Here is a 57,671-nt window from a genome sequence, read left to right on the forward strand (position 1 = left end):
TGAATATGGAAAGAGTTCTTACCCAGATCGATACCAATAAGCGCAATGTTTTCCATGATGGTTCTCCGAATGAAAGCCTGTCCTCAGCATAGTACTGGGAAGGAGGGAGTGACCATCTCATTAAATATTATGTCTGACAACTCCACCTTTTCTTCGGTTCTGACGAGCCGGGAGCGTACCGCTGTACCTGCAAAATCCCTGAGTTTCATTGAAGGCGTGTCGATGATCGTCGGCACCAATATCGGCGCTGGGGTGCTATCCATCGCCTATGCCTCCAGCAAAGCGGGCTTTCTGCCGCTGCTGTTTTGGCTGATTGTGGTCGGTAGTCTGACGACCATTACCATGCTCTACGTAGCGGAGTCGACGCTGCGCACGCGCAAGCATCTGCAGCTTAGCGGCCTGTCGCAGCGCTACGTTGGCCGCTTTGGCGCGCTGATGATGTTCCTCTCTGTTTGCGTCAACAGCGTCGGCGCGCTGACGGCCTATATGACCGGCAGCGGTAAATTATTGCATTCGTTATTCGGTATCTCGCCGGCTCTCGGCAGCGCGCTGTTTTTTATTCCGGCGGCCGGGGTACTTTATCTTGGCCTGAAGGCGATTGGCCGGGGCGAGAAATTTATCAGTATCGGCATGGTCGTCATGATAACCATACTTGTCGCCGCGACGTTGCTGAAAGAGACCGCCAGCGTCGGCTATTTGCTGGATGGTAACTGGCTGTATATGGTGCCGGTATTTAACGTTGTCGCGTTCTGCTTCTCCGCGCAGTATATCGTGCCGGAAATGGCGCGCGGTTTCGCTGATAAACCGGAGAAACTGCCGAAGGCCATTATGGTGGGAATGTTATTAACCTTTTGCCTGCTGGCGCTGGTCCCGCTCTCGGTGATTGCATTAAGCGGGCTGGATAATATTTCTGATGTGGCGACCATTTCCTGGGGACGTGCGCTCGGCGAGTGGGCCTTCTTCTCGGCAAACCTTTTTGCGCTCTGCGCGATGCTGACCTCCTATTGGGGGCTGGGCGGCAGCTTCCTGACCAATATCTTCGATCAGTTTCGCCTTGGCAACGACGAGCAGCCGTTGAAACGCTTTAAGGTGCTGTTAGTGGTCGCCGTACCGCCTTTCATTCTGGCCTACAGTGGGATGGTATCCTTCGTGAATGCGCTCTATTTTGCCGGGGTATTTAGCGGGGTGATTTTATCTATCATGCCGATCCTGATCCTTAAAGGCTCGCGCAGGCAGGGTGATAACAATCCCGGTTGGACCTGCCCGGCGCTGATTACGCATCCTTTAATCCAGATCTTCATCGTATTGCTCTATCTTTGCAGCGCCGCCTACGCCATTGCTTCCGCCTTTGGCTACCTGCCTGCGGGCTGGTAGTACCGTCGCTCATGCCACCGCGTTCGGTTTATTCCGGCGCGGGTTTTTATTTGTCACTTATCTGTTACATACTCCGCAATTTTATCGTTTCCAATTCTCCTGAATGACGGTATGTTTAGCATAGTGTGCTGCAAAAGCGCAGGCGGCAGACCCTAATCTAACTATCATATGCTTTACTTATGTGTCTAATTAGAATAATGCGCTAATAAACAACATCACAACAAATGCAAAAACCATAATAATGGGGAGCCTCAGGATGAATATGAAGGGTAAAGCGTTACTGGCAGGATGTATTGCCTTAATCATGAGCGGTGCGGCAATGGCCGAGGATATCAAAGTGGCCGTTGTTGGCGCGATGTCCGGTCCGGTAGCGCAGTACGGCGACCAGGAGTTCACTGGCGCAGAGCAGGCTATTGCGGATATCAACGCTAAAGGCGGTATCAAAGGCAATAAGCTGCAGATGGTAAAGTACGATGACGCCTGTGACCCGAAACAAGCGGTTGCCGTCGCCAACAAAGTGATTAACGACGGTATCAAATACGTTATCGGCCACCTGTGCTCTTCTTCCACCCAGCCGGCGTCTGATATCTATGAAGATGAAGGCGTGCTGATGATCACCCCGGCGGCCACCGCGCCGGAGCTGACAGCTCGCGGCTATCACCTGATTCTGCGCACTACCGGCCTGGACTCCGACCAGGGGCCAACCGCCGCCAAATATATTCTGGAAAGCGTGAAACCACAGCGTATCGCGATTGTTCACGATAAGCAGCAGTACGGCGAAGGCCTGGCCCGTGCTGTACAGGATAATCTGAAGAAGGGTGGCGCCAACGTGGTGTTCTTTGATGGCATCACCGCCGGCGAGAAAGACTTCTCCACCCTGGTGGCGCGCCTGAAAAAAGAGAATATCGACTTCGTTTACTACGGCGGCTATCACCCGGAGATGGGGCAGATCCTGCGTCAGTCTCGCGCCGCTGGCCTGAAAACGCAGTTTATGGGGCCGGAAGGTGTCGCCAACGTGTCGCTGTCTAATATCGCGGGCGCTTCTGCGGAAGGTATGCTGGTCACCAAGCCGAAAAACTACGACCAGGTTCCGGCGAACAAACCGATTGTGGATGCGATCAAGGCGAAGAAACAGGATCCGAGCGGCGCGTTCGTGTGGACCACCTATGCCGCGCTGCAGTCGCTGGAAGCGGGCCTGAATCAGTCTGACGATCCGGCTGAAATCGCGAAATACCTGAAAGGGGCAACGGTTGAGACCGTGATGGGGCCGCTCTCCTGGAACGAGAAGGGCGACCTGAAAGGCTTCGAATTCGGTGTGTTTACCTGGCATGCCAATGGCACAGCGACCGACGCCAAATAATTTAACCTGCGCCTTTCGCGCCGCAGAGGTGTTGGCTGCGCGCTTCAACCCCGGTCACTTACTGATGTAAGCTCCCGGGGATTTCAGCGCTTGCCGCCTTTCTGCAGCGCGAAATTCTTGGTTAAATGAAAGGGGCCTTTCGCGCCGCAGAGGCGTTGGCTGCACGCTTCAACCCCGGTCACTTACCGATGTAAGCTCCCGGGGATTTCAGCGCTTGCCGCCTTTCTGCAGCGCGAAATTCTTGGTTAAATGAAAGGGGCCCTTCACGCCGCAGAGGCGTTGGCTGCGCCCCTCAACCCCGGTCACTTACTGATGTAAGCTCCCGGGGATTTCAGCGCTTGCCGCCTTTCTGCAGCGCGAAATTCTTGGTTAAATGAAAGGGGCCCTTCCCGCCGCAGAGGCGTTGTCTGCGCCCCTCAACCCCGGTCACTTACCGATGTAAGCTCCAGGTGATTTCGGGTCTTGACGCCTTTCTGCAACGCGAAATGCTGGGTTAAATCAGTTGATCCTTGCCTCTTCGCATAGGCGAGGAGAAAGGTAAAAGCAAAAAGGCAACGTAAGTTGCTTTTTTAGTCGGTAGCCCGGGTAAGGCGTTCGGCCGCAATCCGGGAATGTTCAGCCTTCTTTCGCCGATTTACTGATTTTTTACCCAACCGCCCGTTTGCGCGCTAAAGCCCAGCGCCTGCATAAACGCCGCCATCACGCCGCGGTCTTCCACGCCGGCATCCGCAATCCGCCAACTGGTGATTTCTGGATTATCCTTTAGCGCTTCTTCCACTAAATATTGCCCGACGCCGCGACGGCGGGTCACTTCACGCACGCACAGCGCGCTGAGTTCGCCCTCAACGCCATTCAGCGTAATACGTACCGCTCCCAGCAGACGCTCGTTGAAGCGGGCGGCGTAAATACGATGGCTCTCATCTATCGCCAGTGCCGCGAGATCCTGCGACGGCCAGATTTTCCCTAAGTCGATACGATCCTGATCGCTGAAGTGTTGTAAACGAATAATGGTCAATTTCATGCTCGGTGAGTCCAGTTAAAACGGATGCGTCAGTGTATCCAAATTCCCCGCCAGGCGGAGCGCCGTTTTTTGCCTGGTCATCAGGGGATTCGTTTTCCTGGAAGGAACAGGGTAGAGCAATTCATCATGGATCGAAAAATAAGCAGAATTTTAACCTGATATATAGCGTTTTATTCCGCCTTATGTATCGTTATTTTATGCTGTTTGCTGGACTTTTTTTGTTTATCTTCCCGTAAATACAGAATATTATCTTTGCTTAATCGCCTGAAAAATAGAGAATTTACTCTGGATTCAGGCAAAAAACCTCGCTAAACCATTAAAGATAATGGTAAAAGTAGCGTTGTTTAATAAAAGCACAGAATGCTTTTTAACCATAAAAATACAAAATATTTACACCACATCACGAACGGGGTTCTGCAGCATGAAAAGGAACGCGAAAACGGTTATCGCGGGGTTAGTCGCACTGGCGATGTCCCAGACGGCTTTTGCCAAAGATATTAAGGTCGCCGTTGTTGGCGCGATGTCTGGCCCGGTAGCCCAGTGGGGCGATATGGAATTTAACGGCGCGCGCCAGGCAATCAAAGACATTAACGCTCAGGGCGGCATTAAGGGCGATAAGCTGGTCGGCGTAGAGTACGATGACGCCTGTGACCCGAAACAGGCCGTGGCGGTGGCGAACAAAATCGTCAATGACGGCATCCAGTATGTTATCGGCCATCTCTGCTCTTCTTCCACTCAGCCCGCATCCGATATCTACGAAGATGAAGGTATTCTGATGATCTCCCCGGGAGCGACTAACCCGGAGCTGACTCAGCGCGGTTATCAGTACATCATGCGTACTGCGGGTCTGGACTCCTCGCAGGGGCCGACCGCCGCTAAATACATCATGGAAACCGTCAAACCGCAGCGTATTGCTATCATTCATGATAAACAGCAGTACGGTGAAGGCTTAGCGCGCTCTGTTCAGGAGAGCCTGAAAAAAGGCGGCGCGAATATCGTCTTCTTCGACGGCATCACCGCTGGCGAAAAAGACTTCTCCGCGCTGCTGGCGCGCCTGAAAAAAGAGAATATCGACTTCGTTTACTACGGCGGCTACTACCCGGAAATGGGTCAGATGCTGCGCCAGGCGCGTTCCGTAGGGCTGAAAACCGTGTTTATGGGCCCGGAAGGCGTGGGTAACGCGTCGCTGTCCAATATCGCGGGCGATGCGGCGGAAGGCATGCTGGTCACGATGCCAAAACGCTATGACCAGGACCCGGCTAACAGCGCTATCGTTGACGCGCTCAAAGCGGAGAAGAAGGACCCGAGCGGTCCGTATGTCTGGATCACCTACGCCGCGGTACAGTCACTGGCGCAGGCGATGGACCGGGCCGGAAGCCAGGAGCCGCTGGATTTAATCAAAGATCTGAAAGCTCACGGCGCGAAAACCGTGATTGGGCCGCTGAATTGGGACGAAAAAGGCGATTTGAAGGGATTTGAGTTTGGTGTCTTCCAGTGGCACGCGGATGGGTCATCCACCCTCGCGAAATAAGCCATAAGACAAGTTATCCCACCGCCCGTGCAAAGCGGGCGGGTTGAAAAAGGTTACCTTATGTCCGAGCAGTTTCTCTATTTTTTGCAGCAGATGTTTAACGGCGTCACGCTGGGAAGCACCTATGCGCTGATTGCCATCGGCTATACCATGGTGTACGGCATTATCGGCATGATCAACTTCGCCCACGGCGAGGTGTATATGATTGGCAGCTACGTCTCCTTCATGATCATTGCCGCCCTGATGATGATGGGTATTGATACCAGCTGGCTGCTGGTTGCTGCCGGATTCGTCGGCGCTATCGTGATTGCCAGCGCCTACGGCTGGAGTATCGAGCGCGTGGCCTACCGGCCGGTGCGCAGCTCAAAACGCCTGATTGCGCTGATCTCCGCCATCGGGATGTCGATCTTCTTGCAAAACTACGTCAGCCTGACGGAAGGCTCGCGCGATGTTGCGCTGCCAAGCCTGTTTAACGGCCAGTGGACGGTGGGCAGTAGCGACAACTTCTCCGCGACCATTACCACCATGCAACTGGTGATCTGGGTGGTGACGTTTATCGCCATGCTGGCGCTGACGCTGTTTATTCGCTATTCCCGCATGGGGCGCGCCTGCCGCGCCTGCGCTGAAGATCTAAAAATGGCCAGCCTGCTCGGGATTAACACCGACCGCGTGATTGCGCTGACCTTTGTGATCGGCGCGGCAATGGCGGCGGTTGCCGGCGTTCTGCTCGGACAGTTTTACGGCGTTATCAACCCCTACATCGGCTTTATGGCCGGGATGAAGGCCTTCACCGCTGCGGTTCTGGGCGGCATCGGCAGCATTCCTGGCGCGATGATCGGCGGGCTGATCCTCGGTATTGCCGAAGCGCTCTCTTCTGCCTATCTCAGCACGGAATATAAAGACGTGGTCTCCTTCGCGCTGCTGATCCTGGTTCTGCTGGTGATGCCTACCGGCATCCTGGGCCGTCCGGAGGTAGAAAAAGTATGAAACCGATGCATTTTGCGATGGCGCTGCTGTCGGCAGTTATGTTCTTTATCCTGGCGGGCGTCTTTATGGGCGTGCAGCTGGAGCTTGACGGCACGAAGCTGGTGGTGGATACCGCCGCCGATATCCGCTGGCAGTGGATCTTTATCGGAACCGCAGTAGTTTTCTTCTTCCAGCTGCTGCGTCCCATTTTTCAGAAAACCATGAAGAACGTCTCCGGGCCGAAGTTTATTCTGCCGGCTATCGACGGTTCGACGGTAAAACAGAAGCTATTCCTGATCGCCCTGCTGGTTATCGCCGTGGCGTGGCCGTTTATGGTGTCGCGCGGGACGGTGGATATCGCCACGCTGACGATGATCTATATCATCCTCGGCCTGGGTCTTAACGTGGTGGTAGGACTTTCCGGCCTGTTGGTGCTGGGCTACGGCGGTTTTTATGCCATCGGCGCCTATACCTTTGCGCTGCTGAACCACTATTACGGCCTGGGCTTCTGGACCTGCCTGCCGCTGGCGGGGCTGGTTTCGGCGGCGGCGGGCTTCCTGCTTGGCTTCCCGGTCCTGCGTCTGCGCGGCGACTATCTGGCGATTGTCACGCTCGGCTTCGGCGAAATCGTGCGCATCCTGCTGCTTAACAACACCGAAATAACCGGCGGCCCGAACGGCATTAGCCAGATCCCAAAACCGACGCTCTTCGGCCTTGAATTTAGCCGCAGCGCCCGTGAAGGCGGCTGGGATACGTTCAGCAACTTCTTTGGCGTGAAGTACGACCCCTCCGATCGCGTCATTTTTCTCTACCTGGTCGCTCTGCTGCTGGTGGTGTTAAGTCTGTTCGTGATTAACCGTCTGCTGCGTATGCCGCTGGGCCGCGCGTGGGAAGCGCTGCGCGAAGATGAAATCGCCTGTCGCTCGCTGGGCCTCAGCCCGACGCGCATCAAGCTGACCGCTTTTACCATCAGCGCCGCGTTTGCCGGTTTTGCCGGAACGCTGTTCGCCGCCCGTCAGGGCTTCGTCAGCCCGGAATCCTTCACCTTCGCCGAGTCGGCCTTTGTGCTGGCGATTGTGGTTCTCGGCGGTATGGGCTCTCAGTTTGCGGTGATCCTGGCGGCGGTTCTGCTGGTGGTCTCGCGCGAGCTGATGCGTGATTTCAATGAGTACAGCATGCTGATGCTGGGCGCGCTGATGGTACTGATGATGATCTGGCGTCCGCAGGGGCTTCTGCCGATGACGCGTCCGCAGCTGAAGCTGAAAAACGGTCAGGCAAAAGGAGAGCAGGCATGAGTCAGCCATTATTATCCGTAAACGGTCTGATGATGCGTTTCGGCGGTCTGCTGGCGGTTAACAACGTGTCGCTGGAGCTGCGCGAGCGGGAAATTGTCTCGCTTATCGGCCCGAACGGCGCGGGCAAAACCACCGTTTTTAACTGTCTGACCGGTTTCTACAAGCCCACTGGCGGCACTATTATGCTGCGTGACCAGCATCTGGAAGGGCTGCCGGGCCAGCAGATTGCCCGCATGGGCGTAGTGCGAACGTTCCAGCACGTGCGTCTGTTCCGCGAAATGACGGTGATTGAAAACCTGCTGGTGGCACAGCATCAGCAGCTGAAAACCGGGGTTTTCTCCGGCCTGCTGAAGACGCCATCCTTCCGCCGCGCCCAGAGCGAAGCGCTCGATCGCGCCGCGACCTGGCTTGAGCGTATTGGCCTGCTCGAACACGCCAACCGCCAGGCCAGTAACCTGGCCTACGGCGACCAGCGCCGTCTGGAGATCGCCCGCTGCATGGTGACCCAGCCGGAAATCCTGATGCTGGATGAGCCCGCCGCGGGGCTAAACCCGAAAGAGACCAAAGAGCTGGATGAGTTGATCGTCGAGCTGCGCAGCCATCACAACACCACCATCCTGCTGATTGAGCACGATATGAAGCTGGTGATGGGCATTTCCGACCGTATTTACGTGGTAAACCAGGGCACGCCGCTGGCCAACGGTACGCCGGAAGCGATCCGCAACAACCCGGACGTGATCCGCGCCTATTTAGGTGAAGCATAATGGTGGTGACGCATAAGATGGAAAAAGTGATGTTATCTTTTGACAACGTCAGCGCGCATTACGGCAAAATCCAGGCGCTGCACAACGTCAGTCTGCATATCAATCAGGGAGAAATTGTCACCCTGATTGGTGCCAACGGTGCGGGGAAAACCACGCTGCTGGGTACCCTGTGCGGTGACCCGCGCGCCTCCAGCGGCCGCGTGGTTTTCGACGGTAAAGATATTACCGACTGGCAGACGGCGAAAATCATGCGCGAAGCGGTGGCGATCGTGCCGGAAGGGCGCCGGGTCTTCTCGCGGATGACGGTGGAAGAGAACCTGGCGATGGGCGGTTTTTTTGCCGATCGCGACCAGTTTCAGACCCGTATTAAATGGGTGTATGAGCTGTTTCCGCGCCTGCATGAGCGCCGGGTTCAGCGGGCGGGCACCATGTCCGGCGGCGAGCAGCAGATGCTGGCCATCGGGCGCGCGCTGATGAGCCAGCCGCGCCTGCTGCTGCTGGATGAGCCTTCGCTCGGCCTGGCGCCGATTATCATTCAGCAAATCTTCGATACCATCGAACAGCTGCGCGAGCAGGGGATGACTATCTTCCTCGTCGAGCAGAACGCCAACCAGGCGCTGAAGCTGGCCGACCGCGGCTACGTGCTGGAAAACGGTCACGTGGTGCTGGAGGATACCGGCGACGCGCTGCTGGCGAATGAAGCGGTACGCAGCGCCTATCTGGGCGGGTAGTGAAGACAAAACGCCCGGCATCTGCCGGGCGTTTTACTTGACTCCTACAGCTCCAGAGAGCGTTTCCACAGCATAAAATCATACTGTTCGAGCGCATCCGCTTTGGTGCGCCAGGTTCCGCTGGCGGTAGCGATGATTTTCTCAAACAGGCCGTCGGCGATGTCCGCCAGCGGCGTGCCTTCGATAATCGGCCCGCAGTCATAATCGATAATATCCGGCATCTTTTTTGCGAGCGCGGTGTTGGTTGAAACTTTGAGAACCGGAACGATAGGGTTCCCCGTCGGCGTACCCAACCCGGTTGAGAAGATCACCACGTTGCACCCCGCCGCGACCAGGCCCGTTACCGCGTCCACATCGTTGCCCGGCGTGCAGACCAGCGAAAGGCCGCTTTCTCCCATCGGTTCGGCATAGTCGCATACCGCGCTAACCGGCGCTCTGCCGCCTTTTTTCGCCGCGCCGGCGGATTTTATCGCGTCAGTGATCAGCCCATCGGCAATGTTTCCCGGGCTGGGGTTATCGGCGATGGTGGTGCCGAAGAAGTTCGCGACATGCTCATAGTTTTTCATCAGCGACAAAAACTTCTCTTTCAGCTCCCGGGTCGCGCAGCGCTGAACGATATCCCCTTCCGCGCCGCACAGCTCGGGGAATTCCGCCAGCCCCGATGCGCCGCCGAGGGCGACGAGACGATCTGACACTTCGCCCATCGCCGGGTTTGCGCTGATCCCCGAGAACCCGTCAGAAGCGCCGCACTTCACGCCGATTTTGAGGTGGGAGAGCGGGACGTCCTGCCGCTCGGCGACGGGGGCTTCGCGGATCGCGTTATAAGTTTCGGTTAACGCATCCTGCATCATTTTCTCTTCGCTACTCCAGTCCTGCTGCCTGAAGTAAATAATCGGTTTGCTGAAGTTCGGGTTGCGCTTCGCCAGCGCGGCGTTGAAATCAACAATTCGCGCTTTTTCACAGCCGAGGGCGAAGACCGTCACGCCAAGAACGTTAGGATGATCGGAATAGGCGGCCAGCACGTCGCACATCGTCATGCTGTCCGAGGTGGCGCCGCCGCAGCCGGAATTAACGGTAATACAGCGAATACCGTCAAGATGCGGAAAGGGCAGATGTCGGGTATCGTTTAAAGCCCCTGCCGATGTCACCTGGCGAGCAAAATTTTTCAGGCCGTTATTGGCGTAGCCAAGGGCGTCGTTTAGCGCATCGGTGACGCGCTGAACGTTGCGGTTTTCACAGAATACCAGCGGAATGACCAGCCAGTAGTTTGCGGTGGCGACCCGGCCATCTTCACGCACGATTCCCTTAAACGTCCGCTGCTGCCAGGCGGAAATATCCGGCTGCTGCCAGTCATAGGGGGCGACATCGTCAAGCGTAACCGGGGCCGCGTAGTGTTTGATATTCTCCGTTGTGATGGCTTCGCCCCGGGTGATGGGGCGCGTCGCTTTACCGACCGGTACGCCGTACAGCGAAACGATATCGCCGGGCGCAATATCCTCGGTGGCAAATTTATGTTTGGCTTTGACATCGCTACGCAGAACGTAGGCCTCATCGTTCCAGTGAACCCGCTGTTCTTTGCGTAAGTCCTGCAGCGCAACGATTAAGTTATCAGTAGGGTCAATCTTTAAGATGGTCTGCATGTTATTTATCCTTTGTTATAAGCGCATCAGGACTTAGTGATGGGTAACCGCAACGCCGTTTGTCGCTTTTCTGCCGGCAAGAGCGGCAATCAGCAGCGCACAGCAGACGGTAATCAGCGACAGTGCGACCAGGCCCGCCGAATCATTGCCGAAGAAGGTATCGACCTCAACGCGAATGAGCGGCGCCAGGAAGCTACAAAACGCGCCCATGGTGGTGCAAAAGCCGATACTGGCGGCCAGCGCCGAGCCTGACACAATCTGCGCCGGGAAAGTCCAGAAAATGGGTTGCACGGAGAGAAAGCCGATGGCCGACAGCGAGAGCGCGGCAATGGCGAGCACCGGGCCGGACCAGGCAGAAACAAACAGCCCCAGCGCCGCAGCCAGCATGCAGATGACCGAAATCAGTACCCGGCGAGCCGGCATTTTGTCCGCCAGACGCGGAATGTAATAGACGCCGACGGCGGAGCAGGCCCACGGAATGGCGGCGACCAGCGACTCTTTAAAGCCGAGCGTGGAACCCATTAGCGAGGCGACTTGCGAAGGCAGGAAGAACATCAGTCCGTACACGCTGATCTGGATGGTGCCGTAGATCAGCGCCAGGTGCCAGACTTTAAGGCTTTTCAGCGCGGTACCAACGCTGCTGGTTTCCGTCTGCCGCTGCTCCTGCTGTAGCTGGGCAATCAGCGCCTTTTTCTCTTCTTCGTTCAGGAAGCGCGCTTTGGCTGGCGTATCGTCGAGCCAGAACCAGGCGAAGATCCCCATGATGACCGCCGGAATGCCTTCAATAAAGAACATCCAGAACCAGCCGGGTTTACCGAGGAAACCGTGCATTTCCAGCAGCGCGCCGGAGATGGGCGAGCCTAAGGTCAGCGCCAGCGGCACGCCGAGTACGAAGATACCGACGACGGATGCGCGAACTTTATTGGGAAAGTAGATGGAGGCCAGCAGCAGAATACCGGGATAAAAACCGGCTTCGCCTAATCCCAGTAAAAAACGCAGAACAATAAACTGGGTTTCCGTCTGCACCAGTCCGGTGAGGGCAGAGAGAACGCCCCACAGCGCAGTAGTGATGCTTAACCATTTCTGCGCGCCAATTTTATTCAGGATCAGGTTTGCGGGAATGCCAAATAGCGCATAGGCGGCGAAAAAGATCCCTGCCCCGAGGGCGAAGGCGGAATTGGAGAGCCCAATATCCACCTGCATCGCCTCTTTAGCGAATCCCACGTTCACCCTGTCGATAAAGGCGATGAAGTACAAAATAAACATCAGTGGCACCAGGCGCTTCCATGATTTCGTAATCGCGGAATTGAGGGCCGGATTGTCGTAAGCTGTGATGGTTTTCATAATACCTCCGCGTGGGGGTCAGGCATTAATTTCAATACCAGCACGGGAAAGTATCCGCAAAATACTTTCGGTCTGGCCGGTTGTGAGTGAGCTAAACGGTGGCGTGCAGCGGTCGGACTGAATAATTCCGCGCAGCTGTAGCGCTTTTTTAAATGTTGGAATGAACGGATCGTTAACCGCGTAAATATCCATTAACCCATCCACTTTTTGCTGATACCGCGAAATTTGCTGCAAATCGTTATCGTTAAATGCCAGCATCCAGTCGCGGAATATTTCAGGGCAAATATTGGATAACCCGCCGATACATCCATCGCCCCCCGCCAGGACATTGTGCGCGAAGTTATTGTCATAACCGGCATAGACTTCAAAATACGGTAGTTCAGATTTTACCTGGCGAATCACCTGCGACGTGTGATTGGTGTCCGGAATGGTGTCTTTAAGACCGACAATGTTTGGGAACTCTCTGGCAAGTCGTAAACAGACCTCTGGCGAGACGCAATAGCCGGTACGTTCCGGGAAGTTATAAATAAATATTTTGGCGGCGGTGCGGCGAGCTATCTGGCTATAAAATGTATAAATGCCTTCATCAGTCAGGCGGAAGTACCACGGGCTGATAATCATGACGCCATCCAGTCCGCACTCATCTGCATAGTTAGCCAGCTCTACGCACTCGTCAATATCCATGCGGCTGGTACCCGCATAGGCCTTTATTCCCTCGCGCGGGAACTCTGCCGTCATTTGAATTACCTGACGGGATGTTTTCATATCCAGCGAGAAAAACTCCCCGGTACTGCCCATGACGACAAATCCCGATACGCTGCTTTTAATGAAATCATACAGGCGAAAGTTGCCTTCAGGATCCAGCCTGCCCTGCTCATCAAAAACCGTTATTGCCGGGGTGATGTAATGACTTTGCATATTAAACCTCTTTGTTGTTCGTATATACAAAAAGCGTTTGTATTTGCGATTAAACATAAGTAAACACGCCATCGACGTGAAGTCAAATGGCGCCAAAGTCGTGCGGGTAATTGATTAAGTCAATGAATAGATGGGGAATTATGCAGAATAGTCGGGCGCCACGGTGGATCATTAAATATCGGTATTGTGTGGGTAATCACAATTCCGAAGGCGCCGTTAGCAAATAAATCAGTAATTTTTAATATCAGGCAGCTTATTCAGCACGCTTTCGATACGACCCTTGGCCTCTTTTAGCGCACGAATCACCTGCTGCGTTTTTTCATCGCTGGCGCGGAAAGAGGGCAATGAGACGCTGATCGCCGCCAGAATAATGCCTTTCTGCTGCAGGGGGACGGCGAAGCAGATGGTATCGTCGTTGATTTCCCGATCGTCCATGGCATAACCGTTGGCGGCAACCATATCCAGCTGCTGACGAAGCTGGGCCATATTCGTTACGCTGCGGGCGGTAACGGAAGGAAAACCCTGCGGATAGAGCTCCAGAATCTCTTCGTCGCGGTGCTTATGCAGCAGCGCCTTGCCCAGGGCGGAGCAGATTGCCGGCAGGCGCGTCCCTACCTTAGAGACCAGCTGCACGGTTTGATCGCCCTGGACTTTATCAACATACAGTACCCAGGCGTCATCCAGAATGCCGAGCTGGCAAACTTCGTTGCATTCAGTGACCACCGCGTGCATTTCGCTATTGATCGTTTTCAGCCAGAACTCTTTTTCGACGGTGGCACTGGCCAGAACCGCGCAGGAGATCCCCAGAGTGTAAATCCCGTTGCGATCGTCGTGACTGATATATTTGCGATACTGCAGTGATTTGAGGATCGGGAAAATGGTTCCCTTGGAAATATCCGTTTTGAGCGATAGCTCGGAAAGCGTCATTCCATCCGCGTTGGCTAAGGTTTCCAGAATGAGCAAAACGCGCTCGGTAGGTTTATGAAGCGTCTTCATATTTTTCCTTTTGACGGCTCGCCGTAGAGTGCTCTTTAACGCACTCTATTTAACTACAGATCCCCGTTTATCTGTAGTCTGCGCCGCCTCTCTTTTTCCCTTGCCATTTCCCTGCCACTTTTTTTTCACCGTTTCATCATGTTTTTGCCAATTTATTGTAATATTTTTGTAATGCAATAGTTATTTTTCTGTCATTCGAGCATGTCATGTTACCCCCGCGAACATAAAACGCGTGAAATCGCGCATCCGGAACAACAAGAGAGATAACCGATGATATCGTTACGACATACAGCTTTAGGACTGGCGCTCAGCCTGGCATTTGCCGGACAAGCCCTGGCGGTAACCACTATCCCGTTCTGGCACTCGATGGAAGGGGAGTTGGGGAAAGAAGTTGATTCACTGGCGCAACGTTTTAATGCAGCCAACCCGGACTATAAAATTGTCCCGGTGTATAAAGGCAACTATGAGCAGAGCCTGAGCGCAGGCATCGCCGCCTTCCGTACCGGCAACGCGCCGGCGCTATTACAGGTTTATGAAGTCGGCACCGCGACGATGATGGCCTCAAAGGCGATTAAGCCGGTTTATCAGGTGTTCAGCGATGCGGGCATTCAGTTTGACGAAACGCAGTTCGTTCCCACCGTTTCCGGTTATTACACTGATTCGAAAACCGGACACCTGCTCTCTCAACCGTTTAACAGCTCCACGCCGGTGTTGTACTACAACAAAGACGCCTTTAAAAAAGCCGGGTTAGATCCGGAACAGCCGCCGAAAACCTGGCAGGATCTGGCGGCGTATACCGCGAAGCTGAAGGCTGCCGGGATGAAATGCGGCTACGCCAGCGGCTGGCAGGGCTGGATCCAGATTGAAAACTTCAGCGCCTGGCACGGCCTGCCGGTGGCCACCAAAAACAACGGCTTCGACGGTACCGACGCGGTGCTGGAGTTCAACAAGCCGGAGCAGGTCAAGCATATCGCCCTGCTCGAAGAACTGAACAAGAAAGGCGACTTCAGCTACTTCGGGCGTAAAGACGAATCCACCGAGAAGTTCTATAACGGCGACTGCGCCATTACCACCGCCTCCTCCGGCTCGCTGGCGGATATTCGTCAGTACGCGAAGTTCAACTATGGCGTAGGGATGATGCCGTACGACGCCGACGTGAAAGGCGCGCCGCAAAACGCCATTATCGGCGGGGCCAGCCTGTGGGTGATGCAGGGGAAAGACAAAGAAACCTATACCGGGGTCGCCAGATTTCTCGATTTCCTGACTAAACCGGAAAACGCGGCCGAATGGCACCAGAAAACTGGCTATCTGCCGATTACCACCGCTGCTTATAACCTGACCCGCGAGCAGGGTTTCTATGATAAGAATCCGGGTGCGGATATTGCGACGCGTCAGATGCTGAATAAGCCGCCGCTGCCGTTCACCAAAGGGCTGCGTCTGGGCAATATGCCGCAGATCCGCACCATCGTGGATGAAGAGCTGGAAAGCGTGTGGACCGGTAAGAAAACGCCCCAGCAGGCGCTTGACGCCGCGGTTGAGCGCGGTAATCAGCTGCTGCGCCGTTTCGAACAGTCAACGAAGTCGTAATCTTTTAGCCCGTCCCTCATCCTCACCCTCTCCCGAAAGCGGAGAGGGACCGTTCGGCGCACTCCTCTTCCTTGCCTTTTGGGAGAGGGCCGGGGTGAGGGGAAAACAACGCAGAGTTTAACTATGTCATCATCCCGTCCGGTGTTTAAATCCCGCTGGCTGCCCTATGTGCTGGTCGCGCCGCAGCTGGTTATCACCGTCGTATTCTTTATCTGGCCCGCTGGCGAAGCGCTGTGGTATTCGCTGCAGAGCGTCGATCCTTTTGGGCTCTCCAGCCAGTTTGTCGGCCTGGACAACTTTTTAGCCCTGTTCCACGATCCGTATTACCTGGACTCCTTCTGGACCACCATTAAGTTCAGTACGATGGTTACCGTCAGCGGTCTGCTGATCTCGCTGTTTTTCGCCGCACTGGTCGATTATGTGGTGCGCGGCAGCCGCTTCTATCAAACGCTGATGCTCCTGCCCTATGCCGTTGCGCCCGCGGTGGCGGCGGTGCTGTGGATCTTCTTATTCAACCCTGGACGCGGGCTGATTACCCATCTTCTCGGCGAAATGGGCTATGACTGGAACCACGCACAGAATAGCGGTCAGGCGATGTTCCTCGTGGTTTTCGCCTCGGTCTGGAAGCAGATTAGTTACAACTTCCTGTTCTTCTTTGCTGCGCTGCAATCGATTCCCCGCTCGCTGGTTGAAGCCGCCGCGATTGACGGCGCCGGGCCGGTTCGCCGCTTCTTCAGGCTGGCGCTACCGCTGATCGCCCCGGTGAGTTTCTTCCTGCTGGTAGTGAATCTGGTGTACGCCTTCTTTGATACCTTTCCGGTTATCGATGCCGCAACCGGCGGCGGGCCGGTGCAGGCGACGACGACGCTGATTTATAAGATCTACCGTGAAGGTTTCGCGGGGCTCGACCTGTCCGCTTCCGCCGCCCAGTCGGTGGTGCTGATGTTCCTCGTCATTATTCTGACGGTGGTGCAATTCCGTTACGTTGAGAAAAAGGTGCGCTACCAATGATTGAAAACCGTCGCGGGCTGACGATTTTCAGCCACACGATGCTGATTTTAGGGATCGCGGTCATTCTGTTCCCGCTGTATGTCGCCTTTGTTGCGGCGACGCTGGACAGTAAAGCGGTCTTTGACACGCCGATGACGCTGATACCCGGCGGGCATCTTCTCGAAAACATGAAACTCATCTGGGTGAATGGCGTCGGGGCCAACAGCGCGCCGTTCTGGCTGATGATGCTCAACAGCTTCATCATGGCCTTCGGCATCACGGTGGGCAAAATTACGGTCTCGATGCTCTCCGCTTTCGCCATCGTCTGGTTTCGTTTTCCGCTGCGCAACCTGTTCTTCTGGATGATCTTCATCACGCTGATGCTGCCGGTTGAGGTGCGTATTTTCCCGACGGTGGAAGTGATCGCCAACCTGAAAATGCTCGACAGCTATGCCGGACTCACGCTGCCGCTGATGGCCTCGGCGACCGCGACCTTCCTGTTTCGCCAGTTCTTTATGACCCTGCCGGACGAGCTTATCGAGGCCGCACGTATCGACGGCGCATCGCCGATGCGCTTTTTCCGCGACATCGTCCTGCCGCTGTCGAAAACCAACCTGGCGGCGCTGTTCGTCATCACCTTTATTTACGGCTGGAACCAGTATTTGTGGCCGCTGCTGATTATTACCGACGTGAATCTCGGCACCGCGGTCGCGGGCATCAAAGGGATGATCGCCATCGGCCAGGGCACCACGCAGTGGAATCAGGTGATGGCGGCGATGCTGCTCACATTGATTCCTCCGGTAGTCATCGTTTTAGCCATGCAGCGCGCGTTTGTGCGTGGTTTAGTGGATAGTGAGAAATAAAATGGCAGGACTGAAGCTACAGGCAGTAACCAAAAGCTGGGATGGCAAAACCCAGGTGATCCAACCGCTGACGCTGGACGTTGCGGACGGCGAATTTATTGTGATGGTGGGCCCTTCGGGCTGCGGAAAATCAACCCTGCTGCGTATGGTGGCGGGTCTGGAGCGGGTTACCAGCGGCGATATCTGGATTGACCGCAAGCGTGTTACCGAAATGGAACCGAAAGATCGCGGCATCGCGATGGTGTTCCAGAACTACGCCCTCTATCCGCATATGAGCGTGGAAGAGAATATGGCGTGGGGCCTGAAAATTCGCGGTTTAGGTAAGGGATTAATTGCTGAACGCGTGCGGGAGGCTGCGCGCATTCTGGAGCTGGACGGCCTGCTGAAGCGCCGCCCGCGCGAACTCTCCGGCGGCCAGCGCCAACGCGTGGCGATGGGACGGGCTATCGTACGCGATCCGGCGGTATTCCTGTTTGATGAGCCGCTCTCCAACCTCGATGCTAAACTGCGCGTGCAGATGCGTCTTGAGCTGCAGCAGCTGCACCGACGGCTGAAAACCACCTCGCTGTACGTGACTCACGATCAGGTAGAGGCGATGACCCTCGCGCAGCGGGTAATGGTGATGAATAAAGGTATTGCCGAGCAGATTGGTACGCCGGTCGAAGTCTATGAAAAACCGGCCAGCCGCTTTGTGGCGAGCTTTATCGGCAGCCCGGCAATGAACCTGCTGGACGGTCGGGTCAGCGACGACGGAAGCCGCTTTGAGCTTGAGAGCGGGATGCTTTTACCCATTAACGGCGAGCATCGCCGCTATGCCGGGCGTAAGATGACGCTGGGTATCCGTCCGGAACATTTTGCTTTAAGCTCCCGGACGGAAGGGGGCGTACCGCTGGTGATGGATACGCTGGAAATTTTAGGCGCCGATAACCTTGCTCACGGGCGCTGGGGCGCGCAAAAGCTGGTGGTCCGGCTGCCGCACCAGCAGCGTCCGCAGGCGGGCAGCACTCTGTGGCTGCATCTGCCGCAGGAAAGTCTGCACCTTTTTGATAGTGAAACAGGACAACGCGCATGAGTCACTGGCCTTATCCCCATATCGTCGCCCACCGCGGCGGCGGTAAACTGGCCCCGGAAAACACCCTGGCGGCCATCGATACCGGCGCTCGTTATGGCCATACGATGATTGAATTTGACGCTAAGTTATCGAAAGACGGGCACATTTTTTTACTGCACGATGACAATCTTGAACGCACCAGCAACGGCTGGGGCGTGGCGGGCGAGCTGGCGTGGAACGATCTGCTAAAAGTGGATGCCGGCAGCTGGTACAGCGGCAAATTCAAAGGCGAGCCGCTGCCGCTGCTGAGCGAAGTGGCCGATCGCTGCCGTCAGCACGGCATGATGGCCAATATCGAAATTAAACCGACCACCGGCACCGGCCTGGTGACCGGTAAAGCGGTGGCGCTGGCGGCGCGTGAGCTGTGGCAGGGAATGACGCCGCCGCTGCTCTCATCGTTTGAAATCGATGCGCTGGAAGCGGCGCAGGAAGCGGCGCCCGAACTACCGCGTGGGCTACTGCTGGATGAGTGGCGCAACGACTGGCGCGAACTCACCGCGCGTCTTGGCTGCGTCTCTATTCATCTCAACCACAAGCTGCTGGATGAAGCGCGAGTGGCAAACCTGAAGGCTGCGGGCCTGCATATTCTCGTCTATACCGTTAATAAACCGCAGCGTGCCGCCGAACTGCTGCGTTGGGGCGTTGACTGTATCTGCACCGATGCGATTGATCTCATCGGCCCACGCTTTTCGGCATAACAGGCGGCAGGCGGCCTTACGGGGTCGTCTGGCGCTGCAGCATCCCACCGTTGTTGTTGGGTAGAGGCTGCTGCCGGTTCAGGTTGTTATTCTGCTGTACCCGCTGCCGATCGTTATTCAACTGCGTCTGAAGATGCTGCTGCTGCGTGCGCGACTGGCTCTGAATACCCTGCTTCAGATTGTTTTGCTGCTGCATTTGCTGGGTCTGCATCTGATTTTGCATCCGCTGCTGGCTGGGCACCACGTACCCCGGCTGATTGGGGTTATTGTCGATATTGATCGGCTGCGCCATGACGCTCAGCGGGACCAGCGCCGCCAGATATAACATTGCTTTCATTGTTCTCTCCTCACTTCGTGGGATCGCTTAAGTCTACTCCGTTTCCGGCGTAACAATGATCTTTTAGGACTTATCAGCCAGGCTTATACCCTAAATAATTCGAGTCGCAAGAAGGTGGCTCCCGATGAGCTTACTCAGGTAAGCGATGCGGGTGACGAGCGCGGACAGCGTAAGTGCGGCCTGAAGTATAACGGGTATCGACGGGGATAAAACACAATTCAGGAGTATGACAATGAGAAGAACAACGCTCTGGCGTCAGGTGGTCATCGCTGCGCTGCTGGCGGGCGGCAGTTTTACCGTCGCGGCAGATCCCGCCCCGCCTCCGGTCTCGTATGGTGTAGAGGAAGATGTTTTTCATCCGGTTCGCGCTCAGCAGGGGATGGTCGCCTCGGTGGATGCGCTGGCAACGAAGGTTGGCGTGGATATTTTACGTCAGGGCGGCAATGCGGTGGATGCTGCCGTGGCGGTGGGCTACGCGCTGGCGGTCACCCATCCGCAGGCCGGTAATATCGGCGGCGGCGGGTTTATGATGCTGCGAACCAAAGACGGTAATACCACGGCAATCGACTTCCGCGAGATGGCCCCTGAACAGGCCACCCGCGATATGTTTCTCGACGATCAGGGCAATCCGGACAGTAAGAAATCGCTGACCTCCCATCTGGCTTCCGGCATCCCGGGAACCGTGGCCGGCTTCTCCCTCGCGCTGGAGAAATACGGCACGATGCCGCTCAACAAAGTGATCCGTCCGGCAATTAAGCTGGCGGAAGAGGGCTTCACGGTCAACGATGCGCTGGCCGACGATCTGAAAACCTACGGCAGCGAAGTGATCCCCGACCATGCCAACAGCCGGGCTATCTTCTGGAAAAACGGCGAGCCGCTGAAAAAGGGCGATAAGCTGGTGCAAAAACAGCTGGGGAAAAGCCTGGAGCTGATTGCCGAGCTGGGGCCAGATGCCTTCTATAAAGGGGCGATCGCCGACCAGATTGCCGCGGAGATGAAGAATAACGGCGGACTAATCACCAAAGCGGATCTGGCGAATTACAACGCGGTTGAACGTACGCCGGTGAGCGGCGAGTATCGCGGCTATCAGGTGTTCTCCATGCCGCCCCCATCGTCCGGGGGCATTCATATCGTGCAGATCCTGAATATCCTCGAAAACTTCGATATGCATAAGTACGGCTTCGGCAGCGCCGACGCCATGCAGGTGATGGCCGAAGCTGAAAAGCACGCCTATGCCGACCGTTCGGAATACCTTGGCGATCCGGACTTCGTCAAGGTGCCGTGGCAGGCGCTGACCAGCAAAGCCTACGCTAAATCGATTGCCGGGCAGATTGATGTCAATAAGGCGAAGCCGTCGAGCCAGATTCGCCCCGGTAAGCTGGCCCCCTATGAAAGCAACCAGACTACCCATTTCTCGGTGGTGGATAAGGACGGTAACGCCGTTGCGGTGACCTATACGCTGAACACCACCTTTGGCACCGGCATCGTGGCGGGGAACTCAGGCATTCTGCTGAACAATCAGATGGATGATTTCTCAGCTAAACCCGGCGTGCCGAACGTCTACGGGCTGGTGGGCGGCGACGCTAACGCCGTCGAGGCGAAAAAACGTCCGCTGTCATCGATGTCGCCAACGATTGTGGTGAAAGATGGCAAAACCTGGCTGGTGACCGGTAGCCCGGGCGGCAGCCGCATCATCACCACGGTACTGCAGATGGTGGTGAACACCATCGACTTTGGGATGAACGTCGCGGAAGCCACCAACGCCCCGCGCTTCCACCATCAATGGCTGCCGGACGAACTGCGGGTAGAGAAGGGGTTTAGCCCGGATACGCTGAAGCTGCTGGAGAGCAAAGGGCAGAAAGTGGCGGTGAAAGAGGCGATGGGCAGCACCCAGAGTATTATGGTTGGCCCGGATGGCACGCTGTACGGCGCATCCGATCCGCGTTCGCCGGATGATTTAACCGCAGGGTATTAGGTTTACCCTCAACTAACCCTCTCCCTGCCGGGAGAGGGTTAGTTGAGCTTCACCCCTTCAGCCGCGCCATAAAGTAGGCATCGACATATTCGCCGTTGCGCAGGGCATACTTTCTCCCCGTCCCTTCAATTTCAAAGCCTAATTTCTGATATACCGCAACCGCGGGAGCGTTATCCACAAACACCGTCAACTCAATACGGTCAACGCGGAGCCAGTTGTCGCACATGTCGATCATGGTGCGAATCAGCTCACTGGCAACGCCGCGATTGTGCCATCGTGAATCCACGCAAATGCCGAAATCGGCGACGTGGCTCCGGCGCGGGCGCTGGATAACCTCAATGGCGAGGTGTCCCACGACCTGGTCATCTATGCTGGCGACCAGCTGTTTGACGCCCGGTCGGTCGGTTAGTCGCTCGTGCCACATATGGCTGGAAGGATGAGGAACCTGTAGCGTATTGCGATATACCTCCGGCTGAGCATGGATCTGACGGATTGCGTCGTAATCTTTGGCTTCGGCATGGCGTATCACTATGTCGCTCATTCTTCATTTTCCTTGATGGGTTAATCGTCCTTCTAAACATCACTGACTTTAAAAGAGGGATCAACGACTATTTTTTGCAAAAAGAGGTGGACAAGTGCGAATGAGAATGATTATTATTGCTTTGCGTTCAGGGAGACCCTTGCGGAAAGCCTGAAAGCACGACATTGCTCACATTGCTTCCAGTATTACTTTAGCCAGCCGGGTGCTGGCTTTTTTTTTTGCTTTTTTTCAGCCTGCGCCCGGATGTGGGTTACTGCGCCGCTTCGGCAGTATGCGCTTCCGCTCTCTCTTTCGTTTCTACCGCGGTATCTGTGATGAATCCCACCACGTTGTTCTTTTCCGCGACCGGCGGCAGCACTTCTGCCTGGCCGGAAAACACGCCGCCCTTTTTAATGGCCAGCGTACGGTAGGCCAGCGTTCCGGTGACGTTACCGTTTTTATCGATTTCAATGGTATCGCTACTGCACTGGCCGATGACGCAGCCGTCAATAACCAGTTCGCGGCAGGTAATGTTTCCCTCCAGCAGGCCGCCGGTCATGATCTTAATTTGGTTCTCTTTCGCGTCGATATCGCCGCTCACCGTGCCGTAGATATCGACATTACCCGCCGCAATAATGTTTCCTTCAAAGCGCATGCCGCTGGCGATGACCGTGGTATCCGGCTTCCTGGCCGCAGAGGTGACTTTGTCGTTGACCGGCGCGGGTACGCTGGCTGGCTGTGGCGTAACGTCGATAGTTTTATTCTTTTTAAACATATGGTTAACCCGATGGTATTGAAAATGAAAAACGAAGGATGACAGGGAGAAAGAACCAGATAACAAGGCCATGTACGTGGATTCGAAGCACCATGCCAGCAGGCCAAGCAGCCAGAAGAGAAGAGCGCTATTTATGGCTAAATACTTGCTTTCCATGCGAATGAGATGGCTACTCCTTAGTCATCGTGGGTTGGAAAAGAGAAGGACGATGTGGCTTACTAACCGCCAGCGCGCTGGATAAAAAATGTTCTCTTCCTGAGGGTTTCTCTTATCCAGAAATTAGTCTGCGGGGTCAATCATTTTGAACGGTAAATTTAACATTTCAGAATATACCCCTTTGAATGTAGGGTTTAAGTTCGCTGCTGGCTTGCGCTATGGTTAATAGCAGCGATATTAACTAAGGACAGCGTTATGACTTTACACTGCGCATTTATTGGATTCGGCAAAAGTACCACCCGCTACCATCTTCCCTATGTTTTGCACCGAAAAGACAGCTGGCATGTGGCGCATATCTTCCGCCGCAGCGCCAGGCCGGAGGAGCAGGCGCCGCAGTATTCGCACATCCACTTCACCAGCGATCTCGATGAAGTGCTTAACGACCCGCAGGTCAAGCTGGTGATCGTGTGTACCCACGCGGACAGCCATTTTGACTATGCCAAACGGGCGCTGGAGGCGGGTAAAAATGTGCTGGTCGAAAAGCCTTTTACGCCGACACTGGACGAGGCGAAGACGCTATTCGCGCTGGCGAAAAGCAAAGGGCTGACGGTCACTCCGTACCAGAACCGCCGCTTTGACTCCTGCTTTCTGACCACGAAGAAAGTCATTGAGAGCGGCAAACTGGGGGAGCTCGTCGAGATTGAAAACCATTTCGATAACTATCGCCCGATAGATGGTGGAAAGCCTGGCCTGCCGCAGGATGGGACGTTCTATGGTCTGGGGGTCCATACCATGGACCAAATTATTGCTCTGTTTGGCCGCCCGGATCATGTGTCTTACGACATTCGTAGCCTGCGCAACCAGGCCAACCCGGACGATACTTTTGAGGCCCAGCTGTTCTACGGCAATCTGAAAGCGATTGTTAAATCCAGCCATCTGGTGAAGCTGCCCTACCCAAAATTCATCGTCCATGGTCATAAAGGGTCATTTATTAAATACGGTATCGACCAGCAGGAGACCAGCCTGAAGGCGAATATCATGCCCGGTGAGCCAGGATTCGGCGCGGACGATACGTTGGGCCTGCTGGAGTACGTCAATGAAGCAGGGGAAACCGTACGGGAAGAGGTTCCGCTTGAAACCGGCGACTATGGCCGCGTCTATGATTCGCTGTATGAAACCCTCGTTAACGGCCAGCCTAATTTCGTCAAGGAATCTGAGGTTCTCACGAATATCGAGATCCTTGAACGCGGCTTTGAGCAGCCGTCTCCCGCCACTATAACCCTTGCAGGATAAGCAACTCCGGCTCCTCTGTGCTTGTTCATATTTTTTGAACAGAGGAGTCAATTTTCACCCTCTATGATCGCCAGGGGATTGGGTCCACACTTATCCCATCGAAAACATATGGGGGTGCAACATGATCTACTTACGCAAAGCTAACGAACGCGGCCACGCTAACCACGGCTGGCTGGATTCCTGGCATACTTTCTCTTTCGCGAACTATTACGATCCTAACTTTATGGGCTTCTCGGCGCTGCGGGTTATCAACGATGACGTGATCGACGCAGGCCAGGGCTTCGGTACCCATCCGCATAAAGATATGGAAATTCTGACCTACGTGCTGGAAGGGGCCGTGGAGCATCAGGACAGCATGGGTAACAAAGAGCAGGTTCCGGCGGGTGAGTTTCAGATCATGAGCGCGGGTACCGGTATTCGTCACTCTGAGTACAACCCAAGCGCCACGGAAAAACTGCATCTGTACCAGATCTGGATTATGCCGGAAAAAAATGGCATCACTCCGCGCTACGAACAGCGCCGCTTTGACGCCGTTCAGGGCAAACAGCTGGTGCTGTCGCCGGATGCTCGCGAAGGCTCGCTGAAAGTGTACCAGGATATGGAACTGTACCGCTGGGCCCTGCTGAAAGATGAGCAGTCGGTGCATCAGATTGCCGCCGAACGCCGGGTGTGGATCCAGGTGGTGAAAGGTGAAGTCACCATCAACGGAACGAAGGCCACCACCAGCGATGGCCTGGCCATTTGGGACGAGCAGGCGATTTCCGTGCATGCTGACGGCGATAGCGAGATACTGCTGTTCGATCTGCCGCCAGTCTGATACGCGTCATCCTTCAAGCCGCATTTTTGTTGGCTCTCCTCACTCACCCCGGTCGCGTACCCCTTGTACGCTTCCGGGGGTTCGTTGCGTTGCCGCCTCAATGCAACTTGAATGATTTTGCGTATCCACTCTAAATTAATCTGTTAGCCCTCTTTTCTCCGGGAAGGTTGGGCTTTGTCCGTGATAAACTGAGAAAATGTCTCCCGTTTATCACAGTCAGGACGATGAAAAAGAAAAGACCCGTACTTCAGGATGTAGCCGATCTTGTCGGCGTGACCAAAATGACGGTCAGTCGCTATTTACGTAACCCGGAACAGGTTTCCGAAGCGCTGCGTGGCAAGATTGCCGTTGCTCTCGATGAACTGGGTTATATTCCTAATCGCGCCCCTGATATCCTCTCTAATGCGACCAGCCGCGCCATTGGCGTGCTGCTGCCCTCGTTAACTAACCAGGTCTTCTCGGAAGTGCTGCGCGGTATTGAAAGCGTAACCGACTCTTTCGGCTATCAGACTATGCTGGCGCACTACGGCTATAAGCCGGAAATGGAAGAAAAACGCCTGGAATCGATGCTCTCCTGGAATATTGACGGCCTGATCCTTACCGAACGGACCCATACGCCGCGAACCCTGAAGATGATTGAAGTCGCGGGTATCCCGGTTGTGGAGCTGATGGACAGTCAGTCGCCGTGCCTCGATATCGCCGTCGGCTTTGATAACTTTGAAGCGGCCAGACAGATGACCGCGGCGATTATCAATCATGGTCACCGTCACGTTGCCTATCTTGGCGCACGTCTTGATGAACGTACTATCATCAAACAGAAGGGGTATGAGCAAGCGATGCTTGATGCCGGTATGACGCCCTACAGCGTGATGGTTGAGCAGTCTTCTTCTTATTCATCGGGAATTGAGCTAATGCGCCAGGCGCGTCGCGAATATCCGCAGCTTGACGGCATTTTCTGTACCAACGATGACCTTGCGGTCGGCGCAGCGTTTGAGTGCCAGCGGCTGGGGCTTAAAATCCCTGACGATATGGCGATTGCCGGTTTCCACGGCCACGATATTGGTCAGGTGATGGAGCCGCGTCTGGCCAGCGTGCTGACGCCGCGTGAGCGTATGGGGCGGATTGGCGCTGAACGTCTGCTGGCGCGGATACGCGGTGAAGCGGTGACGCCTAAGATGTTAGATTTAGGTTTCACATTGTCACCGGGCGGATCTATTTAAACTGACAAATTTGAAGTAGATCACACATATTCACATCTGGCACGAATGGTTATTGCTTCTCCACTACTCCGGCATGACAATGTTACCGATAACAGTTACCCGTAACAATTAATCTGTACGCCAGTATTCCACGCCGTTAAACGCTGCCAGGCTGCGCGTATGTGTCCAGTGGGAGGAAGCTTTGAGCACGACTAACCATGATCACCACATCTATGTCCTGATGGGCGTTTCCGGCAGCGGGAAATCCGCTGTCGCCAGCGAAGTGGCGCATCAACTGCACGCCGCGTTTCTCGACGGCGACTTTCTTCATCCGCGCAGCAATATCAACAAGATGGCTTCCGGCGAACCGTTAAATGACGACGACCGCACCCCGTGGCTGCAGGCGCTGAACGATGCCGCCTTTGCTATGCAGCGCACCAATAAAGTGTCGCTGATTGTCTGCTCCGCGTTGAAAAAGAGCTATCGCGACATCCTGCGTAAAGGTAACCCGAACCTCTCCTTTATCTATCTGAAAGGTGATTTTGCGGTTATCGAACAACGTCTGAAGGCGCGTAAAGGCCACTTCTTTAAGACTCAGATGCTGGTTACGCAGTTTGAGACGCTGCAGGAACCGGGCGCGGATGAAAGCGATGTGTTAATCGTCGATATCGACCAGTCATTGGAAGGCGTGGTCGCCAGCACCATTGAGGTGATCAACAAAGGCAGTAACTAGTGAGTACATTAACGCTTGTTTTGACAGCAGTCGGCTCCGTTTTGCTGCTGCTGTTTTTAGTCATGAAGGCGCGTATGCATGCCTTCGTGGCTTTGATGGTGGTTTCTATTGGAGCAGGGCTTTTTTCCGGAATGCCGTTAGATAAGATCGCGGCGACGATGGAAAAAGGCATGGGCGGCACGCTGGGTTTTCTGGCTATCGTCGTCGCGTTAGGGGCTATGTTTGGTAAGATCCTGCATGAAACCGGCGCGGTCGACCAGATTGCCGTTAAGATGCTGAGATCTTTCGGCCACAATCGCGCCCATTATGCGATAGGTCTGGCCGGGCTTATCTGCGCGCTGCCGCTGTTTTTTGAAGTGGCGATCGTGCTGCTGATCAGCGTGGCTTTCTCAATGGCGCGCCATACCGGCACCAACCTTGTGAAGCTGGTGATCCCGCTGTTTGCTGGCGTAGCCGCCGCGGCCGCGTTCCTGCTGCCGGGGCCTGCGCCGATGCTGCTCGCCTCGCAGATGCATGCCGACTTTGGCTGGATGATCCTGATTGGCCTGTGCGCCGCTATCCCGGGGATGATTATTGCCGGGCCGCTGTGGGGTAACTTCATCAGTCGCTATGTTGAGCTGCACATTCCGGACGATATTAGCGAGCCACACCTTGGCGAAGGCAAAATGCCGTCGTTCGGCTTCAGCCTGTCGCTGATTCTGCTGCCGCTGGTGCTGGTTGGCCTGAAAACCATCGCCGCGCGCTTTGTGCCGGAAGGTTCTACCGCTTACGAATGGTTTGAGTTTATCGGCCATCCGTTTACCGCGATTCTGGTGGCGTGCCTGGTGGCTATCTATGGTCTGGCGGTACGTCAGGGAATGGCTAAAGATCGGGTGATGGAGATTTGCGGTCATGCGCTCCAGCCTGCGGGCATCATCCTGCTGGTCATCGGTGCGGGCGGGGTGTTTAAACAGGTGCTGGTCGACTCCGGCGTAGGCCCTGCCCTCGGTGAAGCGTTAACCGGTATGGGCCTGCCGATTGCCATCACCTGCTTCGTGCTGGCGGCGGCGGTGCGTATTATTCAGGGTTCCGCGACCGTTGCCTGCCTGACGGCAGTCGGGCTGGTGATGCCGGTTATTGAACAGCTGCACTACAGCGGCGCGCAGATGGCGGCGCTCTCTATCTGTATCGCCGGCGGTTCTATCGTGGTCAGCCACGTTAACGACGCGGGCTTCTGGTTGTTCGGCAAGTTTACCGGCGCGACCGAAGCGCAAACGCTGAAAACCTGGACGATGATGGAAACCATCCTCGGCACCGTCGGGGCGATTGTTGGTATGATTGCGTTTACGCTGTTGAGCTAAACGCCAAAGTGATAACCCGGCGGAGCGAAGCGATGCCGGGTTAATTTCATGCTCGACTTATATCGAAAACCTTTAGCTTTAACCCTCTCCCGATCTGCCACTATCAGAAATACGATAAACGTCATACGGCTCACAAACCCACGCCACGCCTGGTTTTATCGGTCTTCTCCGCAAGAATAAAACAACCCAATTTCTGCTGTAATCCATAATCTTGATCAATAAAATAGCGGCGGAAAATATTCCCTTCTCAATCTAAATTCCCTGATAATTATTCGGGTATTCCGGGGTGCCAGTGACGGCGGCCGCCAGGCAAAATTAGCTGCGTTACTGATTGCCTGGCAATCATTGATTAATTTCACTTGCGACTTTAGCTGCATTTTGTAATGTGAAGGACTAACCAGTAGGAAACTGGCCTGGAACAAACAGCACACACCTCGCAGGAATACGTTATGAAAAATGTTGGTTTTATCGGCTGGCGCGGAATGGTCGGCTCTGTCCTCATGCAACGCATGGTAGAAGAGCGCGATTTTGACGCCATTCGCCCTGTTTTTTTCTCCACCTCCCAGTTGGGGCAGCCTGCTCCATCCTTTGGTGGCAGTACCGGTGGCACGCTTCAGGATGCATTCGATCTGGAAGCACTGAAGGCGCTGGACATTATTGTCACGTGTCAGGGCGGCGATTACACCAACGATATTTACCCGAAGCTGCGTGAAAGCGGCTGGCAGGGCTACTGGATTGACGCCGCCTCTTCGCTGCGCATGAAAGACGACGCCATCATTATTCTTGACCCGGTGAATCAGGATGTCATTACCGCAGGTCTGAACAACGGCGTTAAAACCTTTGTCGGCGGCAACTGTACCGTTAGCCTGATGCTGATGTCCCTCGGCGGCCTGTTTGCTCAGGATCTGGTTGAGTGGGTGAGCGTGGCGACTTACCAGGCGGCTTCCGGCGGCGGTGCGCGTCATATGCGCGAACTGCTGACCCAGATGGGCCAGCTGCACAGCCATGTTGCGGCTGAGCTGGCGGATCCGGCTTCCGCAATCCTGGAGATTGAACGCAAAGTCACCTCTTTGACCCGCAGCGGCGAACTGGCGGTGGATAACTTTGGCGTTCCTCTGGCGGGCAGCCTGATCCCATGGATCGACAAACAGCTGGATAACGGCCAGAGCCGTGAAGAGTGGAAAGGCCAGGCGGAGACTAACAAAATCCTCGCGACCGCCTCACCGATTCCGGTAGACGGCCTGTGCGTTCGCGTTGGCGCGCTGCGCTGCCATAGCCAGGCGTTTACCATCAAGCTGAAAAAAGATGTTTCTATTCCGACCGTTGAAGAACTGCTGGCCGCGCACAACCCGTGGGCCAAAGTGGTGCCGAACGATCGTGATATTACTATGCGTGAGCTGACCCCGGCTGCCGTCACCGGCACCCTGACCACCCCGGTGGGGCGCCTGCGTAAACTGAATATGGGGCCGGAGTATCTGTCGGCGTTCACCGTTGGTGACCAGCTACTGTGGGGGGCCGCCGAGCCGCTCCGCCGTATGCTAAGACAGCTGGCGTAGTCGTCACAAGATGAGAAAAGGGGTGTTGAAACACCCCTTTTTTTTGCGTAATACAAGGAGTAAACGCGAATGTTAGATTTTTCCCAACGGAGGTAACTCAGCCTTGGCTATGCTTTAAGTAAGGAGTCATGACGTCTCCTTACCTGAAGGTGGGACGGAGCAGGGGGACGCGTAACGTGCTGCGCCGTTCAGGTCAAAAAAAAGTCGCCAGATACAGGAAAGGGCGACACCTACAACAGGATGAAACCATGTCTAATCGTATCGATAAGGACGTGATTAATGCGCTTATCGCCGGCCATTTTGCGGATCCTTTTTCCGTGCTTGGCATGCATTACACCGACGCCGGGCTGGAAGTTCGTGCATTATTACCCGATGCCACCGAAGTGTGGGTCATTGAACCAAAAACCGGACGCAAAGTCGGCAAGCTGGAATGCCTCGACTCGCGCGGTTTCTTTAGCGGCGTTCTGCCGCGTCGTAAAAATCCTTTTCGTTATCAGTTGGCTGTCACCTGGCACGGGCAGCAGAATCTGATCGATGACCCGTATCGTTTTGGCCCGCTGCTGCAGGATCTGGATGTCTGGCTGCTGTCGGAAGGCACGCACCTGCGTCCGTATGAAACGTTGGGCGCGCATGCCGATACTATGGACGGCGTGGTCGGCACGCGTTTCTCGGTCTGGGCGCCTAACGCCCGTCGGGTGTCGGTCGTCGGCCAGTTTAACTACTGGGATGGTCGCCGCCACCCGATGCGCCTGCGTAAAGAGTCCGGCATCTGGGAGCTGTTCGTTCCCGGCGCGCTGAACGGCCAGCTGTATAAATTCGAGCTGATTGATGCCCACGGCAACCTGCGGGTGAAGTCCGACCCTTACGCTTTTGAAGCGCAGATGCGCCCGGATAGCGCCTCGCTCATCTGCGGGCTGCCGGAAAAGGTCCAGCAGCCGCCGGAGCGCAAGCTGGCTAACCAGTTTGATGCGCCAATCTCGATTTATGAGGTGCACCTCGGCTCCTGGCGTCGCCATACCGATAATAACTTCTGGCTGAGCTACCGCGAGCTTGCCGACCAACTGGTGCCTTATGCCAAATGGATGGGCTTCACCCATCTTGAACTACTACCGGTTAATGAGCATCCGTTTGACGGCAGCTGGGGCTATCAGCCAACCGGGCTATATGCGCCAACTCGTCGCTTCGGCACCCGGGAGGATTTCCTCTACTTTATCAACGCCGCGCACGCTGCGGGCCTGAACGTGATTCTGGACTGGGTACCCGGCCATTTTCCGGCGGATGATTTCGCGCTCGCCTCGTTTGACGGCACCTCGTTGTATGAACATAGCGACCCGCGCGAAGGCTACCACCAGGACTGGAACACCCTGATTTACAACTACGGTCGTCGCGAGGTCAGTAATTATCTGGTCGGCAATGCGCTGTACTGGATCGAACGCTTCGGCATTGACGCGCTGCGGGTTGATGCGGTGGCATCAATGATTTATCGCGACTATAGCCGCAAACAGGGCGAGTGGGTGCCGAACGAATTCGGCGGTCGGGAAAACCTTGAAGCCATTGAGTTTCTGCGCAATACCAACCGCGTGCTGGGCGAGCAGACGCCGGGCGCGGTGACGATGGCGGAAGAGTCGACCGATTTCCCCGGCGTGTCTCGTCCTTCCTCCACCGGCGGGCTCGGCTTCTGGTTCAAGTGGAACCTTGGCTGGATGCACGACACCCTCGACTATATGAAGCTGGACCCGGTGCATCGCCGACATCATCACGACAAGATGACCTTCGGTATGCTCTACAACTACACCGAAAACTTTGTCCTGCCGCTCTCTCATGATGAGGTCGTGCACGGCAAAAAATCGATTCTCGACCGTATGCCGGGCGATGCCTGGCAGAAGTTCGCTAACCTGCGCGCGTACTACGGCTGGCTGTTTGCCTTCCCCGGTAAAAAGCTCCTGTTTATGGGCAATGAGTTTGCTCAAGGGCGAGAGTGGAACCACGATACAAGCCTCGACTGGCATCTGCTGGAAGGCGGCGATAACTGGCACCACGGCGTTCAGCGGCTGGTGCGCGATCTCAACCATACTTATCGCCACCATAAAGCGCTGCATGAACTGGATTTTGACCCCTACGGATTTGAATGGCTGGTGGTGGACGACCACGAGCGCTCGGTCTTTATCTTTGTTCGTCGCGACAGGGCGGGTAACGAAATTATCGTCGCCAGCAACTTCACGCCAGTGCCGCGCCATGAGTATCGCTTTGGCATCAACCAGCCTGGCCGCTGGCGTGAAGAGCTGAACACCGACTCTATGCACTACCACGGTAGCAATACCGGCAACGGCGGCGTCGTCGAGAGCGACCCGATCGCCAGCCACGGTCGTGAACACTCGCTCTCCATTACGCTGCCGCCGCTGGCGACGGTATGGCTGGTGCGGGAGGCGCAATGATCGCACTCACGGCAGGAAAGCCCGCGCCTTTAGGGGCCAGCTACGACGGTAAGGGCGTGAATTTCGCGCTCTTTTCCGTCCATGCGGAGCGGGTGGAACTCTGCGTGTTTGACGAGCAGGGCAATGAGCGGCGAGTCGACCTAGCCGCACGCAGCGGCGATATCTGGCACGGCTGGCTCGCCGATGTCGGGCCAGGTCTGCGCTACGGCTACCGCGTCCACGGCCCCTGGGACCCGGCGCAGGGGCACCGTTTCAATCCGGCAAAGCTGCTGCTCGATCCCTGCTGCCACAAGGTGGATGGCGGACTGCCTGACGACGAGCGACTTCACGGCGGCGATAGCGTTCCCGATAACCGCGATAGCGCGGCAATAGCGCCGAAGTCGCGGGTAATCGACCTCCATTATGACTGGCGCGGCGATAAGCCGCCGCGCACGCCGTGGGGCCAGACGGTGATTTATGAAGCCCACGTCAAGGGGCTGACCTGGCTGCACCCTGAGCTGCCGGAAGAGATCCGCGGCACCTACAAAGCGCTGGGTCATCCGGTGATGATCGAATACTTCCGCACGCTCGGCATTACTGCACTAGAGTTAATGCCGGTGGCGCAGTTCGCCAGCGAACCGCGTCTGCAGAGGATGGGGTTAAGCAACTATTGGGGCTACAACCCGCTGGCGATTTTTGCCCTCGATACGCGCTACGCCAGCGCGCCGGAGCAGGCGTTAAACGAATTTCGCGATGCGGTAAAAGCGCTGCACGCGGCAGGTATTGAAGTGATCCTTGACGTGGTGTTGAACCATAGCGCGGAGATAGACCTGGAAGGGCCGACCTTCTCCCTGCGCGGAATCGACAACCGTAGCTATTATTGGATCAGGGAAGACGGTGATTACCACAACTGGACCGGCTGCGGGAACACCCTCAACCTCAGCCATCCCGGGGTGGTGGAGTATGCGCGCCAGTGTCTGCGCTTTTGGGTCGATGAGTGCCACGTCGACGGTTTTCGTTTCGACCTCGCCTCGGTAATGGGGCGGACGCCAGAGTTTCGTCAGGATGCGCCGCTGTTTGAGGCCATTCGTAACGATCCGCGGCTGGCGGAAGTGAAGCTGATTGCCGAGCCCTGGGATATCGGTCCCGGGGGCTACCAGGTCGGTAACTTTCCGCCGTTGTTTGCTGAGTGGAACGACCATTTCCGCGATACCGCACGTCGATTCTGGCTACAGCAGAACGTCTCGCTGGGCGACTTCGCGCTGCGTTTTGCCGCATCGAGCGACGTTTTCCAGCGTAACGGCAGAGCGCCGTCGGCGGCGATTAACCTGGTCACCGCGCACGATGGTTTCACCCTGCGCGACTGCGTTTGTTTCAATCAGAAACACAATGAGGCAAACGGGGAGGAGAATCGCGATGGGACTAACAATAACTACAGCAACAATCATGGTATAGAAGGATTAGAAGGGAGTCTTGCCGTCATTGAGCGGCGCCGTGCCAGCGTTCACGCTCTTCTGGCGACGCTACTGCTGGCGCAGGGAACGCCGATGCTGCTGGCGGGTGACGAACACGGTCACAGCCAGCATGGTAACAACAATGCTTACTGTCAGGACAATGCGTTGACCTGGCTGGACTGGAACCATACTAACCGCGGGCTGACCGCGTTCACCGCCGCGTTGATTCATCTGCGCCAGCGTATTTCGGCTTTAACCGATAATTGCTGGTGGCAGGAGGGAGACGGCAGCGTTCGCTGGTTAAACCAACATGCTCAGCCGCTGTCCGCTGATGAATGGCAGCACGGTGCGCCGCGCATGCAGATCATATTGTCCGATCGCTGGCTGATGGCGCTGAACGCCACCGCCGAGGTGGCAGAGATGGTTTTACCCGCGGGGGAATGGCGCGCCATTCCACCTTTCGCCGGAGAGGATAATCCGGTCACTATGGCTGTCTGGCATGGGCCCGCGCACGGAGTGTGCGTATTTCAAAGGTCGTAACCTCGGGGCTTCCGGTTGGTCTCGAAGCGGCGGCGCGACGAGAAGGGCAGGCAAGCTGGGGAGTAAAAAAGGAGTTAATTATGGTTGGGGTAGAAAAGAACGATCCATTGATGCTGGCGCGTCAGTTGCCGATCAAATCCGTTGCGCTGATCCTTGCCGGGGGACGTGGTACCCGTCTGAAGGATCTGACCAATAAACGCGCGAAACCTGCTGTCCATTTCGGCGGCAAGTTCCGTATTATCGATTTTGCGTTATCTAACTGTATTAACTCAGGTATTCGTCGTATCGGCGTCATCACCCAGTATCAATCGCATACTCTGGTGCAGCATATTCAGCGCGGCTGGTCTTTTTTCAATGAAGAGATGAACGAATTTGTTGACCTGCTGCCTGCCCAGCAAAGGATGCAGGGAGAAAACTGGTATCGCGGCACCGCGGACGCGGTGACGCAGAACCTCGACATCATTCGTCGCTACAAGGCGGAGTATGTCGTCATCCTCGCCGGCGACCATATCTACAAACAAGACTACTCGCGGATGCTTATCGACCATGTCGAAAAAGGCGCGCGTTGCACCGTTGCCTGTATGCCGGTGCCTATTGAAGAAGCACGGGCGTTCGGCGTAATGGCGGTGGACGAGAGCGATAAGATTATCGATTTCGTCGAAAAACCGGCTAACCCTCCGGCGATGCCGGGCGATGCGAGCAAATCGCTGGCGAGTATGGGTATCTATGTCTTTGACGCGGATTACCTTTATGAGCTTCTGGAAGAAGACGACAGCGATGAAAGCTCCAGCCACGATTTTGGTAAAGACATCATTCCGAAAATCACCAAAGCTGGCATGGCTTATGCACATCCTTTCCCGCTCTCCTGCGTGCAGTCCGATCCGCAGTCTGAGCCCTACTGGCGGGATGTCGGGACCCTGGAAGCGTACTGGAAAGCCAACCTCGATCTGGCTTCGGTGACCCCGGAACTGGATATGTACGATCAGAACTGGCCGATTCGCACCCATATGGAGCCTCTGCCTCCGGCGAAATTCGTTCAGGACCGCTCGGGTAGCCACGGGATGACCCTCAACTCGCTGGTCTCCGGCGGCTGTATCATCTCCGGTTCGGTGGTTGTGCAGTCGGTGCTGTTCCCGCGCGTGCGGGTGAATTCATTCTGTAATATTGATTCGGCAGTCTTGCTGCCAGAGGTTTGGGTTGGCCGTTCGTGCCGCCTGCGTCGCTGCATTATTGACCGTGCCTGCGTGATACCGGAAGGTATGGTTGTTGGTGAGAACGCGGAAGAGGATGCACGCCGTTTCTACCGCTCGGAGGAAGGTATCGTGCTGGTCACCCGCGACATGCTGCGGAAATTGGGGTACCCACAGGAGCGCTAATGCAGGTATTACATGTATGTTCAGAGATGTTCCCGCTGTTAAAAACCGGTGGACTGGCGGATGTGATCGGCGCGCTGCCTGCAGCGCAAATTGCCGGGGGCGTTGACACGCGCGTACTGTTGCCCGCGTTTCCTGATATCCGCCGCGGCGTGACGGATGCGCAGGTGGTAACGCGCCGGGAGACGTTTGCCGGGCGTATCACTTTACTGTTCGGCCACTTTAACGGCGTGGGCATCTATCTGATTGATGCTCCGCATCTCTACGATCGTCCGGGGAGCCCTTACCACGATACCAATCAGCATGCCTATACCGACAACGTGCTGCGCTTCGCGCTGCTGGGCTGGGTAGGCAGCGAGATGGCCTGCGGCCTGGATCCTTTCTGGCGTCCCGATGTTGTTCACGCCCACGACTGGCATGCGGGGCTGACCCCTGCCTACCTGGCGGCGCGCGGCCACCCGGCGAAGTCAGTCTTTACGGTGCATAACCTGGCCTATCAGGGGATGTTCTACTCGTGGCATATGAACGACATTGAGCTGCCCTGGTCGTTCTATAACGTTCATGGCCTCGAATTTAACGGTCAGATCTCCTTCCTGAAGGCGGGTCTTTACTACGCCGACCATATTACGGCGGTTAGTCCAACCTATGCCCGCGAAATCACCGAGCCGCAGTTCGCTTACGGGATGGAAGGGCTGCTGCGCCAGCGACAGCATGAGGGCCGCCTTTCGGGGATCCTCAACGGAGTGGATGATCATATCTGGAATCCGGAAAGCGACCTGCTGCTGGCCGCGCGCTATGACCGCGATCGGCTGGAAGAGAAGGCTGAGAACAAACGTCAGCTGCAAATCGCCATGGGGCTGAAGGTGGATGATAAAGCGCCGCTATTTGCCGTGGTTAGCCGTTTGACCAGCCAGAAAGGGTTGGACCTGGTGCTGGAGGCGCTGCCGGGCCTGCTGGAGCAGGGCGGTCAGCTGGCGCTGCTGGGGGCTGGCGATCCGGTACTGCAGGAGGGCTTCCTGGCCGCTGCGGCCGAGCATCCGGGCAAAGTTGGCGTTCAGATTGGCTACCATGAGGCATTCTCTCACCGCATTATGGGCGGCGCCGACGTGATTCTGGTGCCCAGCCGTTTTGAACCGTGCGGTTTGACCCAGCTGTACGGCCTGAAGTACGGCACGCTACCGCTGGTGCGGCGCACCGGCGGTCTGGCAGACACCGTTTCCGACTGCTCGCTGGAGAATCTCGCCGACGGTCTGGCTACCGGCTTTGTTTTTGAAGATAGCAACGCTGTGTCGCTGCTGCGGGCCATTCGACGCACGTTCGTCCTGTGGTCGCGCCCATCGCTCTGGCGTTACGTCCAGCGCCAGGCGATGAATATGGATTTTAGCTGGCAGGTTGCCGCAAACTCTTACCGCGAACTTTATCAACGCTTGCTGTAACCAGGAGCAAAGCTATGAATGTACCTTTTAGCTACTCATCACCCACCCTGAGCGTTGAGGCGTTAAAGCACTCTATTGCTTATAAACTGATGTTTATTATCGGTAAAGATCCGGCTATCGCGAACAAGCATGAATGGCTTAATGCTACGCTGTTCGCCGTTCGCGATCGCATGGTTGAGCGCTGGCTACGTTCAAACCGGGCGCAGCTCTCTCAGGAGGTGCGCCAGGTATACTATCTGTCGATGGAATTTTTGATTGGCCGTACTTTATCCAACGCGCTGTTATCGCTAGGTATTTATGAAGATGTGAATAGCGCGCTGGAAGAGATGGGGCTGAATCTTGAAGAGCTGATTGATGAAGAGAATGACCCGGGCCTGGGCAACGGCGGCCTGGGGCGTCTGGCCGCCTGCTTCCTTGACTCGCTGGCGGCGCTGGGTTTACCGGGCCGTGGCTACGGTATTCGCTACGACTACGGCATGTTTAAGCAAAACATCGTCGATGGGCGGCAGAAAGAGTCCCCGGATTACTGGCTGGAGTATGGTAACCCGTGGGAATTTGAGCGCCACAATACGCGCTATAAAGTGCGTTTCGGCGGCCGCATTCAGCAGGAAGGTAAACATTCACGCTGGGTGGAAACCGAAGAGATTATTGCTGAAGCCTACGATCAGATTATCCCGGGTTTTGATACCGACGCCACCAATACGCTGCGTCTGTGGAGCGCGCAGGCCAGCAGCGAGATTAACCTCGGTAAATTTAATCAGGGCGACTACTTCGCGGCGGTGGAAGATAAAAACCACTCCGAGAACGTGTCGCGGGTACTTTATCCGGATGACTCCACCTATTCCGGGCGCGAACTGCGCCTGCGCCAGGAGTATTTCCTCGTGTCGGCGACGGTACAAGATATCCTCAGCCGCCACTACCAGCTGCATAAAACCTACGCCAATCTGGCGGATAAAATCGCGATTCATCTCAATGACACGCACCCGGTGCTGTCGATTCCGGAGCTGATGCGCCTGCTGATTGACGAGCATAAGTTCAGCTGGGATGAGGCGTTCGAGGTAACCTGCCAGGTCTTCTCTTATACCAACCATACCCTGATGAGCGAAGCGCTGGAGACCTGGCCCGTCGACATGCTGGGTAAAATTCTGCCGCGTCATTTGCAGATTATTTTCGAGATTAATGACTACTTCCTGAAGACCCTGCAGGAGCAGTATCCCAACGATACGGCGATGCTGGGTCGTACGTCGATTATCGACGAGTCTAACGGGCGTCGCGTCCGTATGGCGTGGCTGGCGGTGGTGGTAAGCCACAAGGTCAACGGCGTGTCGGAGCTGCACTCCCGGCTGATGGTTGAGTCGCTGTTTGCCGAATTTGCCAAAATTTTTCCGATGCGCTTCACCAACGTCACGAATGGCGTGACTCCGCGCCGCTGGCTGGCGCTGGCGAATCCGCCGTTGTCAAAAGTGCTGGATGAAAATATCGGTCATACCTGGCGCACGGATTTAAGTCAGCTGAAGGAGCTGGAGCAGCATATCGACTATCCGAAGGTCAATCAGGCGGTACGCCAGGCCAAGCTGGAAAACAAGCAGCGGCTGGCGAACTACATCGGCCAGCAGCTTAACGTGGTCGTCAACCCGAAGGCTCTGTTTGATGTGCAGATCAAGCGTATTCACGAGTACAAACGTCAGTTGATGAACGTGCTGCATGTGATCACTCGCTACAATCGCATCAAAGCCGATCCTGACGCTGAGTGGGTACCGCGAGTGAATATTTTCGCCGGAAAGGCGGCTTCGGCTTACTATATGGCGAAGCATATTATTCATTTAATTAATGATGTCGCGGCGGTAGTGAATAACGATCCGGAAGTTGGCGATAAGCTGAAAGTGGTGTTTATTCCTAACTACAGCGTTAGCCTCGCGCAGCTGATCATTCCGGCGGCGGATCTCTCCGAGCAGATCTCTCTGGCAGGGACGGAGGCGTCCGGTACCAGCAACATGAAGTTCGCGCTTAACGGCGCGTTAACCATTGGTACTCTGGATGGCGCTAACGTTGAGATGCAGGAGCACGTTGGGGCGGATAATTTCTTTATCTTCGGTAATACGGCGGAACAAGTTGAAGCCCTGCGGGCCAATGGCTATAAACCGCGTGATTACTACGAGCAGGATGAAGAGCTGCACCAGGCGCTGACGCAGATTGGCACCGGCCTGTTTAGTCCATCTGAACCGGGACGTTACCGCGACCTGCTGGATTCGCTGATTAACTTCGGCGACCACTATCAGGTTCTGGCGGATTACCGTAGCTACGTGGATTGTCAGGATAAGGTGGATGAGCTGTACCGTCATCCGGAGGAGTGGGCCAATAAAGCGATGCTGAATATCGCTAATATGGGTTACTTCTCGTCCGACCGCACGATAAAAGAGTATGCCGACCATATCTGGCATATCGATCCGGTAAGGCTGTAACGGGGTTGTCATAAAAAAACGGGGCCTACGGGCCCCGTTACTATTTACGCTGTTATGACGCCAGCGACAGCTCAGACTTTCCCGCGTGCTGCGCCAGCCATTTGCTAATGCGCGCCTGCTGTTCATCCGTGAGCCACATGCCCTGCTTGGTCCGCCGCCAGATAGCGTCATCCAGTGAACGAACCCATTCGTGCTCAACCAGATAGCGCAGTTCGGCTTCAAAAAACTCATGACCGAAATGTTCGCCCAGATCGTCCAGCGAGGTCGCCTTATCAAGGATCAACTCGCTGTTGCTGCCGTAGGTGCGGGCGTAATGGCGGGCCATAGATTCACTGATAAACGGGAAGCGGCGGCGCAGCTTAGCCGCATAGTCATCACGGTCGCCGCCGATATCGCCGCCGGGCAGCACCGCGGTTTTGGTCCATGCCGGGCCAATGCCTTTGTAGTAAGGCGTCAGTTTCTCCAGCGCGTGTTCGGCCAGCTTACGGTAGGTGGTGAGCTTACCGCCGAAGACCGATAGCAGCGGCGCCTGGCCGTTCTCATCATGAATATCGAGGGTGTAATCGCGGGTGATCGCCTGCGGTGAATCAGATTCATCATCGCACAGCGGGCGCACGCCCGAGTAGGTCCAGACAATATCGTCCCGGGTGAGTTGTTTTTTAAAGTGAGCGTTATAGACGTTCAGCAGATAGTTAACCTCTTTGTCATCGATCGCCACCGCTTTTGGATCGCCTTTATATTCGACGTCGGTGGTGCCGATGATGGAGAACTCGTCCATCCACGGGATCACAAAGACAATGCGTTTATCTTCATTTTGCAGGATATAGGCCTGCTTCTGCGTATGTACACGCGGTACGACGATATGACTGCCTTTAATCAAGCGGATACCGTACGGAGAACGCAGGTGCATCCCCTCGTCGAAGAACTGTTTGACCCACGGGCCGGTCGCGTTAACCAGACCGCGCGCCTGCCAGGTGAACTTTTCACCGCTATCAATATCTTCCGCTTCGACAATCCACAAACCGTTTTCACGTTTTGCTGAAATGGCGCGGGTGCGCGTGCGTACTTCTCCACCTTTACGCACAACCATCTGGGCATTGGCCAGCACCATGCGCGCATCGTCGACCCAGCAGTCGGAATATTCGAAACCGCGCACGATTTCAGGTTTAAGTACTGATTCTGTACCAAAACGCAAACCGGTTGATCCAGGCAGGCTGGTGCGCTTACCGAGATGGTCGTACATAAACAGGCCAATGCGGATCATCCACGCCGGACGCAGGTGCGGGCGATGCGGTAAGCGAAAACGCATCGGGAAGGCGATATGCGGGGCCATTTTTAATAACACTTCACGCTCGGCCAGCGCTTCGCTCACCAGGCGGAATTCATAGTGTTCGAGGTAGCGCAGCCCGCCGTGAATCAGCTTTGAGCTGGCGCTGGATGTCGCGCAGGCCAGATCGCGCGCCTCCAGCATCAGCACGGATAAACCACGCCCTGCGGCGTCTGCCGCGATACCGGCACCGTTGATGCCTCCCCCTATCACAATCAGATCTTTGGTTTCCACGCTGCTACCTCTTACACTTTCGTTTAAGCTCACAAATGTTCGATATCGCTCAATATAGCAAACAATCGCGCCATTGGTAACATCAAAAAAACATTTCAGAGTGATGCGTGTAACATATTGGCGTTTATTTCGCGCCAGGCTGTACACTAGGCGCTAAAATCCGGGGCGTTTCGTCGCCTGCCTGTAGAAAAAAAGAGAGCTTATGGATCACTTTGAATGTATTAACGTAGAAGAAGCCCACCAGAAAATGCATCAGCAGACGGCGGTGCTGGTGGATATCCGCGACCCGCAAAGCTTCGCGATGGGCCATACGCCGGGCGCGTTTCATCTGACCAACGATACGCTGGGCGCGTTTATGCGCGACAACGACTTTGATACGGCGGTCATGGTGATGTGCTATCACGGTAATAGCAGCAAGGGCGCTGCGCAATATCTGCTGCAGCAGGGTTACGACAAGGTGTACAGCGTGGACGGCGGGTTTGATGCCTGGCAACGGCATTTTCCGGCGGAAGTCGCGCATGGCGCAGTTTAGGCGTTAGCGCAGGTTGTGGCTATAATATCCCCCTTTGTGTGGAATAAGCGAACCGCTGCATGTTAATGATTACCTCTTTTGCCAACCCGCGCGTGGCCCAGGCGTTTGTCGACTATATGGCGACGCAGGGAATTATTTTGACTATTCAGCAGCATACACAGAGCGATATCTGGCTGGCTGACGAGAGCCAGGCCGCGCGCGTGCAGGCCGAACTGGCCCGATTTCTTGAAAATCCAGCCGATCCGCGCTATCTGGCCGCCAGCTGGCAGTCGGGGCACACCAATAGCGGGCTGCACTACCAGCGATTCCCTTTTTTAGCGACGCTTCGCCACAACGCCGGGCCGGTTACCTGGAGCGTTCTCTTCGCCTGCATCGCCGTCTTTGTCCTGCAATCGGTCATTGGCGATCAACCGGTCATGATGCTGCTGGCCTGGCCCTACGATCCTTCGCTGAAATTTGAAGTCTGGCGCTACTTTAGCCATGCCCTTATGCACTTCTCGCTGATGCATATTCTGTTCAACCTGCTATGGTGGTGGTACCTCGGCGGGGCGGTAGAAAAGCGAATCGGCAGCGGCAAGCTGGTGGTGATTACCGCGATCGGCGCTTTACTGAGCGGCTTTGTACAGCATCAGTTTAGCGGCCCGTGGTTTGGCGGTCTGTCCGGCGTGGTCTATGCGCTGATGGGCTATGTCTGGCTGCGAGGCGAACGCGATCCGCAGAGCGGCGTTTATTTACAGCGCGGCTTGATACTCTTCTCCTTAGTATGGTTAGTTGCTGGATGGTTTGATGTTTTCGGCATGTCGATTGCGAACGGTGCGCACGTGGCTGGTCTGGTGACCGGGCTGGCGATGGCGTTTGTTGATACGCAGAATGTGCGAAAACGAACGTAGAGATTCCCAGGGATATTTCATGAAACAAACACAACGTCATGACGCGATTATCGAGCTGGTAAAAAAACAGGGATACGTCAGTACCGAAGAACTGGTCGAACAGTTTGCCGTCAGCCCGCAGACCATTCGCCGCGACCTGAATGATTTAGCCGATCAGAAAATGATTCTGCGCCACCACGGCGGCGCTGCGCTACCGTCCAGCTCGGTGAATACGTCCTGGCACGACAGGAAGTCGACCCAGACCCAGGAAAAAGAGCGCATCGCCCGTAAGGTCGCGAGCGAAATTCCCGATGGCGCGACGCTGTTTATCGATATCGGCACCACGCCGGAAGCGGTGGCCCATGCGTTGCTTAACCATAACGATTTGCGCATCGTCACCAATAATCTCAACGTCGCCAATACGCTTATGGTGAAAGAGGATTTCCGCATCATTCTGGCCGGCGGCGAGCTGCGCAGCCGGGATGGCGGTATTATCGGTGAGGCCACGCTCGACTTTATCTCTCAGTTCCGACTCGATTTTGGCATTCTTGGCATCAGCGGCATCGACAGCGATGGCTCGCTGCTGGAGTTTGACTACCACGAAGTGCGCACCAAACGGGCGATTATTGAAAACTCCCGCCACGTAATGCTGGTGGTTGATCATTCCAAATTCGGCCGCAATGCGATGGTGAATATGGGCAGCATCAGCATGGTTGATGCGGTCTATACCGATGTGATGCCGCCCGCAGGGGTACTGAAGGTGATTACCGATAACAACCTTCAGCTGGAGCTGTGCTGATCCTTTAGCATTTCCCAGCCCAGGCCAAAGCGCGCCAGATACTTGCGCAGCCGATCCGCGTCGTTGACCGTTGCTTTGCCGAGGCGTGAAACGTTAAAGAGCTGGCGTCCGGCATCGGAAATCGTTGTTGCCTGCTGGCATACGGCAATGACGTTTTGTAGATGCAGGCGATCAAAGAGGTCAAGATTTTCCACCTCCGCCCCCAGTAGCGCGTCGAGCGCTGAGGGGCGGCGATCGTTCCAGCTGTAGCGCAGCCGTTCAATCTCATCCTCCACCGTGCTTACCGTGATGCGACCGTTTTCCGCCAGGGTCGCCATGCGGGTCACGCTGGCGGACAGTTCGCGGAAGTTGCCGCTCCACGCCGCCTGGGGCGAGGTGGCGAACGTCAGCCACGCGCGGCGCGCTTCGGTATTAAAGCGCACGCTGTCGCCGGTTAGCGCGGCGTGACGCTCCATTTCATACTCGAGATTGGGTTCGATATCTTCCTGGCGCTGACGCAGACCGGGCAGTTCAAAGGTCCACAAATTAATACGTGCGTAGAGATCTTCGCGGAACTGGCCCTGCGCAACCCGCTGGCGCAAATCGCGCACGGTGCCGGCGATGAGCTGAAAATCGCTGCTGACCTGCTGGTCGCTGCCGAAGGGATAGAAGCGTTTTTCCTCAATGGCCTTCAACAGCATCGCTTGTTCATCTGCTCCCAGTTCGCCAATCTCATCCAGGAAAAGCATTCCGCCGTTAGCGCTGCGCAGCAGGCCAGCCCGTTCTTCCCTTGCGCCGGTAAAAGCGCCTTTGACATGGCCAAACAGCGTCGACATTGCGGTATCACCGCGCAGGGTGGCGCAGTTCACCTCGACGAGCGGACCGTTAAACTGATGGCGCGCCAGCTTTAACTCATAAATGCGGCGGGCAAGAAATGATTTACCTGCGCCGGTGGGGCCGTTCAGCAGAATCGGCGAACGGGAGCGGATAGCGACGCGCTCAATATTCTCGATCGTGCGGTTGAAGCGCGGGTTACGGGTCGCGATACCGGATTTCAAAAAGTTAAGCGTCTCTTCCCGTTCCTGGGCGAAGCGGCTGGCGATAGCGTTATAGCGGCTGAGGTCGAGGTCAATGATCGTCACGCCGCCCGGGGTATGGGGCTTGTCTTTTTTCCGCGGCGGGGAGGTTTGCGCCAGTCGCGCCGGGAGATAGCGCGCTTCGGCCAGCAGGAACCAGCAGATCTGCGCCACGTGAGTGCCGGTGGTGATGTGTATCAGATAGTCTTCATCTTCAGGATGGAACCGGTGGCTGCGGGCAAAATCGTGCAGGCAGGCGTAAACCTCCTCGAAATCCCATGGATTGCGGATGGCCATCTCAACGCCGACGACCTCCGTTTCCGGCGATACGCTGGCGATATCCTGCTTTAAGGTCTCAAACAAGCCGCGCGAACGGGCGTCGTAAAGCAGCTCAAGGCGATGAACAACCAGTGTTTCCTGCTGACACAGGCATAAGGTTGGCCGCCATTTCTCCCAGCGCTGGCTGCCGCGGCCAACGTAATCCAGTACCGTACCGACAAAACCAAAGGCTACCGTTTTGCGCATCTTAGATTTCCTTATAAAAGACGATATTTAATTATCGTACTTTCGCTTCCCGCACGCAGTGTCTTTTTGAATGAAGCGCGGGTAAAAATAAATAAACCATAAAAATCAAACAAATAATTTTATTTTTATAATCTGGCACGCAGGTTGCAAAGACACTGTCATGGAGAATAACGGAACCAGGAGCTCAGATGGCTAATCTACTTCTGTTCCGTTCCGCCGTTATGACGCGCCGGCAAGTTCTCATGATGCGGCTCCGGTTCAGCCGGCGTTAAGATGCTTCACAACTTGTCGCCGCCCTATTAATAAAATGAGAAAAGACAATGAATTATGAATTGATGGCCACCCAGAACGCCCCGGTGAAAATGTGGACCAAGGGCGTACCCGTGGAAGACGAAGCGCGCCAGCAGTTGATTAACACGGCAAAGATGCCGTTTATTTTCAACCATGTTGCCGTTATGCCCGATGTGCACCTTGGTAAAGGATCGACAATCGGAAGCGTGATCCCCACTCTCGGTGCGATTATTCCGGCTGCGGTTGGCGTGGATATCGGCTGCGGAATGAATGCGCTGCGCACCAGCTTAACGGCGGCGGATCTTCCGGATAACCTTGCTGAATTGCGTAGTGCGATTGAAGCCGCCGTGCCGCACGGACGGACGACCGGTCGGGGCCGTCGTGACGCGGGGGCATGGGAAAATCCACCGGCTAACGTTGACGCGCACTGGTCAACGCTGCATGCGGAGTTTCAATGGCTAACCAGTAAATATCCGCGCTTCCTTAACACCAATAACTACAAGCACCTGGGAACGCTGGGAACCGGTAACCACTTTATTGAAATTTGCCTCGATGAGGCGCAGCAGGTTTGGGTGATGTTGCACTCCGGTTCACGCGGAATTGGTAACGCCATAGGCACCTATTTTATTGAAATGGCGCAAAAAGATATGGAGCAGCATATTGCGAACTTGCCCTCGCGCGATCTGGCTTATTTCTCTGAAGGCAGCGAGCATTTCGTGGATTACGTTCGGGCGGTGAGCTGGGCCCAGGATTATGCGCGCGCCAACCGTGAAGCGATGCTGGAAAACGTGCTGCTGGCGCTGCGTAAAACCATCGACAAACCCTTTACGCTGGTGAGCGAGGCGATTAACTGCCACCATAACTATGTGCAAAAAGAGCAGCATTTTGAGAAGGAGATTTACGTTACCCGTAAGGGGGCGGTATCCGCCCGGCGCGGTCAGTACGGGATTATTCCGGGATCGATGGGCGCGAAAAGCTTTATTGTTCGCGGACTCGGTAACCCGGAGTCGTTCTGTTCATGCAGCCACGGCGCCGGACGCGTGATGAGCCGTACCAAAGCGAAAAAACTGTTTAGCGTAGAGGATCAGATTCGCGCCACCGCGCATGTAGAATGCCGTAAAGATGCAAACGTCATCGACGAGATCCCGATGGCCTATAAGGACATTGACGCGGTGATGGCCGCGCAGTCCGATCTGGTGGAAATTGTGCATACCCTGCGTCAGGTGGTATGCGTGAAAGGATAATGTAATGAAAAGGATGATTACGCTGGACGGCGCGCAGGGAGAAGGCGGCGGGCAGATTTTGCGCTCGGCGCTGAGCCTGTCGATGATAACCGGCCAGCCGTTTGAGATTATCGGCATCCGCGCCGGTCGCGCTAAACCGGGCCTGCTGCGCCAGCATCTCACGGCGGTACGGGCGGCGGCCGAGATCTGTAGCGCTCAGCTGAGCGGCGATGAGCTGGGCTCGCAGCGGCTGCGTTTTGTCCCTGGGCCGATTCGCGGCGGAACGTATAAATTTGCCATCGGCAGCGCGGGCAGCTGCATGCTGGTGCTGCAAACGGTGTTACCGGCGCTCTGGTTTGCCGATAGCCCGGCCCGCGTCGAAGTCAGCGGCGGCACGCATAATCAGGCGGCCCCGAGCGCGGATTTCATTTGCCGCGTCTGGGAGCCGCTGCTGGCGAAGATGGGTATAAACCAGCGTACGGCTTTGATCAAGCATGGCTTCTATCCGGCCGGGGGCGGCGCCGCGCTAACGGAAGTGGCGCCGAGTGCGTCACTCAGCGGGCTACAGCTGCTTTCGCGTGGTGAAACGAATTGCCTCACCGCAGAAGCGCTGCTGGCGGCGGTTCCTTACCACGTTGGCGAGCGCGAAGTGATAGCGCTGGAGGCCTGGCTGCCGCTGGCAGATAAAAAAATTCGCGTGCTGGAGGGCGGCGCCGGGCCGGGAAATACGCTGTCGCTGACCGTGGAGTGCGAACATCTTACGGAGCTGTTTATGGCTTTTGGCTCCAAAGGCGTGAGTGCTGAAAAGGTTGCGCACCAGCTTGCTTCGCAGGCCAAACGCTATCTGGCAAGCGAAGCGGCTGTGGGGGAATATCTGGCCGACCAACTGATATTACCGCTGGCGCTGGCGGGCGAAGGTGCGTTTACCGTCGCGGAAGTATCGGCGCATTTGCTGACCAATATCGCGGTGGTTGAGCGATTTCTGCCGATCCGATTTACCTGTGAACCGAGTGATATTGGCTATCTTATTCAGGTTCGCGATTAAACTTTGCGGTATCGCCGGAAACGTAAAGTGGTGATTCTCTTCTGTCTCGGGAAAAGGCCGGAATGAGGGCTGTTTTGCGCATGTTCTTCCCCTGACCCTCTCCCCGAAGGGGCGAGGGGATCGTTTCGCTGGCTTTTTTAATGACATAACAATGCGTTAGCGTTTTAGGTAAAACAGAATAGTTTTCCACAGATCGCGCAGGAATTAGACTCCATATCCCATCATTTTAAGCAACTGCTGGGCATGCTGAACGGCATCCTGGCGGTGCGCGACGCCCAGCTTTTGATACAAATTGCGAATATGCGTTTTAATCGTGGTGGCGGCAACGTCCAGCTCGCCGGCAATCTGCTCATTGCTGTAGCCGGAATAGATAAGTCCCAGTACCTGCCATTCGCGCTGGGTTAGCGGGCTGGTGCGGATGAGCTCTGGCACTTCCGGGTGGTTCAGCAGCCGCTCGACGAAGCTCTCGTCAAAGTGGGCGAATTTGTGGCGATGATGCTGGTTAATATCGCGCAGAATACGCTGGGCGCGGTGCTGCTCGAGCTCCGGCAGGGTATTGAGCTGAATCAGCTGGCGCAGCTGCTGCGCCATCGCTTCACCTTCAATGACAAAATGATTGATAAACCCGGTGCGGTTGGCGAGGGTGAGCGCTTCCAGTAGCGCTTTCTGCGCTTCGCTTTTACGCCCGGCCTGCCAGTAGAGCTGGTTGAGCAGCAGCAGGTTGCGGTTGAGATCGCTCATCAGACGCAGCGAGCGGGCGTTATCGTTTAGCTCTTCCAGCACCATTTCAGCGGAATCAAAATCACCGAGCAGGATCTGCGCGCGGGCGATATTGCGCCACTGGCTCTGCAGGAAGTGGTTGTTAGCGAATTCCGGTTTGGGCGTCTGACGCAGCCAGTTTGCCGCGGCGGCTTTATCGCCGACCATCTGCCAGTAGATCACCCGGACTTTATCGGCATTGGATACCCAGTCGCTATGGTAATGACCGTTGCCAAGCAGATTCTCCAGGCGATTCAGATGGCTGCGGGCGTTATCCAGATCGCCGCGCGCCAGCGAGCACTGCACCATCAGCGTCAGGCACTGCAGCTGTTGCTGCGGTTGGTAGGACGAAAGCACGTTCATGCCGTTGCGCGCGGAGGTTTCCGCTTCATCCAGCCGCGCCCATGCCCACAGCAGCTGGGAGCGAATACGCAGCAAAAACTCATGCATCGGCAACTGCTCCAGATGCTGTTCGCGAATGAGCTGGAACGCTTTTTCCTGAATTTCCCAGGCGGCCTGCAGGAAACCCTGCGCAAACAGGATTTCGCTTTGCTGAATCATGCTCCATAGCGCGTAGTGCCAGACGTCATGGCGGCGGGCCATCTGTTCCGTCTGCTGCATGACCGCCAGCGATTTACTCAGTTGGCCTTTGCAGTGCAGCACTTCGCCGTGTACCGAGGTCGCCACGATTCGGCTGTAGTAGCTGGCCAGCGGCAGCTCATCAAGTGCCACCATCGCCAGGCGCTCGGCTTCGTCCTGATCGCCGGCGTTGATCGCCACCTGGGCACGCAGGGCGTTGAAATCGCCGTGCATGGCGGTGTCCATTTCCGTATCCATCTCCTGCTCGGCGCGGGCCAGCAGGGTATTCACTTCGCTATAGCGGTGCTGGCTCTGCATCAGCCAGGCCTGCAGGAGAATTAACCGCGGATTTTCCAGCAGGTTTGACCACGGCAGCGCGGCGAGAGACTGTTCCAGCAAGCTCAGCTCGCTATGGTTAAACATGCCCCATGCGTGATTGAGCAGAATATCGCGCAGCATTTTAGCGTCGCCCGCCGCCAGGGCGTGATGGATAGCCTCGGTCGGGAAGCCCTGCGCCATCCAGCTCTCGGCCGCCGCGCGGTGAATTTCCGGCAGCTCAACCGCCAGCTCCCACTGACAGCGCTGGCGCAGAAAATTACCAAACAGCGGATGATAACGGAACCATTCGCCGGAATCGTCCATCCGTTGCAGGAATAGCCCCTGGCGTTCAATCTCCTCCAGCTGCATCTGGCCATTCTCTTCGCCAGTGACGCGGACGATGAGCGCATCGTTCATTGAGCGCAGCAGCGAGCTTTTCAGCAGGAAATTACGCGTTCGCGGATCGACGTTATCCAGCACCTCATCGACCAGATAGTCAGAAAGATGGCTGGCATTAATACCGGCAAGACGACGGGCGGAGTGTTGCGCGGAAGTGTTGTTCTGGCGCGCCGAGAGGGCGATCAGCTGCAGCGCGGTGGCCCAGCCGGCAACATCGTCGCACAGCCTTTTGCTGTCGTCGGCCTCAATAGGCGAACTGAGACGACAATCGAAAAACTGCTTGGCCTCCTGATGGGTAAAAGCGAGCTGCTGGCTGCCGATTTCCAGCAGCTGATCGCGTACGCGCAGGTTGGCGATACCCAGCTGCGGTAGATTACGCGACAGCACCACCAGAGTCATATTTTCCGGCTGGTGACGGAGGAAGAAGCGCATTGCATCATGAATAACCGGGTTGGTGATCAGATGGTAATCATCAATCACCAGGAATAGCGGGCGCTGCCAGTCGGCCAGTTCGATAAACAGTTGAGCGAAGAGGGAAGGCAGGCTGGCGTACTGGCGCTTTTGCACCATGGCCTCGCTGGCTGCACAGTGGCCGCCGGTCGCCTGCTGAACGGCGGCGATGAGATAGCTGGCAAAACGCTCCTGTTGGTTATCACCTTCATCCAGCGAGAACCAGCCAAGGTCATTTTTCCCCGCCGCCCATTGAGAAACGAGCGTGGTTTTACCGTATCCAGCCGGGCTGGTCACCAACGCGAGACGATAATTGTTCGCGCCGGAAAGTTTCGCCAGTAATCGCTCACGAACCACAGTGTGTTCAAGGCGGACCGGACGACTTAATTTAGACGGAATCAACATAGTTCTTCATTTCGCTGTGCAAGGGAGGGATTGCGAATTTTTTTGCGCTTCGTAATTAATACCCAATAAGGTCGGCCATAATGAATTTTATTGCAAGTTATGTCCGAGTTTTATGCTCTTGAATTTGCTCCATGTCACAAATTTTGACATCGAGTGAAATTGATATAAAGGAGGGCAGCGTGCGCGGTTTCTGGGCTTGCGGGAAATTCAGGCACCACAGGCTAATTTTTTTTACAATCTAAGTAGTTGTTTGTTTTTATTAAAATATTATTAGCTTATTCTTATAAGTCATCTTTTTGAGTTATTTCTGCATTAAAGTCCGTTTATTCTTCGAATATTTACTTTTATTTCGCCATATTTACAAAACGGCATTTTATGGCCTTTTTATCGTCCAGGCTTGTAACAAAGTTTTGTTCGCCTGGAGGGGCAGATTGCGGGTTCCGCAGCGGCGAATTTTGCAGCATAATTTTGCCGGTAAGCTAACGTAATAGTGGCCACGATCACACTTTTCGCTCATCCCTGCTACTCCTCCCCGGCTAATCCCTGGCGGGATGAGGACGTGACTCCGGGAGGTCGGCACACTAACGCTAACGTTTTAGTAAAGGACCCGGATTTCTTATGTCACAGACTTCTTTTAACAAAGCTCAGTTTCAGGCTGCACTGACGCGTCAGTGGCAGCATTTTGGTTTACAGTCCGCTTCCGAGATGACCCAGCGTCAATGGTGGCGCGCCGTAAGCGGTGCGCTGTCCGAGCTGTTGTCGGCTCAGCCGGTAGCGAAAGCGGCCGCAGGGCAGCGTCACGTAAACTACATCTCAATGGAGTTTTTAATTGGTCGCCTGACCGGCAACAATTTGCTCAACCTTGGCTGGTATCAGCAGGTCAGCGATGAGCTACAGGCGCATGACGTTAATCTGACCGACCTGCTGGAAGAGGAAATCGACCCGGGCCTGGGCAACGGTGGCCTCGGCCGTCTGGCGGCATGTTTCCTGGATTCAATGGCAACCGTGGGTCAGTCGGCCACCGGCTACGGCCTGAACTATCAGTACGGTCTGTTCCGCCAGTCTTTCGCTGACGGGCAGCAGATGGAAGCGCCGGATGACTGGGGACGTAGCAACTACCCGTGGTTCCGCCACAATGAAGCGCTGGACGTACAGGTGGGCCTCGGCGGTAAAGTGACTAAAAATGGTGAGTGGGTTCCGGCATTTGTGATTACCGGCGAAGCCTGGGATCTGCCGGTGCTGGGCTACCGCAACAACGTGGCTCAGCCGCTGCGTCTGTGGCAGGCTAAGCACGCGCATCCTTTTAACCTGACTAAATTCAACGACGGCGATTTCCTGCGTGCCGAACAGCAGGGCATTGACGCCGAAAAACTGACGAAAGTCCTCTACCCGAACGATAACCATCAGGCGGGTAAAAAACTGCGTCTGATGCAGCAGTACTTCCAGTGCGCCTGCTCGGTTGCCGATATTCTGCGTCGCCATCATCTGGCAGGTCGCAAGCTGGCAGAGCTGGCGGATTATGAAGTTATTCAGCTGAACGATACTCACCCGACGATTGCGATTCCGGAGCTGCTGCGCGTGCTGATTGACGAGCATCAGCTGAGCTGGGACGACGCCTGGGCGATTACCAGCAAAACTTTTGCTTACACCAACCACACCCTGATGCCGGAAGCGCTGGAGTGCTGGGATGAGAAGCTGGTAAAAGCGCTGCTGCCGCGCCACATGCAGATCATCAAACAGATTAACGACCGTTTTAAAACGCTGGTGGATAAAACCTGGCCGGGCGACAAGCAGGTTTGGGCGAAGCTGGCGGTGGTGCACGACAAACAGGTTCGTATGGCGAACATGTGCGTGGTCAGCGGCTTTGCGGTTAACGGCGTTGCCGCGCTGCACTCCGATCTGGTGGTGAAAGATCTGTTCCCGGAATATCACCAGCTGTGGCCGAACAAATTCCATAACGTCACCAACGGCATTACCCCGCGTCGTTGGATCAAGCAGTGTAACCCGGCGCTGGCCGCGCTGCTGGATAAAACGCTGAAGAAAGAGTGGGCCAACGATCTCGACCAGCTGATCAACCTCGAAAAATATGCTGATGACGCGACGTTCCGTCAGACGTATCGTGAGATTAAGCTGGCCAACAAGGTTCGTCTGGCGGAGTTTGTGAAGCGGCGTACCGGTATCGAAATTAATCCGCAGGCGATTTTCGATATTCAGATTAAGCGTCTGCACGAATATAAACGCCAGCACCTCAACCTGCTGAATATCCTCGCGCAGTACAAAGAAATCCGCGAGAACCCGCAGGCCGACCGCGTACCGCGCGTGTTCCTGTTCGGTGCGAAAGCGGCTCCGGGCTACTACCTGGCGAAGAATATTATCTGGGCGATCAACAAAGTTGCCGCAGCGATCAATAACGATCCGCTGGTAGGCGATAAGCTGAAAGTCGTATTCCTGCCGGACTACTGCGTCTCGGCGGCGGAAATGCTGATCCCGGCGGCGGATGTCTCTGAGCAGATCTCTACGGCGGGCAAAGAGGCCTCCGGTACCGGCAATATGAAGCTGGCGCTGAACGGCGCGCTGACCGTGGGAACCCTCGACGGCGCCAACGTTGAAATTGCTGAGCAGGTGGGCGAAGAGAACATCTTCATCTTCGGTCATACTGTGGAAGAAGTGAAAGCGCTGAAGGCCAAAGGTTACGACCCGCTGAAGTGGCGGAAGAAAGATAAGCTGCTGGATGCAGTGCTGAAAGAGCTGGAGAGCGGTAAATATAGCGATGGTGATAAGCATGCCTTCGACCAGATGTTGCACAGTCTGCTGAAAGGCGGCGACCCGTACCTGGTGCTGGCGGATTTTGAAGCCTACGTGGCGGCGCAGAAGCAGGTTGATGAGCTGTATCGCGACCAGGAAGCCTGGACGCGCGCAACGATTCTGAACACCGCGCGCTGCGGCATGTTCAGCTCCGACCGTTCGATTCGCGATTATCAGCAACGTATCTGGCAGGCAAAACGCTAAGGACAGGCCTATGGAGAGTAAACGCCTTGATAACGCTGCCCTGGCGGCGGGGATAAGCCCAAGCTACATCAATGCTCACGGTAAGCCGCAGTCTATTGCTGCGGCGACCAAGCAGCGGCTGCTTGATGCGATGCATCGTACAGCGACTGCCGTGAAGGCGACGGTTGATCCGCTGCCTGCGGTGCAGGTGTTCACCTATGGCAAAAAGATGTCTCTGCCGGTGGCGGGCCAGGGGGAGTTTCACTGGATCCTCACCACCGAAGAAGGGAAACAGTATCAGGGCCAGGCGCGCGGCGGAGAAACCCTGCCGCTGCCGGCAAAATTGCCGGAAGGGTATCACACGCTGACGCTGACTCAGGACGGCGAGCGCAGCCACTGTCGGGTTATCGTCGCGCCCGCACGCTGCTATGAACCGCAGGCGCTGAAGGATGGTAAGAAGCTGTGGGGAACCTGCGTGCAGCTGTATACGCTGCGCTCGGAGAAGAACTGGGGAATTGGCGACTTCGGCGATTTGCGCGCTATGCTGCCGGAAATCGCTCGCCGCGGCGGCGCGTTTATTGGGCTTAACCCGATTCACGCGCTCTACCCGGCTAACCCGGAGAGCGCCAGCCCGTACAGCCCCTCTTCACGCCGTTGGCTCAACGTTATCTATATCGACGTCAACGCGGTAGACGATTTCCGTCACAGCAAAGAGGCGCAAAAATGGTGGCAATCATCGGCTACGCAGCAAGCCTTACAGGCCGCGCGCCAGACCGATGACGTTGACTATACCGCCGTGACCGCTCTTAAGCTCACTGCGCTGCGCATGGCCTGGAAAGGTTTTTCCGCGCGCAATGATGAGACGACGGCGGAGTTCCGTCAGTTTGTGACCCGTGAGGGCGAAAGTCTGTACTGGCAGGCGGCGTATGACGCGCTGCACGCCTGGCAGGTTAAGCAGGATCCGATGCGCTGGGGCTGGCCCGCGTGGCCGAAGGCTTACCAGGATACCGATAGCCCGGAGGTTAAAGCATTCTGTACCGAGCATGCCGACGAGGTGAATTTTTACCTGTGGCTGCAATGGCTCGCTTACACCCAGTTCGCCGAGTGCTGGCATACCAGCCAGAACGATGCCATGCCGATCGGCCTGTATCGCGATCTGGCGGTCGGCGTTGCGGAAGGCGGAGCGGAAACCTGGTGCGATCGCGAGCTGTACTGTCTGAAAGCCTCCGTCGGGGCGCCGCCGGACATTCTGGGTCCGCTGGGACAGAACTGGGGCCTGCCGCCGATGGACCCGCATATCATGGTGGCGCGCGCCTATGAGCCATTTGTCGAGCTGCTGCGCGCTAATATGCAAAACTGCGGGGCGCTGCGTATCGATCACGTGATGTCGGTGCTGCGTCTGTGGTGGATCCCTTACGGTGAGACGGCCGATCACGGTGCTTACGTTCAGTATCCGGTAGACGATCTGTTGTCGATTCTGGCGCTGGAGAGTAAGCGTCACCGCTGTATGGTGATCGGCGAGGATCTGGGAACCGTACCGGTTGAGATCGTCGGTAAGCTGCGAAAAAGCGGCGTTTACTCTTACAAAGTGCTCTATTTCGAAAATGACCACGAGAAGACTTTCCGTGCGCCGAAGGCGTATCCGGAGCAATCAATGGCTGTGGCAACGACGCATGACCTGCCAACGCTGCGCGGCTACTGGGAAAGCGGCGACCTGACGCTGGGGAAATCGCTTGGCCTGTATCCGGATGAGGTGGTGCTGCGCGGACTTTATCAGGATCGCGAGCTGGCGAAGCAGGGGCTGCTGGATGCTCTGCACCGCTACGGCTGTCTGCCGAAGCGTACCGGGCATAAAGCGTCGCTGATGGCGATGACCTCAACCCTGAATCGCGGTATGCAGCGCTATATTGCCGACAGCAACAGCGCGCTGCTGGGCCTGCAGCCGGAAGATTGGCTGGAGATGGCCGAGCCGGTCAATATTCCCGGCACCAGCACGGAGTATCCAAACTGGCGTCGCAAGCTCTCCACCACGCTCGAGGCGATGTTTGCCGATGAGCAGGTGAATAAGCTGATTAAGGATCTGGATAAGCGGCGTAAGTCGGTAAGTAAGAAGAAACCCGCCTGACGGGGAGCGTTAAAAAAGCCGGGAAGTGATTCCCGGCTTTGTATTTTCTGCTGAACCGATTAGAGTTTTGGCCCTGCGGCCACCAGCGCAGCGCCCGCTGGCGTATCGGTGTACTTCTCGAAGTTCTCGATAAACAGTTTCGCCAGCTGCTCCGCTTTTTCCTGCCACTGCTCCGGCGATCCGTAGGTGTTGCGCGGATCGAGGATATGAGTATCCACGCCCGGAAGCTCGGTCGGGATCTGCAGCTCAAACATCGGTAGCGTGAAGGTTTCGGCATTGTCCAGCGAACCGTCAAGGATCGCATCGATAATGGCGCGGGTATCTTTGATCGAGATACGTTTGCCGGTGCCGTTCCAGCCGGTGTTGACCAGATAGGCCTGCGCGCCGGAGGCCTGCATGCGTTTTACCAGCACTTCAGCGTATTGCGTCGGGTGCAGCGAAAGGAACGCGGCGCCGAAGCAGGCGGAGAAGGTTGGCGTCGGCTCCGTGACGCCGCGCTCGGTACCGGCCAGCTTGGCGGTAAAGCCAGACAGGAAGTGGTACTGGGTCTGGTCGGCGGTCAGGCGAGAAACCGGCGGTAGAACGCCAAACGCGTCGGCGGTCAGGAAGATAACCTTAGTGGCATGACCCGCTTTGGATATCGGCTTAACGATGTTTTCGATATGGTAGATCGGATAGGAGACGCGGGTATTTTCGGTCTTCGAACCGTCGTTAAAGTCGATGGTGCCGTCGGCCAGTACGACCACGTTCTCCAGCAAAGCATCGCGGCGAATCGCATGATAGATATCCGGCTCTGCGGCTTCTGAAAGCTTAATCGTCTTAGCGTAGCAGCCGCCTTCGAAGTTAAATACCCCGTCGTCATCCCAACCGTGTTCATCATCGCCAATCAGGCGGCGTTTCGGGTCGGTGGAAAGGGTGGTTTTGCCAGTACCGGAAAGCCCGAAGAAGATAGCGACATCCTCTTTTTCCCCGACGTTGGCGGAGCAGTGCATGGAAGCGATGCCCTTCAGCGGCAGCAGGTAGTTCATGATCGAGAACATCCCTTTTTTCATTTCGCCGCCGTACCAGGTACCGCCGATCAGCTGGATGCGCTCGGTCAGGTTAAAGGCGACGAAGTTTTCGGAGTTCAGACCCTGCTCTTTCCACTGCGGGTTGGTGCATTTGGCGCCGTTCATCACGATGAAATCCGGCTCAAAGTTTGCCAGTTCTTCATCGCTCGGGCGAATAAACATGTTCTTCACGAAATGCGCCTGCCAGGCGACTTCGGTAATAAAGCGGACGCTCAGGCGGGTGTCGGCGTTAGCGCCGCAGAAGGCGTCAACGATGAAGAGACGTTTGCCGGAGAGCTGGCGGGTGACCAGTCCTTTCAGGTGCTGCCACGTTTCCTCTGACAGCGGTTTATTGTCGTTCTTACCTTTGCCTTTATCAGCCCACCACACCGTATCGCGGGTGGTGTCGTCACGAACGATATACTTATCTTTTGGAGAACGGCCGGTAAAAATACCGGTATCTACGGCGATTGCACCAAGATTTGTTAATACGCCACGTTCATAACCTTCCAGATTGGGGGCGAGCTCTTCTTGATACAAAGTATCGTAGCTGGGGTTATGGACGATATCCTGGACGTCATTGATACCATAAGCCTTGAGATCCTGCGGGGTTAAACCATTATTAACGCGCATGTCACTGCTCCTTAGCCAATATGTACTGCTTTAAATTGTAGGGGTTATTACGGGGTATTGACCGCGACCAGGCTCATAGATTTACGTATCTCGACAAACGACGGACTTACGAAAAACGTTGTGACTCCTGTCACGAGGCATAGGGGATTATCTCAGGAATTGATGCGTCGGTGGGGGTAGATGTTTCTTAATGGTTAAAAAGTAATTAAAAAAACTGTTGAAATGTGAATGTAATCGCTTACCTGAAAGAAAATTACGTAACTCTTTCATGGGGAATCGATTCATCACGCGGATGAAAAAGGTTGACGTCAGGAACGAGAGGGGAGCTCGCTCCTGACGAATTGAGGATTAGTGGAGCTGCGGGTCGGCCGGAGAGGCGTTGTTGCGGATCTCGGCAATATCCATTGCATTAAAGATGTAATGATTTCCGCAGTAGTCGCAGTGCATATCGATCTCACCCTCATCGGCGAGGATGCTATCAATCTCCTCATCGGGCA

At 55.8% G+C, this 57,671-nt stretch carries 44 protein-coding genes (1 of these 44 running past the window's edge); 31 read left to right on the forward strand and 13 right to left on the reverse strand.

The window, feature by feature from the left end; all coding sequences use genetic code 11:
- Window positions 1-129 precede the first annotated feature (129 nt).
- The gene (locus tag K2184_RS21675; RefSeq protein ID WP_163525841.1) at window positions 130-1,374 is read left to right on the forward strand and encodes an aromatic amino acid transport family protein; all 1,245 of its coding nucleotides are present in this window, start codon (window positions 130-132) and stop codon (window positions 1,372-1,374) included.
- 256 nt (window positions 1,375-1,630) lie between these two features.
- A complete protein-coding gene (locus K2184_RS21680; protein WP_016807580.1) occupies window positions 1,631-2,734 on the forward strand; it encodes a branched-chain amino acid ABC transporter substrate-binding protein in 1,104 nt (367 codons plus the stop codon).
- A gap of 634 nt (window positions 2,735-3,368) precedes the next feature.
- Here the strand turns inward: K2184_RS21680 and panM are convergent.
- Window positions 3,369-3,755 carry an aspartate 1-decarboxylase autocleavage activator PanM gene (gene panM, locus K2184_RS21685; protein WP_004116081.1) on the reverse strand — a complete coding sequence of 129 codons (387 nt, stop codon included), beginning with the start codon at window positions 3,753-3,755 and terminating at the stop codon, window positions 3,369-3,371.
- 421 nt (window positions 3,756-4,176) lie between these two features.
- On the opposite strand from panM, the gene livK reads away from it, so the two are divergent.
- From livK to livF, 5 genes are read left to right on the forward strand one after another with little or no spacing between them, the layout of a single operon-like run.
- The gene (gene livK / locus K2184_RS21690; RefSeq protein ID WP_023321723.1) at window positions 4,177-5,286 is read left to right on the forward strand and encodes a high-affinity branched-chain amino acid ABC transporter substrate-binding protein LivK; all 1,110 of its coding nucleotides are present in this window, start codon (window positions 4,177-4,179) and stop codon (window positions 5,284-5,286) included.
- 60 nt (window positions 5,287-5,346) lie between these two features.
- Complete coding sequence (gene livH, locus K2184_RS21695) at window positions 5,347-6,273, forward strand: high-affinity branched-chain amino acid ABC transporter permease LivH (RefSeq protein WP_004106541.1); 927 nt, start codon at window positions 5,347-5,349, stop codon at window positions 6,271-6,273.
- Window positions 6,270-7,547 (forward strand): branched chain amino acid ABC transporter permease LivM, encoded by a 1,278-nt coding sequence (gene livM / locus K2184_RS21700; RefSeq protein ID WP_004106539.1) that lies wholly within the window; start codon window positions 6,270-6,272, stop codon window positions 7,545-7,547. The genes livH and livM overlap by 4 nt, the downstream gene beginning before the upstream one ends.
- Entirely contained in the window at window positions 7,544-8,311 is a 768-nt protein-coding gene (livG, locus tag K2184_RS21705; protein ID WP_004106537.1) for a high-affinity branched-chain amino acid ABC transporter ATP-binding protein LivG, read from the forward strand. The genes livM and livG overlap by 4 nt, the downstream gene beginning before the upstream one ends.
- Window positions 8,312-8,328: 17 nt before the next feature.
- Window positions 8,329-9,042: a high-affinity branched-chain amino acid ABC transporter ATP-binding protein LivF gene (gene livF / locus K2184_RS21710; protein ID WP_004126158.1), complete on the forward strand. Its 714-nt coding sequence runs from the start codon at window positions 8,329-8,331 to the stop codon at window positions 9,040-9,042.
- Window positions 9,043-9,086: 44 nt separating this feature from the next.
- On the opposite strand, the gene K2184_RS21715 is transcribed toward livF, so the two are convergent.
- The 4 genes from K2184_RS21715 to K2184_RS21730 form a co-directional block, all read right to left on the reverse strand.
- The gene (locus tag K2184_RS21715) at window positions 9,087-10,682 is read right to left on the reverse strand and encodes a UxaA family hydrolase (protein ID WP_004116062.1); all 1,596 of its coding nucleotides are present in this window, start codon (window positions 10,680-10,682) and stop codon (window positions 9,087-9,089) included.
- 33 nt (window positions 10,683-10,715) lie between these two features.
- A complete protein-coding gene (locus K2184_RS21720) occupies window positions 10,716-12,026 on the reverse strand; it encodes an MFS transporter (protein WP_004116060.1) in 1,311 nt (436 codons plus the stop codon).
- Window positions 12,027-12,044: 18 nt separating this feature from the next.
- Window positions 12,045-12,944: a dihydrodipicolinate synthase family protein gene (locus tag K2184_RS21725; RefSeq protein WP_049593672.1), complete on the reverse strand. Its 900-nt coding sequence runs from the start codon at window positions 12,942-12,944 to the stop codon at window positions 12,045-12,047.
- Window positions 12,945-13,172: 228 nt separating this feature from the next.
- A complete protein-coding gene (locus tag K2184_RS21730) occupies window positions 13,173-13,940 on the reverse strand; it encodes an IclR family transcriptional regulator (RefSeq protein ID WP_004106526.1) in 768 nt (255 codons plus the stop codon).
- A 270-nt stretch (window positions 13,941-14,210) separates the two neighbouring features.
- Between K2184_RS21730 and ugpB the strand changes: the two genes are divergently transcribed.
- From ugpB to ugpQ, 5 genes are all read left to right on the forward strand, one after another.
- The gene (gene ugpB / locus K2184_RS21735; protein WP_004106515.1) at window positions 14,211-15,527 is read left to right on the forward strand and encodes a sn-glycerol-3-phosphate ABC transporter substrate-binding protein UgpB; all 1,317 of its coding nucleotides are present in this window, start codon (window positions 14,211-14,213) and stop codon (window positions 15,525-15,527) included.
- 123 nt (window positions 15,528-15,650) lie between these two features.
- Window positions 15,651-16,538, forward strand: a complete 888-nt coding sequence (gene ugpA, locus K2184_RS21740; protein ID WP_004106512.1) for a sn-glycerol-3-phosphate ABC transporter permease UgpA — start codon at window positions 15,651-15,653, stop codon at window positions 16,536-16,538.
- Window positions 16,535-17,380, forward strand: a complete 846-nt coding sequence (gene ugpE, locus K2184_RS21745) for a sn-glycerol-3-phosphate ABC transporter permease UgpE (RefSeq protein WP_004106510.1) — start codon at window positions 16,535-16,537, stop codon at window positions 17,378-17,380. Before ugpA ends, ugpE begins: the two co-directional genes overlap by 4 nt.
- A 1-nt stretch (window position 17,381) precedes the next feature.
- Window positions 17,382-18,452, forward strand: a complete 1,071-nt coding sequence (locus K2184_RS21750; RefSeq protein WP_049593671.1) for a sn-glycerol-3-phosphate import ATP-binding protein UgpC — start codon at window positions 17,382-17,384, stop codon at window positions 18,450-18,452.
- The gene (ugpQ, locus tag K2184_RS21755; RefSeq protein ID WP_004106507.1) at window positions 18,449-19,189 is read left to right on the forward strand and encodes a glycerophosphodiester phosphodiesterase; all 741 of its coding nucleotides are present in this window, start codon (window positions 18,449-18,451) and stop codon (window positions 19,187-19,189) included. The genes K2184_RS21750 and ugpQ overlap by 4 nt, the downstream gene beginning before the upstream one ends.
- A 16-nt stretch (window positions 19,190-19,205) precedes the next feature.
- On the opposite strand, the gene K2184_RS21760 is transcribed toward ugpQ, so the two are convergent.
- Window positions 19,206-19,526 carry a DUF2756 family protein gene (locus K2184_RS21760; RefSeq protein ID WP_004106506.1) on the reverse strand — a complete coding sequence of 107 codons (321 nt, stop codon included), beginning with the start codon at window positions 19,524-19,526 and terminating at the stop codon, window positions 19,206-19,208.
- A 232-nt stretch (window positions 19,527-19,758) separates the two neighbouring features.
- Here K2184_RS21760 and ggt point away from each other — a divergent pair, with 232 nt between their 5' ends.
- Window positions 19,759-21,501 (forward strand): gamma-glutamyltransferase, encoded by a 1,743-nt coding sequence (ggt, locus tag K2184_RS21765; RefSeq protein ID WP_004106505.1) that lies wholly within the window; start codon window positions 19,759-19,761, stop codon window positions 21,499-21,501.
- A gap of 49 nt (window positions 21,502-21,550) precedes the next feature.
- Here ggt and yhhY read toward each other — a convergent pair whose 3' ends face one another.
- Complete coding sequence (gene yhhY / locus K2184_RS21770) at window positions 21,551-22,042, reverse strand: N-acetyltransferase (protein WP_004106504.1); 492 nt, start codon at window positions 22,040-22,042, stop codon at window positions 21,551-21,553.
- Between the two features lie 250 nt (window positions 22,043-22,292).
- Window positions 22,293-22,952, reverse strand: coding sequence for a bactofilin family protein (locus K2184_RS21775; RefSeq protein ID WP_004106503.1), 660 nt, complete (start codon window positions 22,950-22,952; stop codon window positions 22,293-22,295).
- A 255-nt stretch (window positions 22,953-23,207) separates the two neighbouring features.
- On the opposite strand from K2184_RS21775, the gene K2184_RS21780 reads away from it, so the two are divergent.
- From K2184_RS21780 to glgP, 11 genes are all read left to right on the forward strand, one after another.
- Complete coding sequence (locus K2184_RS21780) at window positions 23,208-24,245, forward strand: oxidoreductase (RefSeq protein WP_017145300.1); 1,038 nt, start codon at window positions 23,208-23,210, stop codon at window positions 24,243-24,245.
- A gap of 121 nt (window positions 24,246-24,366) precedes the next feature.
- Entirely contained in the window at window positions 24,367-25,062 is a 696-nt protein-coding gene (yhhW, locus tag K2184_RS21785; RefSeq protein WP_004106500.1) for a quercetin 2,3-dioxygenase, read from the forward strand.
- A gap of 224 nt (window positions 25,063-25,286) precedes the next feature.
- The gene (gene gntR, locus K2184_RS21790; RefSeq protein WP_004106498.1) at window positions 25,287-26,282 is read left to right on the forward strand and encodes a gluconate operon transcriptional repressor GntR; all 996 of its coding nucleotides are present in this window, start codon (window positions 25,287-25,289) and stop codon (window positions 26,280-26,282) included.
- A 181-nt stretch (window positions 26,283-26,463) separates the two neighbouring features.
- The gene (gntK, locus tag K2184_RS21795) at window positions 26,464-26,994 is read left to right on the forward strand and encodes a gluconokinase (protein WP_004106496.1); all 531 of its coding nucleotides are present in this window, start codon (window positions 26,464-26,466) and stop codon (window positions 26,992-26,994) included.
- Window positions 26,994-28,334 carry a gluconate transporter gene (gene gntU, locus K2184_RS21800; RefSeq protein ID WP_004106495.1) on the forward strand — a complete coding sequence of 447 codons (1,341 nt, stop codon included), beginning with the start codon at window positions 26,994-26,996 and terminating at the stop codon, window positions 28,332-28,334. The genes gntK and gntU overlap by 1 nt, the downstream gene beginning before the upstream one ends.
- Before the next feature lie 449 nt (window positions 28,335-28,783).
- Complete coding sequence (gene asd, locus K2184_RS21805; protein ID WP_004106493.1) at window positions 28,784-29,890, forward strand: aspartate-semialdehyde dehydrogenase; 1,107 nt, start codon at window positions 28,784-28,786, stop codon at window positions 29,888-29,890.
- A gap of 248 nt (window positions 29,891-30,138) precedes the next feature.
- Entirely contained in the window at window positions 30,139-32,325 is a 2,187-nt protein-coding gene (gene glgB / locus K2184_RS21810; protein WP_004106491.1) for a 1,4-alpha-glucan branching enzyme, read from the forward strand.
- A complete protein-coding gene (gene glgX / locus K2184_RS21815; RefSeq protein WP_163525603.1) occupies window positions 32,322-34,298 on the forward strand; it encodes a glycogen debranching protein GlgX in 1,977 nt (658 codons plus the stop codon). The genes glgB and glgX overlap by 4 nt, the downstream gene beginning before the upstream one ends.
- Before the next feature lie 80 nt (window positions 34,299-34,378).
- A complete protein-coding gene (gene glgC, locus K2184_RS21820; protein ID WP_004106488.1) occupies window positions 34,379-35,674 on the forward strand; it encodes a glucose-1-phosphate adenylyltransferase in 1,296 nt (431 codons plus the stop codon).
- Window positions 35,674-37,107, forward strand: a complete 1,434-nt coding sequence (glgA, locus tag K2184_RS21825) for a glycogen synthase GlgA (protein WP_004106486.1) — start codon at window positions 35,674-35,676, stop codon at window positions 37,105-37,107. Before glgC ends, glgA begins: the two co-directional genes overlap by 1 nt.
- A 14-nt stretch (window positions 37,108-37,121) precedes the next feature.
- Window positions 37,122-39,569 (forward strand): glycogen phosphorylase, encoded by a 2,448-nt coding sequence (gene glgP / locus K2184_RS21830; protein WP_004106484.1) that lies wholly within the window; start codon window positions 37,122-37,124, stop codon window positions 39,567-39,569.
- A 52-nt stretch (window positions 39,570-39,621) separates the two neighbouring features.
- Here glgP and glpD read toward each other — a convergent pair whose 3' ends face one another.
- Window positions 39,622-41,130, reverse strand: coding sequence for a glycerol-3-phosphate dehydrogenase (gene glpD, locus K2184_RS21835; protein ID WP_016810021.1), 1,509 nt, complete (start codon window positions 41,128-41,130; stop codon window positions 39,622-39,624).
- A 202-nt stretch (window positions 41,131-41,332) separates the two neighbouring features.
- Here glpD and glpE point away from each other — a divergent pair, with 202 nt between their 5' ends.
- From glpE to K2184_RS21850, 3 genes are read left to right on the forward strand one after another with little or no spacing between them, the layout of a single operon-like run.
- Window positions 41,333-41,662 (forward strand): thiosulfate sulfurtransferase GlpE, encoded by a 330-nt coding sequence (gene glpE / locus K2184_RS21840; RefSeq protein ID WP_024274780.1) that lies wholly within the window; start codon window positions 41,333-41,335, stop codon window positions 41,660-41,662.
- Between the two features lie 59 nt (window positions 41,663-41,721).
- Complete coding sequence (glpG, locus tag K2184_RS21845; RefSeq protein ID WP_004116008.1) at window positions 41,722-42,552, forward strand: rhomboid family intramembrane serine protease GlpG; 831 nt, start codon at window positions 41,722-41,724, stop codon at window positions 42,550-42,552.
- A 19-nt stretch (window positions 42,553-42,571) separates the two neighbouring features.
- The gene (locus K2184_RS21850) at window positions 42,572-43,330 is read left to right on the forward strand and encodes a DeoR/GlpR family transcriptional regulator (RefSeq protein WP_004106478.1); all 759 of its coding nucleotides are present in this window, start codon (window positions 42,572-42,574) and stop codon (window positions 43,328-43,330) included.
- Here the strand turns inward: K2184_RS21850 and rtcR are convergent.
- Window positions 43,312-44,910, reverse strand: coding sequence for an RNA repair transcriptional activator RtcR (gene rtcR / locus K2184_RS21855; RefSeq protein WP_125286453.1), 1,599 nt, complete (start codon window positions 44,908-44,910; stop codon window positions 43,312-43,314). The two genes, K2184_RS21850 and rtcR, sit on opposite strands and share 19 nt — an antisense overlap.
- A 320-nt stretch (window positions 44,911-45,230) precedes the next feature.
- Between rtcR and K2184_RS21860 the strand changes: the two genes are divergently transcribed.
- Together K2184_RS21860 and rtcA are read left to right on the forward strand one after the other, a co-directional pair.
- A complete protein-coding gene (locus K2184_RS21860) occupies window positions 45,231-46,445 on the forward strand; it encodes an RtcB family protein (protein ID WP_032729095.1) in 1,215 nt (404 codons plus the stop codon).
- Between the two features lie 4 nt (window positions 46,446-46,449).
- A complete protein-coding gene (rtcA, locus tag K2184_RS21865) occupies window positions 46,450-47,469 on the forward strand; it encodes an RNA 3'-terminal phosphate cyclase (RefSeq protein WP_064373637.1) in 1,020 nt (339 codons plus the stop codon).
- Window positions 47,470-47,673: 204 nt separating this feature from the next.
- Here the strand turns inward: rtcA and malT are convergent, their stop codons facing one another.
- Window positions 47,674-50,379 (reverse strand): HTH-type transcriptional regulator MalT, encoded by a 2,706-nt coding sequence (gene malT / locus K2184_RS21870; RefSeq protein ID WP_016810016.1) that lies wholly within the window; start codon window positions 50,377-50,379, stop codon window positions 47,674-47,676.
- A 618-nt stretch (window positions 50,380-50,997) separates the two neighbouring features.
- On the opposite strand from malT, the gene malP reads away from it, so the two are divergent.
- Both malP and malQ read left to right on the forward strand, forming a co-directional pair.
- Window positions 50,998-53,388: a maltodextrin phosphorylase gene (gene malP / locus K2184_RS21875; protein ID WP_004106468.1), complete on the forward strand. Its 2,391-nt coding sequence runs from the start codon at window positions 50,998-51,000 to the stop codon at window positions 53,386-53,388.
- Window positions 53,389-53,398: 10 nt separating this feature from the next.
- Window positions 53,399-55,492, forward strand: coding sequence for a 4-alpha-glucanotransferase (gene malQ, locus K2184_RS21880; protein ID WP_004116001.1), 2,094 nt, complete (start codon window positions 53,399-53,401; stop codon window positions 55,490-55,492).
- Between the two features lie 59 nt (window positions 55,493-55,551).
- On the opposite strand, the gene pckA is transcribed toward malQ, so the two are convergent.
- A complete protein-coding gene (gene pckA, locus K2184_RS21885) occupies window positions 55,552-57,174 on the reverse strand; it encodes a phosphoenolpyruvate carboxykinase (ATP) (protein WP_004106463.1) in 1,623 nt (540 codons plus the stop codon).
- Window positions 57,175-57,522: 348 nt separating this feature from the next.
- Window positions 57,523-57,671, reverse strand: the 3' end of a protein-coding gene (hslO, locus tag K2184_RS21890) for an Hsp33 family molecular chaperone HslO (RefSeq protein WP_162556112.1). Its footprint extends 736 nt past the window's final position; 149 of the gene's 885 nt are visible here — the last part of the coding sequence; its start codon lies beyond the right edge, outside the window; the stop codon is at window positions 57,523-57,525.

It is taken from the genome of Klebsiella sp. K5-306, assembly GCF_051835185.1.
Taxonomy (GTDB): domain Bacteria; phylum Pseudomonadota; class Gammaproteobacteria; order Enterobacterales; family Enterobacteriaceae; genus Klebsiella; species Klebsiella oxytoca.

What these genes read in the sequence shown, in the direction of transcription:
- K2184_RS21675 (WP_163525841.1), top strand. Translation starts at nt 130, where the DNA reads ATGTCTGACAACTCCACCTTTTCTTCGGTTCTGACGAGCCGGGAGCGT.
- K2184_RS21680 (WP_016807580.1), top strand. Translation starts at nt 1,631, where the DNA reads ATGAATATGAAGGGTAAAGCGTTACTGGCAGGATGTATTGCCTTAATC.
- panM (WP_004116081.1), bottom strand. Translation starts at nt 3,755, where the DNA reads ATGAAATTGACCATTATTCGTTTACAACACTTCAGCGATCAGGATCGT.
- livK (WP_023321723.1), top strand. Translation starts at nt 4,177, where the DNA reads ATGAAAAGGAACGCGAAAACGGTTATCGCGGGGTTAGTCGCACTGGCG.
- livH (WP_004106541.1), top strand. Translation starts at nt 5,347, where the DNA reads ATGTCCGAGCAGTTTCTCTATTTTTTGCAGCAGATGTTTAACGGCGTC.
- livM (WP_004106539.1), top strand. Translation starts at nt 6,270, where the DNA reads ATGAAACCGATGCATTTTGCGATGGCGCTGCTGTCGGCAGTTATGTTC.
- livG (WP_004106537.1), top strand. Translation starts at nt 7,544, where the DNA reads ATGAGTCAGCCATTATTATCCGTAAACGGTCTGATGATGCGTTTCGGC.
- livF (WP_004126158.1), top strand. Translation starts at nt 8,329, where the DNA reads ATGGAAAAAGTGATGTTATCTTTTGACAACGTCAGCGCGCATTACGGC.
- K2184_RS21715 (WP_004116062.1), bottom strand. Translation starts at nt 10,682, where the DNA reads ATGCAGACCATCTTAAAGATTGACCCTACTGATAACTTAATCGTTGCG.
- K2184_RS21720 (WP_004116060.1), bottom strand. Translation starts at nt 12,026, where the DNA reads ATGAAAACCATCACAGCTTACGACAATCCGGCCCTCAATTCCGCGATT.
- K2184_RS21725 (WP_049593672.1), bottom strand. Translation starts at nt 12,944, where the DNA reads ATGCAAAGTCATTACATCACCCCGGCAATAACGGTTTTTGATGAGCAG.
- K2184_RS21730 (WP_004106526.1), bottom strand. Translation starts at nt 13,940, where the DNA reads ATGAAGACGCTTCATAAACCTACCGAGCGCGTTTTGCTCATTCTGGAA.
- ugpB (WP_004106515.1), top strand. Translation starts at nt 14,211, where the DNA reads ATGATATCGTTACGACATACAGCTTTAGGACTGGCGCTCAGCCTGGCA.
- ugpA (WP_004106512.1), top strand. Translation starts at nt 15,651, where the DNA reads ATGTCATCATCCCGTCCGGTGTTTAAATCCCGCTGGCTGCCCTATGTG.
- ugpE (WP_004106510.1), top strand. Translation starts at nt 16,535, where the DNA reads ATGATTGAAAACCGTCGCGGGCTGACGATTTTCAGCCACACGATGCTG.
- K2184_RS21750 (WP_049593671.1), top strand. Translation starts at nt 17,382, where the DNA reads ATGGCAGGACTGAAGCTACAGGCAGTAACCAAAAGCTGGGATGGCAAA.
- ugpQ (WP_004106507.1), top strand. Translation starts at nt 18,449, where the DNA reads ATGAGTCACTGGCCTTATCCCCATATCGTCGCCCACCGCGGCGGCGGT.
- K2184_RS21760 (WP_004106506.1), bottom strand. Translation starts at nt 19,526, where the DNA reads ATGAAAGCAATGTTATATCTGGCGGCGCTGGTCCCGCTGAGCGTCATG.
- ggt (WP_004106505.1), top strand. Translation starts at nt 19,759, where the DNA reads ATGAGAAGAACAACGCTCTGGCGTCAGGTGGTCATCGCTGCGCTGCTG.
- yhhY (WP_004106504.1), bottom strand. Translation starts at nt 22,042, where the DNA reads ATGAGCGACATAGTGATACGCCATGCCGAAGCCAAAGATTACGACGCA.
- K2184_RS21775 (WP_004106503.1), bottom strand. Translation starts at nt 22,952, where the DNA reads ATGGAAAGCAAGTATTTAGCCATAAATAGCGCTCTTCTCTTCTGGCTG.
- K2184_RS21780 (WP_017145300.1), top strand. Translation starts at nt 23,208, where the DNA reads ATGACTTTACACTGCGCATTTATTGGATTCGGCAAAAGTACCACCCGC.
- yhhW (WP_004106500.1), top strand. Translation starts at nt 24,367, where the DNA reads ATGATCTACTTACGCAAAGCTAACGAACGCGGCCACGCTAACCACGGC.
- gntR (WP_004106498.1), top strand. Translation starts at nt 25,287, where the DNA reads ATGAAAAAGAAAAGACCCGTACTTCAGGATGTAGCCGATCTTGTCGGC.
- asd (WP_004106493.1), top strand. Translation starts at nt 28,784, where the DNA reads ATGAAAAATGTTGGTTTTATCGGCTGGCGCGGAATGGTCGGCTCTGTC.
- glgB (WP_004106491.1), top strand. Translation starts at nt 30,139, where the DNA reads ATGTCTAATCGTATCGATAAGGACGTGATTAATGCGCTTATCGCCGGC.
- glgX (WP_163525603.1), top strand. Translation starts at nt 32,322, where the DNA reads ATGATCGCACTCACGGCAGGAAAGCCCGCGCCTTTAGGGGCCAGCTAC.
- glgC (WP_004106488.1), top strand. Translation starts at nt 34,379, where the DNA reads ATGGTTGGGGTAGAAAAGAACGATCCATTGATGCTGGCGCGTCAGTTG.
- glgA (WP_004106486.1), top strand. Translation starts at nt 35,674, where the DNA reads ATGCAGGTATTACATGTATGTTCAGAGATGTTCCCGCTGTTAAAAACC.
- glgP (WP_004106484.1), top strand. Translation starts at nt 37,122, where the DNA reads ATGAATGTACCTTTTAGCTACTCATCACCCACCCTGAGCGTTGAGGCG.
- glpE (WP_024274780.1), top strand. Translation starts at nt 41,333, where the DNA reads ATGGATCACTTTGAATGTATTAACGTAGAAGAAGCCCACCAGAAAATG.
- glpG (WP_004116008.1), top strand. Translation starts at nt 41,722, where the DNA reads ATGTTAATGATTACCTCTTTTGCCAACCCGCGCGTGGCCCAGGCGTTT.
- K2184_RS21850 (WP_004106478.1), top strand. Translation starts at nt 42,572, where the DNA reads ATGAAACAAACACAACGTCATGACGCGATTATCGAGCTGGTAAAAAAA.
- rtcR (WP_125286453.1), bottom strand. Translation starts at nt 44,910, where the DNA reads ATGCGCAAAACGGTAGCCTTTGGTTTTGTCGGTACGGTACTGGATTAC.
- K2184_RS21860 (WP_032729095.1), top strand. Translation starts at nt 45,231, where the DNA reads ATGAATTATGAATTGATGGCCACCCAGAACGCCCCGGTGAAAATGTGG.
- rtcA (WP_064373637.1), top strand. Translation starts at nt 46,450, where the DNA reads ATGAAAAGGATGATTACGCTGGACGGCGCGCAGGGAGAAGGCGGCGGG.
- malT (WP_016810016.1), bottom strand. Translation starts at nt 50,379, where the DNA reads ATGTTGATTCCGTCTAAATTAAGTCGTCCGGTCCGCCTTGAACACACT.
- malP (WP_004106468.1), top strand. Translation starts at nt 50,998, where the DNA reads ATGTCACAGACTTCTTTTAACAAAGCTCAGTTTCAGGCTGCACTGACG.
- malQ (WP_004116001.1), top strand. Translation starts at nt 53,399, where the DNA reads ATGGAGAGTAAACGCCTTGATAACGCTGCCCTGGCGGCGGGGATAAGC.
- pckA (WP_004106463.1), bottom strand. Translation starts at nt 57,174, where the DNA reads ATGCGCGTTAATAATGGTTTAACCCCGCAGGATCTCAAGGCTTATGGT.